This is a genomic window from Paenibacillus swuensis (assembly GCF_001644605.1).
GTDB lineage: Bacteria > Bacillota > Bacilli > Paenibacillales > DY6 > Paenibacillus_N > Paenibacillus_N swuensis.
The window spans coordinates 2,227,058-2,282,692 of record NZ_CP011388.1; the positions used below are offsets into that span (position 1 = coordinate 2,227,058).

Consider the following 55,635-nt stretch of genomic DNA (forward strand, 5'->3'; position numbering starts at 1 on the left):
CCTCATGAGTTTGGAAACGGCCTACGATCAGGAGGCATCAGCAATCGAGATGCAAGAGAAGGCTGTTCTGCTGGAGCGAAATCAGATTGCCCAGAACATTCATGACGGTATCGCGCAAGAACTGTTCTTCATCTCCATCCAATTATTTCAACTCCGGAGCGCCTTGCCGGCTGAAGCTGAACAAGAAGCTCTTCCCTTGCTCAGAGAAATCGAGAAGAAGGTCAAGGACAGCCACCGGGGCATGCGCAATTACATTATGGAGCTTAAAGACGAGAAGCGTAAAATCAACCTTCACCATGCTATTGAGACACTGCTTGACCGGATTACAGCGAATACCGGCGTGACTCCGGTTTTCAGGAAATCGGGTTGGGTTCCCGATGAAAGGCTGGAAGTGGAAGAGGCTATTTATCACCTTGTGGAGGAAGCCGCAAATAATGTCATCAAACATGCGAAAGCTACGCGGTTGCAGGTAAACTTAGAAGTTACGAGCGTGCAATGGACCATCGTCATTCACGATGACGGTGTCGGTATGGAAGACATCACGGCGGCTCAAGTGAGTGGCAGGTTTGGGCTTACAGGGATGGAGAACCGGATAAAGTCATTCAACGGCGCCATTTCATTCCAATCCGATCTATCATCAGGCACTACAGTAACAGCCTATATTCCAAGGGAGAGGACCCGGGCCTATGTATAAAGTGTTGATTGCGGACGATCAAGCGATAATCAGACAAGGACTGCGCATCTTGCTCCGGGGATGTCCGGAATTTCAAGTGATTGGGGAAGCTTCCGACGGCGATGAAGCGCTGGAGCGATCGCTGAGTTTGCAGCCGGAGCTTGTGCTCACTGACCTCAAGATGCCCGGTATATCTGTGATTGAAGGCGCGAAACAGCTGAAAAGCGTTTATCCCGGGATTAAGGTTATTATTTTGACCGCGTTAGATGAGAGTGAAGATGTCTATAAAGCCATGAGAGCCGGCGTTGACGGTTATTTGATGAAAGATACGGAGCCGGAAGTTATTATAAGTGTTCTGCGCAAAGTGATGACCGGGGAGCATGTATTCCGCTCAAGTCAAGAATAGATGATTAAGGGGGGAGTCTCATGTTGAAGTTGAAGTTGGATCGATGGATCCGGGTGCCTGTTCCTCGCCTGATTTTCGGATTATGGACCGTTGTAACCGCAATAGGCGCCTGTCTAGTATTCGTGTATGGTTTAATCGAAGGGGCGCATAGGGATACCGTTTCTACTTCGGCGGCATTGGCTATTCTGATTGTTGTTATTGGATTAGGCCAAATTCAGAGAAATATATCCGCAAGTATGAGGGAGCGGGCGAATCTTACCGCTTTATTCCTCTTTCTGATCATGGGGGTAATTTCCGTCTACAGCCCAATTCCCGCGGAATACCGATGGATCGCGTTGCTGCTGTTTCCCTTGTCCATCAGTGTTCTGTTCAATAGTACGGTGTATAGACGATGGTGTGCGTTTTTTATACTTTTTGCTACGAGTTGTAACTTCATAGAGCTCATTTCCCTATCACCTGATACGTCCCGCTTACTGTTAACCATGATGACCCGGTTCCTGTTTGCAGGGCTCAGTATCGGCTTGGGGGCAATTGTTATTATTTCGTATCAGCAGAGCCGGGGGAAGCTGGAAGCGGACTATTTGGAATTGCAAAAGGAACAGGTGATTAACCTCCTCCAATGCTTTATTCCCGTCGGGGAGCGCAAAACGCAAACGTCCCGTCAGGAAATTACCAATATGAGCAACTTGCTTACGCAATTAGCGACCCGACATGATGGTTTACAGGTGCAGAAGTGGGAGATCGATTTGTTATCGCTGCTGCATTTTGTGAGCAGAGTCAAGCTACCGGATTATATGTTCGAGAAAGAAGGCAAGCTCTCGGATTTCGAATTGGAAGTCGTGCAGGAGCATTGTTATATGGCCAAGGAGCTTTGCGAGGACATTCCCGGGCTGCAGCATGTGAAGACAGTGTTTCTCTATCACCATGAGAAAGTGGACGGCACAGGGTATCCGGCGCAGTTGAGAGGGGATCAGATCCCGGAGCTATCGCAGATGTTGGGGTTGGTGGAGGTGTTCCTGGCGATGACTACGCCGCGGTCCTACCGGCAGCCGATGACGGAAGCGGAGGCGTATCGCGAGATTCAGAAGCTGAGCGGGACGTCGTTCAGGGCGGATATCGTGGAAACGTTCGGGAGGATGATAAGCTGATTGTCGAAAAGCGGACTCTCGATAGCGAATGGTTGAAGGCTGACTGTCGATAACGGAATGAGCAGAGCAGATCGTACAGAGCAGATAGTACAGAGCAAATTGTCGGCAGCAGACTGTGCAGAGCAGATCGTGAAGAGCAGATTGTCGTCAGCGGACTGTCGAAATCTTGCTTTCGTAACCGTGAAGCCTTTAAACGCGGACCTCTTCGGGGTATACTGACGTCAAGAGGTGAGGACATGGAGCGACAGCTGTTCGAGCACATTTACGAAACGATTGCGAAGAAAGAAACGACCTATGACGGCGTTTATTATACTTGTGTGCGTACGACGAGGATTTTCTGCAGGCCATCGTGCCGGGCGAGAACACCCTATGCGAAGAATGTTACGTTCGTAACTTCGGCGGAAGATGCGGTAGAGGCGGGCTATCGTCCGTGCAAGCGATGCGTTCCCGAAGCGCCCGGCGCCCAGGGACCCGAGGAGCGGTTGGCGGAACGGGTGGACGTGCTGATACGGCAGCAGCTGGGTCAGCCGGTCACGCTGAAATCGCTGGCCGACCAGCTGGCGGTGAGCCCGTTTCACTTGCAGCGCTTGTACACGCGGGTGAAGGGCTATAGCCCGGCGGAGCAGCTGAAGAGCGAACGGTTGGCTGAAGCGAAGCGGCGGCTGCGTAAAGGGGACGAGGCCATAGCGGCCATCGGCGCGGCGGTCGGCTTCCGCAGCCCGTCGCATTTCGCGGCTTGGCTGCGCCGGGAAACCGGGCTGACGCCCACGGAGCTTCAACAGCTTACAGCGCCGGAAGGAGGAGAAGAGTTATGATGAAATCATCGAGTATATACTGGTCCGCGCTGGATATCCTGGGCGAGCATTGGACGGTGCTGGCTACGGACAAGGGATTGTGCCGGATATTCTACCCGCACAATCAGCTGGAAGAGGCGTTGCCCTGGATCCAGCGATATCAACCCGGCGCGCAGTTAACGGAAGCGCCGGAGATGATCGAACGTTTAGGAGTAGCGGAATTGTTGCGGGGTTATTTTGGCGGGGAGCGGGTGACGTTTGATGCCGTTCCGCTGGACCTGTGGGGCACCCCGTTTCAACAAGAGGTGTGGAAAGCGCTCCGTGAGATCCCGTACGGAACCACCAGTTCGTACCGCGATCTTGCAATCGCGATCAATCGTCCGCAGGCGGTTCGGGCGGTCGGGGCGGCCAACGGGGCGAATCCGATTCCCATCGTCGTGCCTTGCCACCGCGTCATCGGTGCGAACCGCACGCTGGTCGGCTACCGCGGTGGTTTGAACATGAAGACGCGGTTGCTGCAGCTTGAAGGCGTGGAGCCGGTCGAGCCTGCAGGGCATGCGAGATTCTTGTTCTAGTGAAAAATTCTAAGGAACCCCAGCGGCGCTATGGGAGGAAAATGACCACCTTTTAGATTCTAAGGAACCCCAGCAACGCTAATGTGTTTAAAGTGATGATGGAGAGGGTGCATTGGGCGAAATAGCGTGTCTGAGGTTCGTTAGCGTGGAAAAGTGAGCGAAATGCGCGTAATAAGACCACTAGAGTTCGTTAGAATAAAAGTAGCTTTATACAGCAAATACCTGCATTATAGCACCAATGAACGAATATCCTAACACTCACATGACTCTAAGGAACCCTAGCGGCGCTATGGGAGGAAAATGACCACCTTCTAGATTCTAAGGAATCCCAGCAACGCTAATGTGTTTAAAGTGATGATGGAGAGGGTGCATGGGGCGAAATAGCGTGTCTGAGGTTCCTTAGCGTGGAAAAGTGGATGAATTTGGGCGGAATAAGACCACTGGAGTTCGTTAGACGATTTTAAAGTAACTTTATTCAGCAAATACCTGCATCAGAGCACCAATGAACGAATATCCTAGCACTCACATGATTCTAAGGAACCCCAGCGGCGCTATTGGAGGGAAATGACCACCTTTTAGATTCTAAACATTCCTGTATGAGCTAAGAAATGAGCTTGGACAAAAAACAGGAGCGCCTTGTATGATGGGGGTGTACGGGGTCATAGCCCTTAAGAAAACCCATCAGGAGGCGCTCCATAATGAATTTTACTAAAAAAGATCAAACAAATCAACGGATTGAACGAATCACCATGAAACATGCTGTCGTTGGAATCGACATTGCTAAAGATGCACACGCTGCTCAAATTACGGACTACCGCGGTCGGGCACTTACCCCTCGTCATCTTGCTTTTACCAATACCCAGGAGGGGTATGAGAGATTGCTTCGGTGGGTCAAGGATGTCCAGGCCAAGAAAGGGCTCTCCTATGTTGTTGTCGGGTTGGAACCTACAGGACATTACTGGTTTAATCTCGCCCATTGGCTTCGTGAGCAAGGTGTGAAAGTCGTTCTGGTCAATCCTGTAACGACTCATCGCAACAAGGAAAACCGCGACAACAGCCCTTCCAAGAACGACCCTAAAGACGCATTGGTCATCGCCGATGTGGTCAGCAGAGGATACTATACGGAGTACAACCCGCAAGCTGACACGTTTGAACAAATGAAGGCTATGGTAAGTCAGCGAGAGTTCTGGGTAAAGCAATCCGTCACTTACAAAAATCGCATCACGCGTTGGATCGACCTGTACTTCCCGGAGTTCAGTCAAGTGTTTCCCGACTGGACTCGCCTCCGTTCACTGGCCACGCTCCGTATTTATCCCTTGCCTTCTGACCTGGTAAACATTTCGGCGGATCAGATATTAGATACATGGCGCGAGCAAGGAATGAAGCGAGTCGGAGGTGTAAGTGGCGTAGCCAAGGCGACAGAACTCCTGTCCGTTGCTCAGAGAAGTATTGGTAAAGCGAATGTCCCTGAAGAAGCTCGCCTAGAAATAAAATGCTTGTTGAAAGCGTATGATGAAGCTGTAGCCGCGCTTGATGCCATAGAACTCCACATGGAGACGTTGCTAGAGTCTCTGCCCCTTACGGAACAGCTCCAGAGCATTCACGGGCTTGGTTCCATGACCATTGCAACAATAATAGGCTGCGCGGGCGATCTTCGCCTTTATGCTCATGGACAGCAACTCCTGCGGCGAGCCGGTCTTAATTTAGCGGAGTCAACATCCGGCAGGCATAAGGGTCAAATTAAACTTTCCAAACGCGGAGACGCAACCTTAAGAAAACATTTCTTTTTAGCAGTGCTATGCCTGATCCGACAGCACCCGGACTTTAAAAGGTTTCATGAACACAATGTTAAAGTCAAAGGGATGAAGAAAATGGTGTCGGTGTTTAAACTCATTGGCAAGCTTGCCCGTATGATCGTGGGCATGATTCAGCGCGGTGAGTCGTACCGTTCGGATTTACATTTCCAAGCAGTAGCCTAATTCACGAACACGCAACACTATGAATATTGACTCATTCGCAGGATCTTACAATGCATAGAGAACCAAGTGTGGGATTCGTAAGGGCTTTGACCCATCTTCTAAACGCGACTGGTCTCCACGCCTTGGACAGGCATAACGAAGGAATGTAAGGGCAGTGACCCGTTGAGACATGGGAGGGTAAGCCTCCAAGGGACAAGTGGAGTGTGCACTATATGGAAACACTATTCGTGACTTCTATTCCTGCATGCCCAAGTTCATGTTTCGAGGCTGATCGCCCCATATTCCTACAATGTTGGTTTGTTCAAAGCGATGATATCCTGCGAATGAGTGAGGATTTATGAGAAAACCCCTTAAATACGAGGGACGAATCCCAGTAGCGCTATTGTGTTTAAAGTGATGATGGAGTGGGTGCATTGGGCGAAATAGCGTGTCTGAGGTTCGTTAGCGTGGAAAAGTGAGCGAAATGCGCGTAATAAGACCACTGGAGTTCCTTAGAATAAAAGCAGCTTTATCGAAGCACGGACGTGTCCTGACTCAACGAACCAGCTTGGCGGAATATCTTCATGGTGTGGAACCCTGATGCAAAGCGCTCATGAAAGCCGCCACGTTCTTTTTGCTCGCCATGATGGGGGAGTGGACGGAGGAGAGCATTCTTTTGAACGTATGATCGGGTATAGAAAGAATGGTCAGTTGTCGGTGATGGATATCCCGCTCGATGACTTTGTAGGATAGCAGGGAGAGGGCGTTCAGGCCGCTGATCATCGTCTCCTTGATGCCCTGGTTGCTGCTCACCGTGAGCATGGACTTCACCTTCAGCCCGTTCGACCGAATCACATGCTCGAGATATTCCCGCGTGCCCGAACCGTCTTCCCTGGTCAGCCAAATTTGGTTATTCAGGTCTGCCAGTGTAATGTTAGCTTTCTTCGCCAAGGGATGGTTCGCGGACGCCACGAGATGCAGTTCATCCTCCATAAAGGGTTGTACCCGCAGCTCTTTCTCATTCGTCTGCCCTTCGATTAACCCCACATCCACTTTAAACAGGCGCACCGACTCTACAATTTCCTCTGTATTCCCAATGGTTACTTCAAGTTCCAGATCCGGATAGTCGCTCTGAAGCTCCACAAGCAGCGCCGGCACCACATACTCTCCGATTGTGAAACTGGCCCCAATCCGCAGCTTGCCCTGAATGACCTGATGATGCTCCAAAATCTCTTCCCGCGTCTGTTCATACAACGAAATCATCTGCTTCGCGCGATCGTAAAGCAATTCGCCGGTGGGCGTGATCTTCAGAAATTTGGGCGAGCGTTGGAACAGTTGGGTTTGGAATTCTTGCTCGAGGTTTTTGATATGCAGACTGACGCTGGGTTGGGAAATCAGGAGTTTTTCGGCTGTTTTCGTAAAATTCTTTACTTCGGCCAGAGTCACGAATGTTTTCAACGCGTCGTAGTACATGGGTCACCGCCTTATGATTAGAATTACTGATGATTATTATTATTTATATGTATTTTACTAATAACTGACCCTTCGGTAAAGTAGAATCAGGACTTACAGAAGGATGTGTGCACAATGGGGAAGGCAGCGACGGGTGTTGTGAACGGTGCGTTGAATATTACGCCGAACAGGCGGTTCATGTTTATATACGGTGTCGGTGTTACAGTTCTGTTGGCGATGGGTGCGAAGATGTTGGCCCAGATTCCGTACCTGTCGATGATGGGTTCGCTGGTGCTTGCGATGCTGCTCGGCATGGGGTGGAGAGCGTCGGTGGGTGTGGGGGAAGGGATGATGCGGGGCGTCTCGTTCTCAGGCAAAAGCTTGCTCCGTCTCGGCATCATCCTCCTCGGCATGCGATTGAATCTGGCGGATATCGTTCATGCCGGTTGGGGGATGTTCGCGATTGCGGTCATCAATCTGGTGTTCGCGCTTGGCGCGGTCTATGTGCTTACGCGGTGGATGGGCGTGGAACGGACACTCGGCATTCTGACCGCCTGCGGCACGGCGATTTGTGGCGCTGCCGCTGTAGTGGCTCTGGCTCCGCAGCTCAGAGCGAAGGATGAAGAAACGGCCGTAGCGGCGGCGACGGTTGCTGTGCTGGGCACGATCTTCACGGTAGCGTACACGTTGCTGTATCCGGTGTTGGGGTTGTCCGCGGCGGGGTACGGCGTGCTGTCGGGCAGCACGCTGCACGAAGTCGCGCATGCCATTGCGGCCGCCGGAGCGGGCGGGAACGAGGCGGTGGACATCGCCGTGATGGTGAAGCTGACGCGGGTGGCAATGTTGGTGCCGGTTGCGCTGGTACTAGGCTATATGATGCGCCGGGGAGAACGCGTCAAGCAGGGGACGGGAGATGAGCCAACCGAGGCCGCCGGCAGGAACAAGCGGAGCACTTTCGCCATCGTGCCGTGGTTTATCGTAGGCTTTGTGGCCATGAGCGGCGTGAATACGTTGGGGCTTGTGCCGGAATCGGCAGCCGGTATGCTGGTGAACGCGGCGTACCTGCTAATCGGTATGGCGATGGCCGGCCTGGGCTTGAACGTGGAGCTGAAAACCTTCCGCCGAATGGGATCTGGCGCGTTTTTGGCGGGGTTGGTTGGGTCTGTTTTGCTATCGGGCGTAGGGTACGGATTGGTGTGTTTGTGGGTTTGAAAGGATTGAAGTGCGTGACAACTCCGATTTGCGTTTACAAGAGAATATAGTAATCCCGTCATACAGGAAATTACACATATATTCTAGAGGAGGAACACGCATGAAGTGGAGAGGGCGGCAAGGCAGCGCGAATGTGGAAGACCGGAGGGGCATGGGCGGCAAAATGGTCGGCGGCGGGATCGGAGGGATTCTGATTATCGTCATCATGACGCTGCTCGGCGGCGGGGATATGGGCGATGTGCTCAGCAATGTAACCGGCGGCGGTCAGAGCGCGGCGCCTTATGAGGAAACGGCTCAGGACAAGGAATTGTCCGAGTTTGTGTCGGTTGTGTTGGCGGATACGGAGAAAGTGTGGACCGATGTGTTCGCGAAGGAAGGCATGACGTATGAGAAGCCGACACTGGTGTTGTACTCGGGCAGCGTAGAGTCCGCATGCGGTCAGGCAGGTTCGTCGGTGGGGCCGTTCTATTGCCCGGGGGACCGGAAGCTGTACATCGACTTGAGTTTCTATGACGATCTGCAGCAGAAGTTTGATGCGCCGGGCGATTTTGCGATGGCTTATGTGGTGGCTCATGAGGTCGGACATCACGTGCAAACCCTGCTGGGTACCTCGGACAAAATCATGCCGCTCCGCCAAAAGCTAAGCGAACAGGAGTTTAACAAGTACCTTGTGCGGTTTGAGCTGCAGGCGGATTATTACTCCGGCGTGTGGGCTCATCATGCGCAAGGCATGGACCTGCTGGAGGAGGGCGATGTAGACGAGGCGTTGAACGCGGCTAGCGCGGTCGGTGACGACACGCTGCAACGCAAGGCGCAGGGCCGCGTCGTGCCGGAAAGCTTCACGCACGGTACGTCCGAGCAGCGTAAAGCCTGGTTCTACAAGGGTCTCGAGAACGGCACGCTCCAGGGCGGCGATACGTTTAAGGTGAAGACGCCTTAGGTGAATAAATTATTAACTTTAAGACACAGCAAATTATGTTCATATAAAGGAAATATCTAGGCCACAAGGAATAGTATATACAGAGCGTAGCTGCAGCTTGCAGCTGCGCTTTTTTCTAAAGTACTGAATTCTTGGGGGACCACCATATGCCGAACCGAATTCTGCTTGTAGAGGATGACAAGGAAATTAATCAGTTACTTGAGAGTCATTTATTACAAGAGAATTATACCGTACTTACCGCGTTTGACGGCGAGGAAGCAGCGGCTCTATTGAATAAGGAGAATTTCGACCTCATCTTGCTCGATTTAATGCTCCCGAAGTTAAGCGGCATGGATCTTCTCAGAAAAATCCGTGAAACCAGCGTTGTACCCGTGTTAATTATCTCAGCAAAAGTCAGCGATCTTGATAAGGCGCTTGGCCTAGGATTTGGCGCTGATGATTATATAAGCAAGCCTTTCTCGATGATCGAATTAACGGCCAGAGTACAAGCCGCTATTCGAAGGTCAACGCAATACATTCAACCTGAAAACCAGGCAATCCCGCATACGCTTCAGTTTAAAGACTTAATTCTGGATACACATACGTATACCGCACTGGTTAGAGGCCAGGTCGTTCAACTCACCTCCAAGGAATTTCAGATTATGAAACTGTTCTTAACCCATCAAAGTAGGGTGTTTACCAAGGAGCAAATTTATCAATTCATCTGGGAAGATGATTATTATGGGAATGAAAACGTCATAAATGTTCATATCCGGAGACTTCGAGAGAAAATTGAAGAGGATCCGTCAAATCCCCAACATATCCGAACCATATGGGGAATCGGATACAAACTGGGAGGATAGCGTATGATAGTTCTCCTGTGTGTGATGATTGGCCTGTTGGCCGTGGGTAATGGCTGGCAATATGTTTCCCGAAGAAAACTGACTCAGAATATCCATGTAATATCCGATAAAATAGCCGAAATCATTGAACAGGAAACGGCTGAGAAAGTACTCTTGCAAACGAATCAGCATGCGATTCAGCTTATGCTCATTCAAACTAACCGTCTTCTGGCGTACAATCAGAAAGTCATTGCCGATTATGCCAAAACTAAGGACGGCTTAAAGAAATTGATATCAAACATGTCCCATGATTTAAAAACCCCTTTGACCGTCATTCTAGGTTATGCGGAGAAATTGAATCAGGACAGCACCATGTCGGAAGAGGAGAAGAAGCATGTTATTACGCGGCTAAACCATAAAGTAAATGGTTTGGTCGCTTTGTTGAATCAATTTTTTGACCTGGTAAAGATGGAGTCGGAGGATTATAAAATCCCTTTAAGAAAACTGTCGCTTAATGAAATTTGCCGGCAAAGCGTGCTTGAATTTTATGATTTGCTGCTGTCTAAAGGACTTCAAGTAGAACTCGACATCCCGGAACAACCTCTCTATATTCTAGGTAACGAACATGCGTTGCACAGGATCTTCAGTAATCTTATTACGAATTCGATTCGATACGGAAGTGATGGCGGCGTGTTTGGAGTAACGCTTAGGGAAGTTGGAGACACTGTCGCTGTTGACTTTTGGGATCGGGGAAAAGGAATTGCCGAGGTGCACCATGATCGCGTATTTGAAAGATTGTACACCTTGGATGATGCCCGAAATCTACAGTTTCAAGGAAGCGGGTTAGGTCTCAGCATTTCGAAGCGTTTAACGGAGTCGATGAAGGGAACGATGGCCCTTAGCAGCAAACCCTTTGAAAAAACGACCTTTACGTGTATTTTTAAACGAATGACATACTAAATTTTCTCTCGTTGGGATGTTCTGCTGAACATCTCTTTTTTTTGGGGCTTAGCGTAAGAAACTTGTAAGGATTGAGTAAGAAAAAACTTGAATTCGATGGTTATGATAGAGATAACACAAAGAAATCATGTGAATACGGAGGGCAACTAATGAATGACATTATTCGCACTTATGAACTTTCGAAAGCCATACATGGCCATACCATCCTATCTGATGTGAATCTTCATGTAAGAAAAGGCGAAATGTACGGTCTGCTTGGTTCGAACGGCGCCGGAAAGACAACGATTATGAAATTGCTGACAGGGATCGTCCTTCCCAGCTCAGGGGAGATTACATTGTTTGGAACGAGGCTTACTGAAACGAACAAAGATGTATTAAAGCGGGTTGGAAGCATTATTGAGTATCCGATTTTCTTTGAGCACCTGACGGCCATGGAGAACCTTCAGCTTCATTGTGAATATCTAGGTTTTTACGATAAAAAAGCGATAATTCAAGCGATGGACATGGTCAATTTACGAGGAGTCGAAGATAAGAAGGTCAGGGGGTTCTCGTTAGGGATGAAGCAACGGCTGGGCATTGTTAGAGCCGCAATTACGAAGCCGGAGCTCATTGTGCTGGATGAACCCACCAATGGACTTGACCCCGTTGGTATTAAAGACATGAGAGAACTGATACAGATGTTAAACAAGGAGTATGGCATCACCTTCCTTCTCTCTAGTCATATCTTGGGCGAAATGGAACTGCTAGCTGATCGAATTGGCGTGGTTCAAGACGGAAAACTGGTGAATGAAGTAACACTGGCGGACATTCGAAAGCAAAGGACCGATTATATTGAACTCGTGACAACGCATGTACAAAGAACTGTTTACTTACTTGAACACGAGCTTGGTATAACCAATTTCAAAATGGTGTCAGATCAACGAATTCGGATTTATGATACGGTTTTGTCTTCCGGTGAGATTACCAAAATACTAGTCTCTCATCATATTGAAATAGAGGAGATCCAGAAACATACGAGCACACTGGAAGATTTCTTTTATCATCAAATTCAAGGGGGAGTTACAGTTGGTTAAGCTGATGATGCTGGAATGGAGAAAACTAGAACAAAGAAAAGTAATCGGTGAAGTCATCATTTATTGGGCTATCCTTATGTTCTTGCCGGCGTTCTTTCTTAAAGTCGTGCTTGCCGATGAACCGACAGTTACGTTCGGGCAGAGTTATTCCCATGCTATTCAACTGATGCTGCCGATTCAAATGGGATTTCTATTATTTGGCGCTTCCCTTATCAATCATGTATTCATAGAGGAATACAAGAATAAAACCATTGCCCTTTCATTCGGGTATCCCATTAGCCGGAAGAGGTTGGTTATGGCCAAAGCTTTGTTTATCGGACTGTCGGTTTTCATCTGTACGTTGATATCCTTTGTACTCTCGGGTATAACGACTTATGTATTGGATCAGGTGCTTGATGTAATTAAGGGAGAGCCAACATTGGCAGATCTCATAACTTATACCGGAAGGATGATTATTCATTCTATCGTTGTAGCATTTGCCAGCCTGATCCCGCTGTTTTTCTTTGGGCTCTGGAGGAGAGCGGTTATCCCAACCGTAATATGTGCTGTATTTCTAATGCAGTTCCCTAATTTCCTTGGCATGGTTCAAATTACTTTAAATCTGGATATCATTTACACAGTACTAAGCTTAGTGGGCGTGGGGAGTGTCTGGTTGTCGGTTAGAATGGTGAATCGATTGGGGGATCTATAAACCCCACACAGTCATAAAATGATTTATTTATTCCTTTGTCGATTTTCACTTTGTTCATTCGTCGTATACACAGAAGGACCAAAAAAGGAGAGATCGACGATGACAAAAACAATATCCAAAAGCCGACTATGGACAGCAAGAGTGATGAGCGGAATAGCAATTGCATTTATGTTGCTCGACAGTATTATGAAACTATTTAAACCTGCGTTTGTAGTGGAACCGACTGTATCATTGGGATTTCAGGAGTATCATATTATATGGTTAGGTATACTCGGACTTCTTTCCACAGTGCTATATGCTTTACCTCGTACGACTATTTTGGGTGCGGTGATGTTGACCGGTTACTTTGGCGGCGTGATTGCGACACATATTCGTGTAGACGCACCACTGTTCTCCTCGATTCTCTTTCCCGTTTATCTGGCCGTGTTCGTCTGGGGAGGGCTTTGGTTGAGGAATGAGCAAGCGCGCAATTTATTTTCTTTGCAGAGGTAAATAAAATTACAAACTTTAAAATCGATGCCTGCGATGGGTATCGGTTTTTTTGTGTGCGGGTAAGGTGCGGGGAAGGGGTAGGAGCGGTAAGGTAACAATCTGGTGGTCAGCGCACTCTAATGAATCGTCATAGCATTAAAGGCGCTTTTTTAGCTAATTTGGAGTTGTAACGAATCGAGATATCACTAATTGCTCTATAAATGCATTTTTGGTGGATTTGAGGATAATAGTGATGTGACGATTCGTTAGCGCGGGAAAGGGGTCTTTTTGAGCCAATTAGTGTGCTCTCGATTCGTTAGAATGTTGTCCGCTACCCACAGCCCATAGTTGAGATTGCCAGAGTATGTTCCGAAAAAAATTAACAATACATATTTATTGCAAAACGATAAATAATGGTTTATTATCAATATGACAATAACGAAGTGAGGTGCGGTTATGGAACGTGGTTCAACACTGTTTTTGAAAGTAACGATTGTGCTTATTGGCATGGCGTTTCTGGCTTTGTACATCTTTTTGGTGCCGGAAATCGGGAATTTCGCCGCAGAACTTTATCCGAATCTGGCTTACCTGAAGTACCTTGTGTGGTTGAATTGGTATGCGACGGCGATCCCTTTTTACTTTGCTTTGTATCAGGCATTGAAGCTGCTGACCTACATCGACAAGAACACAGCTTTCTCAGATTTATCTGTAAGAGCGCTCAAGTATATTAAATTCTGTGCCGTTACGATCAGCGCCTTGTTTGTGTTGGGCCTGCCGCTCTTCTATATGATGGCGGAGCTTGACGATGCCCCGGGAATTATTTTGATTGGAATGGTTCTTATCTTTGCATCGATGGTGATTGCCGTCTTTGCCGCTGTTCTTGAGAAGCTTCTGAAAAATGCCATAGATCTAAAATCAGAAAATGACTTAACGGTCTGAGGTGAATAACATGGCGATTATAATTAATATTGACGTGATGCTGGCCAAACGAAAAATGAGCGTAACCGAGCTGTCGGAGCGGGTTGGAATTACAATGGCGAACCTGTCTATATTGAAGAATGGGAAGGCCAAAGCGATCCGTTTATCGACGTTAGAGGCAATTTGTAAGGCTTTGGAGTGTCAACCAGGGGATGTTTTGGAATACCGGAGTGAGGATGATTATTAGCTTTAGGACAAAAGCTTTAAAACGCGCCACCGTCTAATGACGGGGCGCGAAATTATTTAAAGTAATTGAGTTACTTGTGGAGGCATGTGAACTGTAGTGTCAATAACAACTACTTTGCTGCCTTTTTTGTACTTTTGAGTGAGGATGGGGCTCAACGTATTTCTGACCTTGCGGTTTAAAATTAGCGTTGCATTGTCTCTCTTAGCAACGTAAACAGCACGACCTCTTAAAAATTTCCGAGTCCATTGGGTATCGAATTGAATTACTTCATTAGTCAGTTCAAGTATATTGAAATCGCGAAAATATTTTCTTCTTGCCACGTGCTATCCCTCCTCTTAACCTGTAGTTGTGAATTATAGTACTTCTGTCGTGTGAGGCGGAACGTGAAAAGCCGCATCGTCAACAACAACTCGGCTTCCTTTTTTGAACCGTTGGATGATGATAGGGCTTAATGAATTTTTGACCTTGCGGTACAAAGTTAGGGATGCATTGTTTTTCTTAGCAACATAGATAGCCCGGCCGTTGACAAACGAGCGTGTCCAATGCCTGTCGAACTGTACAACCTCCTTCAACCCCGATACGCTGAAGTGTCTATCATAAAATTTTGAACTCATCTATCTTCACCTCCTAACCTAGCATATGCTAGTAGGATCTTAACGTTTGTGTGTATTAACCATAGATTATAGATTGGATTATAATAGGGGAATGTTAATCTGGGGGTACTTTGTAGATGAAGAAGATAAGTACATATTTAATCATTATTTTATCATTGAGCGTAATTATACTAGGTTTTAAACATTATGAATCTCAAAGTCAAAAAAAGGACCTTCAAAACTCTATAGATCATGCTTTTAAGTCTCAGATCTATAATGTAATAGGTGATTTGAGTGTGAAATTAGATGATTATACGTATAAATTCGTGATCTCAAGTGTTTCCAATGCCGCAACGCTGGCTGAGCTTACTTCATACGAGGAAATGAATGATGATCTGGATATTAGTTTGCAGGATTTGTTTGTTAAGTTAAGAGAGGGAAAGCCGGAAGACTTAACGACATCACGAATAGATGAATTAAGAGAGATTTTTCATATCATGATCCAAAACACTGCCAATCCCGACGCCACGGACAGATTAATGCAAATAGCGAATTAATCCTACAACCCCACAACCACCAGGGTTAGAAACATTTCCCTGTGCTTGGTTGTGGGTTTTTTTTGACGTGACAAGTAAATGGTTATACTCTAAGAGTACAGAACTTTAACTACATAGAAACTAGGTGGTTGACTTGTTATTGTCTAATTTGTTCCGAACGTATAGAAAAGGGTTATTGTTCATCTTGCTTGTAGTTGTGATTGGAATGACCGCAAGTTGTGCCCCTAAAAAAACGGCGGAACCGCCCCCCGTCGCGCCTTCCAACCCTGAAGCGGAGAAGACGCCAGAACCGGAGCAAGAGGTGTTTGGGAAGCCGACGGTAAAGTCTTTTGATCTGGGTGTTGCCGAAATCAAGCAATCCTCCGGTAAGAATATGCCTTACCATATCAACGGCGTCATCGGTGTACCAACGGGAACATCCCCCCGTCCGGTAGTCATCATTGTCCACGGTAACCACCCTGTCAAAAAGTACGATGATCCGATTTATGCGGAAGGGTTTACCTATCTGGTCGAAGATCTCGCTGAACAAGGATATTTAGCGCTAAGTGTGAATGTATTCGCCCATCGCATATGGGAATATGGTGAACCCATTGGAAATGTGCGTTTGAACGCCATCATGAAGGATCACTTCGACAAGCTTGATCAAGCGGTCAAGGGTACGGATCCGGGATACGGTCTGGATTTGAAGAACCGGGCGAACCTTAAACAAGTCTCTTACATCGGGCATTCTCAAGGAGGAACTGAAATTTACGAGATAGCCCTGGAGCGCATGAAACAGGGTTCCCCGCCCCCCGATGGAATGTTGCTCGTTGCCCCGGGCGGGGCGTTGGAAATGGAAAGGTTGCCGGATGTTCCAACGGCCTTTCTTACGCCTCAATACGATGGGGATCTGTCAGGTCTGATCGGATACAGGGTTTTCGACTTTTATTCTGATGATGCTAAACGGAGTAGTTGGACCGCGATGACGTATATTTACGGCGCCAATCATAACTTCTTTAACTCCAAGCTTGAAGGAAAAGATGACGGGGTCCAGAGAGCGAAAGAAAACGACAACTTACGCAAGCGTCTTACGGCAGCTGAACAACGGGACTTCCTGTCCAAGTACGCCGTTGATTTCTTAGGGACCGTCTACGGTACCAATCCCAATGAGATGTTATATGAGTTTAATCAGCCTCAAGCCGGTAGTTTGTACGGTCATCCCGTGCTCACCTCGCTCGTTCAGCCTAAACGTATGACAGATGTATGGAATGCGGATAAAGAGCAGTCGTCCACACAGAACGCCATGGGCGGAGCCATCGTAACGGAAGGGGTCTCCATACGCACCGAAGTGGAGAGTTATATCCCGAATAAGGATGAAACCGGTGCCTACATGCATGCGGGAGAACAGGAAGGGATGAAGCTGAATCGGGTGAACTGGCAAAAAGGTGGAGGCAGACTTACCCTGGAAATTCCGGAAGATAAACGGGATTTGTCGGGTATGCAGTCACTGTCTCTGTACATGGCGGTGGATTCTGCTAACAAGTTAAACGCTGCGGGCCAAAATCAGGCGTTAACCATCACTCTCCATGACACCTCAGGCAATGAATCCAAAGTAGTGTTAGACTCATCTACGCCTGCATTAACTTATCAGCAAGGAAAACTGCTTGATAATGAATTTATGGCGATGTGGTCGACATTTGCACCGCTAAGTACAGCCAGAATTCCGATGGCTTCTTTCACCGACATCGATTTAAAGCAAGTTGATCGGTTGTCGCTGGTGTTTGATCAAACCGATCAAGGGTCGCTGATGATTCGGAACATTCGGTTGGTGAAGTAGGAAATGAAAAATGGATAGAGACTCAGACGTATCTGAGATCTCTATCCATTTTTATTAGGCAGTAGATTTATGTTAAAATAAGGAAGCTACTCATTCATAAGTTTAGCGCTTGCATGCCTGTAAATTCGAGGAATCGTCGTCCCACTTTCATCATCTGTGGTGCAGCAATTGCGCTGCGTGTATGGCTAACGGTGCAGAATTTAAAATAGGATAACTGGACCTTTTATATATATTTTAAATAGATGTTCATCTTAAATAAAAATATAATGGAGGCATAAATATGTGGTTAATATTAGGATTTATTGCCATAGTAGCAACTTTTATAAATCTTTATATGTATAAAACAGGTAAAGATTATAAACTTGCGATGGCAATGGGATTATCATTCACAGCATTGACACTCTGTGCAGAACATAGCCTTGTATCTAATTGGGTAAAAGGTGAAGATTGGTCAGCTTTAATGGATGTTGTACCTACTATGGAAAAGGCATTATGGTTTTTGACAATTGTTTCTATCTTACTTAATATAGCACCTATACTTTTAGAATTAAAAGATAAAAAAGCCGAATAATAGAATCAAAGAATCAGCAGACATTTAAGAAAGGGTGGCACATTTGAAAAAGTACAATATTATTCGTCCGATCATGCTAATTGCAGTTGCGCTCCTAACGAGAAGCTTAGTTACCAATCTTTGTATGGTTATGGGGATGGAATCCGAGCTAGCCCAAAACATAGGTTTCATTGCCATGCTTATTGCAGCGATCGTGGTCTTTTCCAGAATCCGGAGAAGTCCGAAATAGGATTTGCACCGCGCGCTTTTGAACTGAGAAGTCATATCGAAAAAGCGGAAATAATTGAAACTTATTTGGAGCAAATGGGCCATAATCCGATGAAGATACGGGGTAACTGGATACAAGTGGATAAAGCCTATGCCAAAACGATTGCTGAGATAATAAGTATTTACTTTCTTGAGAAATTTCAACCTGATGCAGGTTTTTATACAAACGAGAAATTTGATTCTAGTTCCGGCATGACATTGTACAAATCGGGATCCTTTGGGCGACAGATCCTTTATAATAGACTGTCTAAACTCTCGTATTAAGCTATCGGGAAACTATAGTTCAATAATGTTAGGATGAGTGGAAAATGGACAACCAGTATGAATACCTTCTACTAGCTTTCGAAGAAGCGCAAAAAGCAAAAGAAGAAGGGACTTTCCCAATTGGGGCAGTAATTGTTGATTCTAACGGAACCGTTGTTAGTCGAGGTAGAAATAGAGTTTTTTCCAGCTGTGATTCAACATCACATGCAGAAGTAGACGCTATAAGAAAGGCTGGACATAAGATATTAGATGTTGAAAGCAAAAAATTTATTGCTAATAACGGACTTACGTTATATACAACATGTGAACCATGCCCAATGTGTACTGGAACAATCGTGCTTTCTTTGATTAAAAAGGTTGTATGGGCTGCGAATGATGCTGATATCGGAGCATTTAAAAAATTTAAGGAAGGAACAAGTCAGTTGCCTATTTATAATGATTTGTTCAATGACATTGAAATTGTGGCTGCTCCCTACTCGGATTTAGAAATTAGGCAAAGACAAATGTTGGCCGAATGGAATAATAATCGGGGTTACACTGATACTCATTGGAATAAAGAATTAATATATGACGCGGAGCGTTAATTTACGAAAGATTTATTCCCAGGTGATTAACTATCGAGGAACGATAGCTCAATGAACCGTCTTTTCACACTACGGTGCATTTCTTATGGTTCAATAAAGACAATTGAGTTCAACACAGCAAAAGATAAAAGGGATAGAGCTTCAGAAATACTCTGAAACTTCTATCCCTCTTTATTGTCCTAGAAAAATCCCAGTAACTCCGTTTTAATCTCCTCGTTGCTGCCGCCGACAACCTTCTGGAACTGCGGCTTGTTGAACAACGCCTCGATCTGCGCCGGATACGTCTGGCTGATGCTCCGCAACCGGATCGACTCGTCGAACTTCGCCGGATGCGCCGTGGACAACGCCACGGTCACTTCGCCGGCCGCAGTCAGACGCTCCGCAGCCACTACGCCGCACGCCGTATGCGGATCGAGCAAGTAGCCTTGCTGCTCATGCGTCCCCTGGATCGCGTCCAGACACGCCTCGTTCTCGACACTGTACGCGGCGAAGTCCGCTTGCACTCGCGCCAGAGCCTCGCCCTCGATGGCGATCCGCCCCTCGGCCTTGAACTGCGCCATCAGCGCCGATACCGTCGCCGCATCCTCGCTGTACAGATAGAACAGGTACCGCTCGAAGTTGCTCGCCACCTGAATATCCATGGACGGGCTGTGCGTCCCGCGGAACGCGCCCGGCTGGTACACGCCTTCGTTCACGAAGCGCGCCAGAATGTTGTTCTCGTTCGTCGCCAAGATCAGCTTGTTTACCGGCAAGCCCATCTTCTGCGCCAGGTAACCTGCAAAGATATCGCCGAAGTTGCCCGTAGGCACGCTAAAGTTAATTTTGTCCTCAGCCACGCCCTGGTCGACCAAACGGAAGTAAGCGTAGAAGTAATACACCGTCTGTGCCAAAATCCGCGCAATGTTAATGGAGTTGATCGCACGCAGATGATACTGGTGCTTGAAATCCACATCCGCGAACAGCTCCTTGATGATGCGCTGGCAATCATCAAAGGTGCCTTCCACCGCGAGATTCAACACATTGGCGCTGTCCACGGTAGTCATTTGCAACTCCTGTACTTTACTCACCTTGCCGTGCGGATGCAGAATACAGATGCGAATGCCTTCCTTGCCTCGAACGCCTTCGATGGCGGATGCGCCGGTATCCCCGGAGGTTGCGCCTAGAATATGAATAATGGAGTTATTGCGGCGTGAAATATAAGAATAGAGGTTACCTAGGAACTGCAGAGCAACATCCTTGAATGCGAACGTAGGGCCGTGGAACAACTCCAGCACATACAAACCGTCATGAATCCGTTGAACCGGCGTGACATCTTCGTGGCGGAAAGTGCCATAGCTGTCATCCACAAGCTTCTTCAGCTCTTCCCGAGGAATTTCCCCGTCCACAAATAATGAGAATACTTCAAGCGCAAGCTCCGTATAGGAAAGCTTCTGCCATTGCTGCAGCGTATCTTGGGATATTTGCGGGAGGCGTTCCGGCACAAGCAAACCGCCGTCGTCAGCCAGTCCCATCAGAACCGCGTCGATAAAGCCAATCGGGGCCACTTGTCCCCGCGTGCTGATGTATTTCATAATAGTCTCCTTGTACAATTGGAATATTATTATTATTGTAGCTTAAGGGAGCCTTGCGGTCGACCCGTAAAACATGGTTTTGCCAGAAAAAATGTGATAGGATGTACACCTATATTGAATGAGGAAGTGAGCCGCCGTGATTCTGATTACGATTCCGACACCGACTGTTACGATTCACAAGCAAGAAGATCCCCAGTTGAGCCACATTAACGGGTTTACCGATTTCCACCTGATTACCAGAGAAGAGGGCGGAATCTACATGTTCTATAACGCGAAGGACGAGCTCCTGTTCGTGGGGAAGGCGCGCAAGCTGAGACCGCGGATCAAGAAGCACTTCGAAGACACCGTCTCTCCGATCAAAAACCACCGGGATGAAGTCACCAAGATCGAAGTCTGTATCGTACCGGACGCCGTAGAGCGGGAAATCTATGAAACCTACATCCTCAATAAGCTACAAGCAAAGTACAACGTGGACAAGGTATTATATAAGTAGGTCAAAATGAAGCCATAACCGCGATCCGAATCGGATGGGTTGTGGCTTTTTGCGTAGAAAAGTAAGATCTATGAAGGTAACGATTTTCGTTGAGCCGCAATGGAATTACGCTGTTTTTTGCGGGAATCAGGAAAATGAATTATATAACGTAACGATTTTCCCACAAGTGTAGCCGCGGAGACACTTGAGAGAAAATCGTTTCTTTAATGATCGAATTCCCTCTGAGGCTTACAAATATAAAGAAAAATAGGCACGTACGAACGAAAACCAATACCGTGTCAGGCGTGTCGCTCTGTACTAAAGCATATCAACCCCTAGTATCGCATAAGTAATACCTTATAACACTTTATGCGACTTACCGGGGAGGCTCCGCTATGAACATGAACGGCCCACAACACACGCAACACCCCAATCAGGTCAATTCACCGCAAAAGCCGATAGATCAACCCGCTTACGTCGGTCAGATGGCCTCGGTGCATTCGCCAATCATTCCGATTTTGGGCGTGCCGCAGCCGAATGTGTATGTAACAGACCTTGATCCGGTGTTCGTGCAACATATGAGCCGGCACCAGGGGCAGCCGTTCGCGGTCATGACCACGGTGGGACGCATCGAGGGCATCCTTGCGGGCGTAGCCGTAGATCATATCCAGATCAATCTGGACGACCGTTCCGTGCATATTCGAATTGCACAGATTGTGTATTTTGAAGGCCCGCTGGCATCCTATCGGTAACGCATAGAACAAGCAGATGCCTGGGTCCGGGTTCGCGGGAGAGGGGCAGCTTTTTTGGCATAGGGCATGATGATATAGACTAGGAAATGGTATAATATTGTTACGATAAATTTAATACCACAAATGTGAACAACCGGAAGGATAAACTATAAATCATGAGCGACAATACATTCCAAAGCTACAATCTATCCGACGACATTCTGCGCGCATTGGAAGACTTGGGCTACCAACAGCCGACCGAAGTGCAGAGCAAGGTCATCCCCGTGGCTCTCAGCGGCAAAGACCTGGTTGTGAAATCCCAGACAGGGAGCGGCAAGACAGCCTCCTTCGGCATACCCTTATGTGAGGGCGTGGATTGGAACGAGAATAAGCCGCAGGCGCTGGTGCTGACCCCGACGCGGGAGCTGGCTGTGCAGGTGAAGGAAGATATCACGAACATCGGGCGGTTCAAGCGCATTAAAGCGACCGCGGTGTTCGGCAAGCAGCCGTTCCACATCCAGACACTGGAGCTGAAGCAGAAATCCCACGTTGTTGTGGGCACGCCGGGGAGGGTGCTGGACCATATCCAGCGCGGCACGTTAAATCTGCAGCGCCTGAAGTATCTGGTCATCGACGAGGCCGACGAGATGCTGAACATGGGCTTTATCGATCAAGTCGAGGCGATCATCAACGCGTTGCCGAAGGACCGCATCACGATGCTGTTCTCCGCAACACTGCCTGAGGACGTGGACAAGCTTAGCCGTAAATACATGAACGAGCCGGAACATATCGAGATCCAAGCCAGCGGTCTCACCACGGCCACCATTGAACACGGCATGATCGAAGTAAGCGAAGCGGACAAGCCCTCCCTGCTGGAAAAGATGACGATTACGGAGAACCCGGACAGCTGCATCATTTTTTGCAAAACGCAGGAGGGGGTTAATCAGGTATTCAGGCAGCTGGCGGACGCGGATTACCCGGCGGATCGGATTCACGGGGGCATGATGCAGGAGGACCGGCTGGAAGTGATGCAGGCTTACCGCAGAGGGCAGTTCAGGTATCTGGTCGCGACCGACGTAGCAGCACGGGGCATTGATATCGAAAGCATCAGTCTGGTCATCAACTATGACACGCCGCTCGACAAGGAGAGTTATGTGCACCGGACGGGGCGTACAGGGCGCGCGGGCAACAGCGGGAAAGCGCTGACGTTCGTGACGCCGCATGACGGCAGAAGACTGGCTGAGATCGAAGAGTATATCGGGTTCAAAATCCCTGAGCTTGCAGCGCCGACACCAGCTGAAATCGCCGCAATGACGCCTGCGTTTCAACAGAAGCTGAACATTAAGCCCCGCCCGAAGCAAGACAAGAACGCGGTTCTCAACCAGGAGATCATGAAGCTCTACTTCAACGGGGGCAAAAAGAAAAAGCTCCGCGCCGTCGACTTCGTAGGCACCTTGGCGCGAATAGAAGGCGTTACCGCCGAGGATATCGGGATTATAACGATACAGGATAATGTGACTTATGTGGATATTTTGAACGGAAAGGGTCCGCATGTCATTCAGGCTATGAAAACCACAACCATCAAAGGCAAACAACTTAAGGTGCACAAAGCGAATAAGTAGGCGGAGTCCGAAAGGAAGAGGTGGGGAGCATTGTCTTTTGTTACGCGGTTGCAATGGTTTTTTAAAGAAAGATGGGGGTATTATGCGCTGGCCATCACCTTGATGGCGGGTGTGAGCTTGCTTACAATCGTTCCGCCCAAGCTCATCGGAAACACGGTCGACCGAATTCGGGAAGGGGATCTGACCTCCGCGGGACTTACACAAACGGTGCTTCTGCTCATCGGGTTATCCCTGTTGCTTTATGTCATGACGTATGTGTGGATCACCACCTTGTTCGGGAACTCGGCATTGATCGAGAAGCTGTTGCGGGGGCGTTTTCTGGCGCATATGACGCGGATGACACCCGCATTCTTCCAACGCAACAGCACAGGCCAGCTGATGGCGCTTGCGACGAACGATATTCTGGCCATCGGACAAACTTCGGGGTACGGGGTCATGACGCTGGTGAACACGCTGGTGGGCGCCTCGGTGGTCATCATTACGATGATCTCTCTGGTGAGCTTCAAGCTGATGATCGCGGCGCTCATTCCGTTGCCGCTCTTGGCTTTCGTCATCAGCAAAATCGGCAAGCAGGTCCGCACCCGATTCCTGGCGGCACAGGCTTCGTTCGGACGCATGAATGACCACGCGCTGGAATCGATCTCCGGCATTCGCGTCATCCGCTCCTACGTGCAGGAGAATGATGATGTGAACGCGTTTGATGAGGTTACCTCCGATGTGATGGAGAAGAACAAGCGGGTTTCGTTCCTGAACGCGATGTTCCAACCGCTGATTTCGCTGATTGTGGGCGTGAGTTACTCTATCGGCATCGGGTATGGGTCTTACCTGGTGCTGGAAGGCGAGATTACACTGGGTCAGCTCATTTCCTTCAACATCTACTTGGGCATGTTGATTTGGCCGATGATCTCGTTTGGCGAGTTTATTAATGTGATTCAGCGCGGCAGCGCCTCGGCGGATCGCCTGGATGATGCGCTGACGCAGAAGCGGGACTTGATAGACGCGGCGAAACCCGTAGCGGTGGAGGTGCCGACATCCATCGAGATGCGGCGGCTGACCTTCACCTACCCGACGGCGAATCAACCGAGCCTCCGGGACGTGTCCTTCACGCTCGAGCGCGGACAAACTCTGGGGATTGTCGGGAAGACCGGCAGCGGCAAGAGTACGCTGCTCAAGCAGTTGCTGCGGCAATATCCGGTGGAGCCGGAGCAGTTGTTCGTCGCGGGGCATCCGGTCGAGCAGATTGCCATCGACCAGGTGAAGCGCTGGGTCGCGTACGTGCCGCAGGAGCATCTGCTCCTGTCGAAGTCGATCCGCGACAACATCGCGCTCGGCAAGCCGGATGCGACGCCGGAGGAGATCGCCCGCGCCGTGGAAATGGCCTCCTTCACGGAGGACATTTCCCACATGCCGGAAGGGCTGCGGACGATCGTCGGCGAGAACGGCGTGATGCTCTCCGGCGGCCAGAAGCAGCGGCTGGCGATTGCCCGGGCGCTGCTCATCGACTCGGACATCCTGCTGCTGGATGACGCGTTATCGGCTGTGGATGCCCGGACGGAGGCCCGCATCCTGCATCACATCCGGCTGGAGCGCACAGGCAAGACGACGCTCATCTCCACGCACCGTTTGTCCGCCGTCAGCCATGCGAACTGGATTCTCGTGCTGAATGACGGGCGGGTTGTGGAAGAAGGGACGCATGAAGAGCTGATGCTGTTCGGAGGCTGGTACAAAGAGCAGTGGGAACGTCAACAGATGGAAGCGAGTCTGGAAGAATAGATTCGAGTAGAGCTATGGAATTCCAATCCACAGGCAGGAGGCCGTTATGAAGAATCCATCACAGCAGTCCACTGCGAGAAGGCTGATCGGGTACGCGCTGGATTATAAGTTCAAGATTATCGGCGCATTGCTAATCCTATGCGTTGCCGTCGGCGCGGAGCTGGGCGGGCCGTATATTACGAAGACGATTATCGACAAGCATCTGGCGCCTGCTGGCGGGGGCGATATCGGTGCGATCCTGGGTCTGCTTGGGCTGTACATGGGGCTGTTGCTGCTCGCCAGTTTAGGCAACTTTACACAATCTTATTTGCTGCAATCCACTGCGCTGCAGATTATTAAGAACATGCGCATGGATTTGATGCGGCATATTCAGCGGATTCCGCTGAAGTATTTTGACAATACGCCGATTGGTCAGATTGTGTCCCGGATTGCCAATGATACCGAAGCGGTACGCGATCTGTTCATGAGCTTCATGGCTACGTTCGTCGTGAGTTTCGTGCAGTTGACCGGGATTTTCATCGCGCTGTTCATTCTGGATGTGCGTCTGGCGCTGTTTTGTTTGCTGTTGCCGCCCCTGTTCGCGGTCATCATGGTTGTTCATCTGAAGTATTCCAAAGTCTTCATAACCATCATGCGGGCCCGGCTCAGCGACATGAATGCGATGATTAACGAGTCCATCGTGGTGATGCCGATTATTCAGGCTTTTCGGCGGGAGAACGTGACCCTGGATGAGTTTGAAGTGCTGAATAAAGACCGGTATGTCAACCAAGTGAAGCAGTTTCGGGTGTTTTCCCTGTCCTCGCGGAACATCGTGGGAACGATCGGCAGTCTGGTGACGGCGGCGGTGATCTGGTATTTTGGCCGGGAATCATTGGTGGCTACGATCTCGTTTGGCGTGTTCTATGCGTTCATTGACTATCTGGGCAGGATATTTCAGCCGATTATCGGGATTTTCGATCAGTTGACGAATGCGCAGAGAGCTTTTGTATCCGCGGAGAAAGTGTTCACGATCATGGACATGGAAGGCGCCGAAGTGGAGAAGAAGGGGACTGTGGCGCGGCCGCAAGGGATTGTGAAGTTCGACAATGTCACCTTTGGCTACAAAGAGGGGGAGCCGGTGTTGAAAGGCATCTCCTTCGAGGCTCGCAAGGGCGAGACGATCGCGCTGGTCGGTCACACAGGTTCGGGCAAAAGCTCCATCATCAACCTCCTGCTAGGGTTCTATGAGCCGGGGAGCGGGGAAATTTCGGTGGATGGCCGGGATATCACGACCTATTCGAAGCAAGCGCTGCGCAAGCATATGGGGATTGTGCTGCAGGATCCGTATCTGTTCGCGGGCGATATCAAGTTTAATGTGAGCTTGTACAATGACGAGATTACGCTGGAGCAGGTGAAGAGGGCGCTCTCGGATGTCGGCGCGGCTCCGTTCGTGGAGCAGCTGCCGCAAGGATACGATGAGCCGGTGGTGGAGCGGGGTTCTACGCTGTCTTCGGGGCAGCGGCAGCTCATCTCGTTCGCGCGGGCGCTCGCGTTCGACCCGTCGATCCTCATTCTCGATGAGGCGACGGCCAGCATCGACAGTGAGACCGAGGGGCTCATCCAGCAGGCGCTGGGGGTTGTCAGCGCGGGCCGCACCACGCTGATCATCGCGCACCGGTTGTCCACGATTCGGGAAGCGGACCAGATACTCGTGCTCCATCGCGGCGAAATTGTGGAGCGCGGCAACCACGAGGCGTTGATGGCGCTGCAAGGACGCTACTTTAAGATGTACCAGCTGCAGAAGGGCGAATCGGTATCGGCGATCTAGTGTGCCTCGGCAGTTGATGAGCGGTTGCCCAGGGCAACCGCTAGTTTTTTGAGAATTAATTTCCTAACATGGAGAGGTTATTGTTGAAAAAATCAGTCAGGAATTCAATTGTACTTTTCTCAACTCTAGCCTTAGCTTTAGGTGCGCCATTATTATTTAATGAGCTACAGGCTGAATCTAGTGCACCGGAGATGATTTCTCCCGAATTAAAAGGCGTTTGGTATGTTCAACAAGATTATGGCGAGAAAATTCCTGAACTTATCAGAATGGTTTATAAAGATTATATTAATGAAACTCAGAAAGGGTCATTCCCTGACACTTATTATCTTGAACATGGAAAATCTGACGATGATGTTAAATATGTATTTAAATTTAATGAATTAGACTCACAAAATTCTAGAAGGCTTATTTCTTTGCTTAAAATAGAACTTGGAAAACGAGTAGAAATCAGACAAGCAGCCAAGGTGAATTATACTAATTTGATAAGCAATTTAAGTAACGAGTATAAAAGAAAAATACAGTCATGCAATTATGATCATAGAACAGATACCGTTTATTTAGTTGCTGATCTATCTGATACTGAATTTTTAAGGATACGAAATAAATATAAGCATATAAAGTTTAAAACTCATAAAGTACAACATAAGAGTGCTGGTCCATCATATTTGTTTAAATAATTGGCTCTTCGGAAAATATAGTTGAAGCTCAATAACATTGTGTTATTATATCGGACTTTTTAGCGTTTCATTAATGATCATTATTTTATTATGGATGGGATGCTAATTAAAATGAATAGGACGTCTAAATCAATCGTGAAACTGGTTTTATCTATTTTATTTATAGTTATTTTTTGTATGGCTTGCTCATCTAAAAGTCTCGAAGTTGGGATAGAAAGTTACTTGAGGTGGAATAGTAAAGAAAAGGTATTAGAGATTTATGCTGTTATAAAGAATATGTCCGAGAGAGACAGCTCCTTTGAAGCATCTATAATAATAGAAAATGAAAAATTGCAACAGCTCATTGGCTTTGAAACTGAGACATTAGAATTTGATGATAGAAAAGGAAAGACTCCATTTAAGTTATCATCTTATACAGAAACTGTATTTAAGCGAGAGTACGGTATAAATGAAAAAATTAAAAAAGACATATTAACTAATAGTGTATACATCAGAATATCAACTAAAGATGAGACTATTGATAAGCCAATTTCATATATTGATTTCATTGAATAGTCAACATGAATAAGCTGGCTGACATCGCTCGGAGTATCCGATATCTCGCAGGGGGCGGGTATCCATTCGAGGAAACGCTGAAAAAGCGCGTTAATCCGATCTTCGTCGAGTTCAATAATTTATCGAACAGGGAGTCAAGTGCATTGGACATCCTAAACTTACCAAAGTTCAAGTGAATCGGCATCGGCGTAAACGACGCGCGTAACATTTATCCGATTTGAACGTAGTTTAAATAATTGCGAGGCCATTCCGGTTGGAATGGTCTCTTTATTTTACAGTACAAAAAAGAGGCTCACCTCAAGGTTCAGTACCTTAGGAAAGCCTCCAGACTCAAGGCAAGCCAACTATCCGCTATAGCTGACGCCGGGTGCACTTCTATAAATTATAACCTTTTGGGAGCTTGAATCCATGTTCCTCCATGACCTCACTCAGACGGTCAGGGTAGTCGGTGATTATTCCATCCACTCCATCGCTGACAAGCTTATTCATGGTTTGCTTGTCGTTGATTGTCCACGGGATGACTTTCATGCCGGACTTGTGCGCTTCCTCCACCAATTCCTTCGTTACATAAGGCACGTAATTTTCGTCGGTGATCTTGCCGTTTTGCGGGAAGCCGTGAACGGGAGAGATGGCATCTGCGCCAAACGATTTGGCCGCCGCCACGAGGTTCCCTCCGAAATCATCAATGTCAATACCGCCGAGCCAAGGAGAAGCTCCTGGTTGACCTGGCTGCAGGAACTGAGGCCCATTAGTGAGTGCAACAATCGGCAAGCGCGGCTCTACCTCTTTCATCCGCATCAGTGCGCCCCAATCGAAGCTTTGGATGGATACGCGGTCCAGCATATCTGCTTCACGAACGTGTTTAGCAACGATTTGCACGAAGTCTTCACGAGGAGCTGTTTCCCATGCCGCACCCGCTTCTACCTTTGTCTCAATGTTCAGCTAAACCTTCTTGGCTTTGTAACGATTTACGAGATCGGTCACTTCGCTCAACAGAGCCATTTTTGCCCCGGGGCTTGGCTGTTGTTCCGGGTATTCCGGTTTCGTAGTTGTGCCGCAGTCCATCGTACGAACCTGAACGAGCGTGAGGTCTTTTATATACTTGCCTACGTAAGGGAACTCTGGGTCTCCGTCGAATGCAGGAGAGGTATCCTTGCAGTTTCTTGCTGAGATTTTACGGTCATGTGTGACAACCGCCTGCTTGTCCTCGGTAATTTGAATATCAAGCTCTAATGTGGTCACACCTAGTTCAAGTGCACGAGAAAACGACGCGAGGGTCGACTCCACCGTCAGTCCCATTCCTCCGCGGTGCGCTTGAAGGTCAAACGTCTTGGGGCCGAAGCTGTCAGCATGGTCCAATGGCTTAACGGCCAAAGCAGGTTGGGAGAATAATAACATAAATGCAGCACACGATAAGGCCAAAGCTCTACTTTTCTTCACTTATTTCACTCCTTTTATAATCTAAGTGCAATAGAAGTGTACACAGCTAGTGTAAATTCTGATGGATGAATATTTGAAGATAGAGTAAACTCGAATCGGCATAGGCGTAACAAGACATACTATAATTAAATGGATTAGCCTTCCGAAAGGGGGGCTTTTTGGCATGGGTTTGACTTTAGGCAGGATATTCGTTATATTAGGGGCATAAGATTTAATTGTATTCAATTAAATAAAGAATAGGAGTGTTTAGAGTCAATGATTACTTTACAAGCACACATGACGATTGATCCGGCGTTTCGTGAGGAGTTTCTGGAGAAAGTAAAGGTGCTGATTGCGGCCTCTCAAGCGGAGCCAGGCAATATCAGCTACGGACTTTACGAGTATGTGGAGAAGTCCAACCGGTTTGTCATGATTGAAGAGTGGGAAGATGAAGCGGCGATTCAGGAGCATAATCAGTCGCCTCATTTTGCCGAGTTTATGAAGTTTGCGCCTGAAGCTCTTGCGGCACCTGTCGAAATTAAACGCTCAATTATCCAATAAAACATTAGTCTGGGAGGTATTTCAAAACATGAACGAAGTCAATGAAGTGATCAACACGTTAATGAATCACCGTTCGATACGCAACTACACCGATGAACCGGTGACGGAAGAACAGCTCAACCTGATTATGGATGCGGTGCAAGCGGCGCCTACTTCCATAAATGGACAACAGGTAACGGTCATCTCCATCCAAAATCCGGAACGCAAAGCGAAGGTAGCCGAATTGGTGGGAAATCAGGCATGGGTTGCGCAGGCCCCGGTGTTTTTGCTATTCTGCGCTGACTTTAACCGCACGAAGATCGCCGCGGACTTAAATGACGAGAAGCTTGGCATTACAGACGGCATCGAATCAGTCATCGTCGGAGCCGAGAATGTTGGTTTGGCCATGGGGAACGCCATCGCGGCGGCTGAGTCGCTGGGCTTGGGTATTGTTCCGATCGGCGGCGCGCGGATGAATCCGCAGGATCTGGTGGAGCTGCTGAATATTCCTCCTTACGTGTTCCCGGTTTGCGGACTTGTTGTCGGACATCCGGCTGATGCATCCGCACAAAAACCCCGTTTGCCGCAGGCGGCGGTGTTCCACAGAGAACAGTACAATAACGATCTGGAAGGCATCATTAAGGAGTATGATGAGCAAATCTCGGAGTACATGAGCAAACGTACCGGCGGCAAGGAAACACGCACTTGGTCTAAGAGCGTATCTTCGATCTATAACCGGATCTACTATCCGAATGTGCGGGCGATGCTGGAGAAACAAGGCTTTAAGTTTAACTAAAATTTATTTTGCAGGAGGAATTTCATCATGGAAAAATTATATACAGCAACGGTAACGGCAACAGGCGGCAGAGACGGTAAAGTGGTATCCAGCGACAGCCATCTGAATCTGGATGTTCGGATGCCTAAGGAACTGGGAGGCCAAGGCGGCGCGGCTACGAATCCCGAGCAATTGTTCGCGGCGGGGTATGCGGCATGCTTTGAGAGCGCACTGAACCTGGTGTGCAGAACGAAGAAGATCAAAGTAGAAGGCACCGAAGTGACAGCTCATGTAACGATTGGGAAAGACACGGACGGCGGCTTCAAGCTGGAAGCTAAATTAGACATCACGGTGAAAGGTGTAGAACGTGCCGTGGCGGAGGAGCTTGTACAAGCGGCCCATCAGGTTTGTCCTTACTCTAAAGCGACGCGCGGTAACATCGATGTGGAATTGAATGTAGTTTAATGGTTGTCGAGAGGCCATCCCGTTGGGGTGGCTTTTTCTCTGTAAAAAAGTGTTGAGCGGAACTGAAAGAATTCGGCATTAATGGCAAAAATATCATCATTCGCCCTGTGCATTGGTGATTTGATATTGGCTGATTTGCTCGAAGAAGGTTATGCCGGTGATGAATTGCTAGCAAAGTTTCGTGAGCGACAAAGTGATCTACACGCTGCTGTTAAACACTTAATTAGCGATTCCGGAGAGGTTGCTCGCAATTTCAATGGCGTAGACAAAACGGAAGCACTTTTTAGCGATGTTATGTCTGGATAAAGGGAAACTTCTAAGAAGAGCTAATATGATATTTTAAATAGCGAAAGGATCCCGCTGAGGCGTGATCCTTTTTACTTGGTATCCAATAAAGTCATCCGGGGAAAGGGGTTGTACGGAATGAATATTAAGTCCTCCACTACAATAAGACAGGACATTATGGATGTTCAAAATGCCCGCATCAAGATGACAACCCTTCATTATTTACCTTTTAGAGTTCGTGTCGCACCATAGCCACAGAGCCTTCCCAGAGGTGCCAGGAGAGCGAAAACGATTTTCTGAACAATGAGCGGAGGCTTGGTCAGACGAAATTCTTGACGATACTTTTGCATAATGACCGCGAGTTGTAAGATGTGTGGTACTCCTGCTTTATTGGTTTTACCTTCTTGTGCGAGACCCCACATTACCTCCAAGAAGTCATCTGTGTGCATTGCGGGCCGCGTCTGCCAGAGCAGGCGGGTCTCGTCTTCACTGCCATTCCACATTTCATGTGCGACACCGATAGGAATGAAAAATGTTTCGCCCGCGCAATAGATATTCTCTTGAGCATTCAAACGTACAGTAATGCTACCGGACAGGACTTTGAAACGTTCCTCCTGTTGAGGGTGAAGGTGCGCGGGTGGTGCTACCGAGGATGGTTGATAGAAGGCCTCAACCTCTACTAAATCTCCATTAGTATCCTTTGCCGTTTTGCGGAAGACAATGCGTTGCCTCCTGATCGGGTCAATTAATTCTTCACCTGCATATGCCACATCTGTCACTCTCCTTGTCTATTTCCAAAAACTTTGTTTTTGGTTCAATCAGATTGCGATATAGTAAGCTTTTTATCCATCGCTTGTTCTCCCGACTTAGTTGCATGGCGATGTAAAAGCTTAGATCGCGGATTTTTGTCTCTAACCATACTCAATGCAACCCAAATGCATCCAAAAGCAACCAATAGTCCATGAGCAACTCTGATTGGTTGGGATCCGAAAAACTGCGGAATATAGAGCGCAAATCCCAGAGCGAACGATAAAACACTCCATCTCGACAGCATGCCGGATCGCCACGCCGCAATCGCAACCAGGATGGGACCAACTGCAAGTAGCAGGAGTCCTGCTGCGAACATAACGACTGCTGGCCCAGAAAAACGGACTGCATCGACCAAGGGCAGCAGCACAGCGCTTTGCTGCTTAACAGCTTCCTGACCGATAGCATGCAGCGCAAAGATCTCGGCACCATAATAGGGCAGAGTGAATCCGACTCCGATCCAGATTAAGATAAGTGCTAGGGAAGCGAGGCGTTCAACGGTTGTTTTTTGGAATATGCTATGCAGACCCAACAGACCCAAAGCGAGCAGGATGAAGGCCACTACAGCCAGCATATGTGACAGAACCCAAGCGGTGGAAGCGAAAGCTTCGGCACCTTGCAATGTTGATTCGTCGGAGAATGGTCGAAGCACTGGGTAGAGAATAAACAGAATTCCAGAGACGATTAGAGACAAAGCTCCAAGGTGGACACGAGATGAGAAGACTGTTATCACTCTGGATGAATAGGTTGTTGCCATAGATTGTTCCTCCTAATTTCGGTTAATGTGGTTACGGTTTATGAGCAAAACTAACAGTGTACGTTTTAAAGCATAACATCAATAAGTTGTGGGTGTCAAGACGAACGTTGTTCGTTATAAGTCATACATATGGCTTGAAAAAAAGATCCATTAAGGAGTACAATGTTAAGTATGGTATACAAAAAAAAGATCGATCAAGACATGTTGGTAAAGAGCACGTTTGAGTTATTGGAGCGCGAAGGAGTTGAGGCTATTTCTATGCGTCGGCTGGCTACGCTGTTAGATGTACGCGCCTCCTCACTCTATAATCATTTTCGTGAGAAGTCGGCATTACTCAGTGCTGTCGCAGAAAAAGGGCTGTTACTCTTGGCAAAAGAATTGGAGAGGGCATCTTCCCTAGCAAATTCAGACCCGCGTCGCCAGATCTATGCAATGGGTATGACCTATCGTGAATGGGCACTTCAACATCCACAACTTTACAGGCTCCTCTTCACGGACACACCGCCGATTGAGGATATCTCGTCTTCATCCCCCATCGCGGCTTTTGCTCCTGTACTGACTGCTACGGGGAAACTGGTCGGACAGTCACAAGCTGCATCTGCGACGCAGGCGATCTGGGCTTTTGTACATGGCCATGTGTTGCTCGAATTGACGGGGCATTTGCAGCAATGCATTCCGGTTGAAGGCTTACAGCTTGGACTGAAATGTTTTGTTCAAGGACTAGGCCGCTAACCAAGAAATACAAGAATCAGTAACAGCTTTAGAGTAGATGGCCATCCGAATGTAGGATGGCTATTTTTTTTTTTTTTCAAAACTTGCCGTTAAAGCTAGCGCGGAGAACAGTATCATAGGTAGAAAAAGGATCATTAAACTAATGGAGGCATTGGCCTTGGAAAGACGCTCCTAAAATGGGGTGTAGAAAAACTAAAAACCTTTGGATGCACTACAGTAGCAATCTGGGTGTTAAGGGAAAACCCTAATGCCATCCTTTTTTTGAAAAGCAATGCTTTGTTCGTGATGGGATAGAGAAATTAATGAGTAGAGGTAAAGATTTTATTCAGTATAGATATTATTAAGCGTTAAAGACATGTAGTATTGAACTAACGGATAACGATTGCTTAAATATGGTGAATGGAGGTCAATAAATTGAAATTATAACTTTGGCCATTTGAGGATTCGGAAAACGTAGCTGTAATTACCTCAATTAAAATTATGGATAGCGTAAGCCCTATTTTATATGTATCCCACGAGGAGGACGATGGGATGTGGCAGTTCCTAGATGGTGGAGAAGTCAGCGAAGAGGACGCACGGATACTTGGGTTAAAGGAAGTTATAGATATTGACCCGAGTTTGGTTCAATTAGCTAACCTTCCCATTGGCTGGATTGCATGGAGGGAAACAGAACATTGCCAATGGATTAGAACTAGAGCCAAAAGGTAGGCTTGTAATTACGTTTACGGAGAACATATGCAAAAATTCTTTAATAGTTACCCACTTCCGTCACCGAATATTTCATACTCTACCTAGTCATAGTAAAGAGTAGATACAGAAGGGATCGAACCCTAGATGCAACCTTTCACTCAACGTGTGGTGGAGGTCATTCGCGCCATTCCGCCGGGACGCGTGATGACGTACGGACAAGTGGCCGGAGAGGCGGGCAGCCCGCGTGCCGCAAGACAAGTGGTACGAATCCTGCACAGTATGAGCGCTAAATACGAGTTACCCTGGCACCGGGTCGTTAATGTCAAAGGCGAGATTGCCATCCAAGAGGATGAATCCCGATTCCTGCAAATCGCCATACTGACAGAAGAGGGCGTGGACATCGACAGCAACGGCCGGATTGACCTGGAGAAATATCGAGCGAGTGTTCCACATTTTGACACCAAATATAATTAGGAGATGAACCATATGAGTAAACCCTTAAACGAACAAGAGCTGATTCAATACATAGCCGGCAAAACCGGAGCGGATCCCACCCAAATCGGGCTCGTGCTGAAAATCGAAGATACCTATATCAACAAGGCTAAAGCGAACGCGCGCGGCGAAGTGGACATTGATGTGGATGATATTGTGGACCATATTATGAAACAACGCGATGTGAACCTGGATGAGATGACGGTGGAAACGATTTTGGAAACGGAGATGGAGTATTTGATCCAAAAAGGGATTGCCACCTACGGCGACTAACCTTCCGCGACACCTGCACAACGCCAAAAAGAGGCTTACCTCAGGTCCAGTACCTCAGGCAAGCCTCTTCAGTGCTTCAAACTTTAAAGCTTTAGTGCACCCGTTCTTTAAACGTGTGGCAACAAGTATCTTTCACGCCTGCCGCATGGTCGGTATGATGCGAGTCATACTGCTCGTCCCGTGTGCCTTCCGGTAATTCCGCATGGGCATGGGCGTTGATCTCGATCATAATGGTCTCAGCAACACAATTATTGCCTTCTTCCCAGTAGGAACAGTTGTCTACGCTGCATTTCACTTTTGGATTTTCCATCATCAGTCACCTCGTCGGAGTGTTTTTTAATTCGTGTGCTTATTTCATACCACCCTGAGCTTAATTCTAAACATTTGAATATAATGGAATTAGAGCGGAAAGCGGTTGTAACAATAGGTTACAGGGGGTTATGCAATGGGCAAAAGATGGGTGAACAGCCCCGCGATGTATGCCATGGGGATGCTGGCGATGATGATTCCAAGCTCGGCTTTCAACGCTTTCTATAACTACTATTATGTTGAGAAATTGGGGCTGGGGATCGCCATGGCGACGGCTGCCCGCATGATCTTCCTCATCTGGGACGCGGTCAACCAGCCTATATTCGGTTATCTGTCGGATCGCACAAACACCCGTTGGGGACGAAGAAGACCGTGGATTGTGGGGGCGATCCCCTTTTTCATGCTGACGTTCGTGATGGTGTTTACGGTGCCTGCGGGGTTGTCCGGATACGGGCTATTCCTCTGGTTTGTGATTGCGCTTGTGCTGTATGAGGCGGTGGCCACGGTGCTCTGGATCAATTACGGGGCGCTGTTCCCTGAGATCTTCAAGGGCGACAGGCTGCGCGCCAAAGCATCCGCGGTACAGCAAGGTTACCAGATTGTCGCGATTCTCATCGGTACGGCGTTGACACCTCTTTTGTTCGGCGTAATGGGGTTTAGCAGGATGTCCGTGCTCTATGCGGTTGTCTTTGCTTTGATCATGGGGCTCTGCGTGTATAACATTAAAGAGGATGAAGAGGTGCGGAAGATCCCGCCGATGCCTCTGAAAGAAGCTTTTCTGGAAACGTTGAAAAATAAGCCGTTCTGGATTTTCAATATCTCGAACTCTTTTGCCCAGACCGTGAATGGCTTGGTCTCCTCCATGATTCCGTTCTATGCCAAATATGTGCTTCGCATCCCGGAGTGGCAAGTGTCCATTCTGCTCGCCTCCATCTTCGTGTCCGTGATTCCGCTGGTGGGCGTCTGGTATTGGATGATGCGGCGTATGGATCCGTTGAAGGCTTGGCGGTTGTCGCTTCTCGTTTATGCGTTTTCGGTGGTGCCTCTGTGGTTCGGAACGGGGCTGATCAGCGGGATTCTCGCCGGGGTGCTTGTTGGTTTCGGCCTTGCCGGATTTCTGGTAACGCCGCCGGTTGTCAGCAGTATGCTGATAGATGAGGATTTCGACCGCACCGGGCGCAGACGTGAGGGGATGTATACCGCGATGGGCGGGTTTATCACCCGTTCGAGCGGATTGATCGCGGCGTTGGCTTTTCTGTTTGTAGGTTTGATGTTCGGCTATGAGAGCGGGGAGAAGCCCGGTCCGAATCCGGAAATGACCTTTCAGGTGCTCATCTGCTTGGTGCCGCTGGGTTTGCTGGCTATCGCGTATGTCATCTCATTAGGAGTTCGGATGGAGGGAAGGACGGCGGATGTCAAAACAACGGATTCTCATCATCAATTGTGACGATTTCGGCCAAAGCGCTGCGACGAATCAAGCCATCATGCACCTTCTGGAGGAGGGCAAAGTGTCCTCTGCCACCATCATGGTGCCCGCGCCGGGATTCGAGGAAGCGGCGGCATGGTGCCGCCGGAGGAATCAGCCCAACATCGGGCTGCATCTGACGCTCACGAGCGAGTTCGAAGCGATTCGCTGGCGGAGTCTGACCGGTCACCCCTCGCTTCACGGGGAGGACGGGACGATGCACCGAACGTGCGAAGCGTTCGAACGACGTGCCGATGCGGGGGCGGTGATGCGGGAACTGGAGGCGCAGTACCGGTTGCTGGCCGGTTATGGGTTTCCCGTCAGCCATGCGGATAACCATATGGGCAGCTTGTACGGCGTAGCGACGGGGAGAAGCTTCATCCCGCAGGTGCTGTGGAAATGCGCCCGATGGGGGCTTCCCTTCCGGTTATTTCGGAAAATCGATCCGTCGGATACGCTGTTGGCCGGCATCCCGGGAGCGGAAGGAGCCGTGGCGAAGGCTTCGGCGCTGGCGGGCGTGCTGGGTGTGGCGATTCCGGATTATCTTTTGTCCCATACGTTCGGTATAGAAGAGGGAGAAACCTACGAGAGCTTTAAGCAGATGATGATCACGAAGATGTACAACCTTCCCGAGGGAATCAGTGAAACTTACATCCACCCGGGTGTCGAGAACCCGGTCATGCAGCGTTCCATCCCGCATTGGGCCAAAAGAGTGTGGGAATACCGTCTTCTCCTGGAGGACGATTTCACCTACGCGATACAGGATGCAGGGGTAACGCTGGCTAACTATGGCCATGTCGCCAAGTATGGCAGATCCTCCCGGTGGCAGTCGGCAAGCAGTCTTATGCGAGGGTTGTTGAAGAAATAGTGGAATGATAAAGGCGATCACGAGAAAGGGTGGAACTTGATGCAGGAAAAGCGAAAAATCGCCGTGGTTACAGGCGCGAGCGGAGGCATGGGCCGGGCGACGGCAGGTCTGCTCGCCGCGGAGCATGGCATGAAGGTGTTTCTGGTTGCCCGTAGCGCGGACAAGGGACAGGCTGCTGTAGATGATGTGAACCGTCTGAGCGGAAGGGATGATGCGGAGTTGCTGGTATGTGACCTGGCGTCTTTTGCGAGTATTCGCGCGGCGGCCGCGGAACTTAGCTCGCGTTGTGAACGTATAGACGTTCTAATTAACAATGCCGGTGTTGTGACCCTTCGCAGGGAAGAAACCGAGGATGGGTTTGAGCGGCAGCTGGGTGTGAACCATCTGGGGCATTTCCTGTTCACAGGACTGCTGTTCCCGCTGCTCAAGCGGAGTCCGGCGGGCCGCCTGGTCATCATATCTTCAGGCGCGCACAAGATTGGCCGCATGAATTACGGGGACCCCGGCATGAACAAGAGTTATACGGTATGGAACGCCTACGGCCGTTCCAAGATCGCGAACCTCTGGTTCATGAAGGAGCTCGCGGGCCGGTTAAGCGGGACAAGCGTGACCGTGAACGCGGTGCATCCCGGTGCCGTGGCCACACAGCTAGGTGTAGACCGGCGCACAGGCTTCGGCGCGATGGTTCACAAGCTGCTGCGGCCGTTCTTTCAGACGCCGGAGCTGGGCTCAGCAACGGCCGTCTATGTAGCGACTTCCCCGGAGGTTGCGGGCAAGTCGGGGTTGTATTGGTACAAGATGCGGCCGGAGCCCGTGTCCAACCTGGCCGAATCGGCGGAAGAAGCCAAGCGCTTCTGGGCCTGGAGCGAAGAAGCGACCGGCTTCCGATGGGACGCATAAGTATATTGTAGAGCGAGGCAAACACATTGATGATTTTGGTATGGATGATAGTGATAATAGCGGTTTTGGCGGTGATTGCATGGCTGGTGATCCGGTTCTACCCGGCGTTGGGCGGAAGACGATCCAGAGAATCGGCGGCTGCGTTGACGAGGTCAGCCCAGTACGCCAGTGGGAAGTTCCAGAATCAGATTCCCACGTCCATGAAGATGAGCTTCGGGGCAACGTTGAAACTGCTTGTGGAGTTCATTCAGGGCCGGCCTGATTTGAAGCCGACCTCGCCGCTTCCCATCGAGGTGTTTCAACCGCAGGTGGCTGTTGAAGGCGTGATGCCGCAAGTGACCTGGTTCGGTCACTCCGCCTTCCTGCTGCAAATGAACGGGCGCACCCTGTTCATGGATCCGATGCTGGGCACCTCGCCTTCGCCGTTTCCGCAAATCGGCGGTATCGGCCGTTACAGCAAACAGCTTCCGTTTAACATCGCGGATCTTCCGGAGATCGATGCGGTGGTCCTGTCGCATGATCATTATGATCATCTGGATTACGGCTCCATCTTGAAGCTGAAGACGAAAGTGAAGCAATTTTTTGTGCCGCTTGGGGTGGGTGCGCATCTGATTCGGTGGGGTGTGGATCCTGGCCGGTTACGGGAGCTGGACTGGTGGGAGGAAGCGGATTTTGAGGGCTTAAAGCTTACCAGCGCCCCGGCCCGGCATTTCTCCGGCCGCAGTGTGACCGATCGGAACAGCACCTTGTGGTGTTCCTGGATCATCCGCAGCGAGACCGCGAAGGTGTTTTTTAGCGGGGATAGCGGATATGGGCCTCATTTTGCCGAGATTGGGGAGAAATACGGTCCGTTTGATCTGACGTTGATGGAATGCGGCCAGTATGACGAGCGGTGGTCGGCCATCCATATGATTCCAGAAGAAACGGTACAAGCTCATCTGGATGTGAAGGGCGCACTGCTGATTCCGATTCACTGGGGAGCGTTCACGCTAGCGATGCACAGCTGGATCGACCCGGTGGAGCGCGTACTGAAGGCGGCGGCGGAGAAGCAGGTAGCGGTGGCTACGCCGAAGATCGGCGAGACCGTCACCCTTGGCGCATCGGCATATCCTATGTCGACGTGGTGGAAATAACGGGAAAGAGCTCCCTGTGCGAATGGAGATTATCCTTGGACGGTAAATCCACTTTCTTGACGGAATTTATTTGGCATGCGTGCCTAATTACAGCAGATTGTCTTTTGCAATAAGTTGAAAGGTGGGCGGAATAATGGAACGTAGAGTTGAAGAACTGGAAGAACTGGTGAGAAAACAAAATAATCAGCTTCTTGAGATGAAAAATAAAATCGAATCCTTGGAAGATAGAGTATTACGTTTATCGGTTTGCAAAGTATCCAACGGTGAATTTCCTTACTATGATTTGATTTTGTCCTATAATATCACACCTAATCAACAAACTCAGATTAACAGGCTATTTATGGCTCTATCCGAGAAATTGGTCGGCAATACATTACCCTCTCGCCTTAAAGAAACCGAAAGCTATTCCACTCTCTTTTTATTTAGTGACAATCCAATACAATACGACGATGTAAAAAAATCAATCATGACCATTTGGCCAACTACGGATGGCGAATTACCATTATCTATTATAAAAGCTATGAAAGATCAGGGGATACAAGTTCAGCTTTGTGAATATCTCCTTTCACAAGCTACACCTCATAGTTAAAACGTAAATAAATGATAAAAAAATCACCCTGCTAATATACTGAGCAGGGTGATTTTCTCAATGCTTGGACAAGCTCCGAATCTCATCCTCGGTTAAAGCTTGGTTGAACACGGCAAGACCGCCCATCAACCCCACATACCGGTTGCCGGCCTCACCGGACCGGTCGACAGACCCTACCGTGAAATCCGCACCGTCTTCACCGCCGTCGAACAAGCCGCCGTCGTACAGGTAAGGGTTGAACTCTTTACGAGGGTCCAGCTCGCCGTCCAAATACACTTTGGCATGGACGCCGTCGTAGGTAAAGGCAATGGCATGCCATTCCTCCTTGGAGACGGCTGTGCCGCCGATCGCTGTGGTCATGCAGTAGATGTAGCCCGGCGTAGGCCCGCCGACGGAAGACACGTGACCACACACCTGATCGGCGCTGTCCCAAATGCTCAAGTCCATGAACATGCAATATTGCCGTTTCTTGTTCGACTCATTCCACATGCCCGCGATGGCTTGGCATTCGGTGTTCACCCTTCCCGCACGCTTCACCCATGCGATCAGGGTCAGGTGCCCCTCCAGGCCGTGGAAGTTTAACGCCGGGCATTCCGCCCGGGGGAGGTTAAACCACTGCCCGAAGGTCATGTCGGCCGCGTAGGGGCCGAACACGCCATCGTCCGCTCTGGCGATCGGACCGTCCATCTCCCGGAGTCGATAGCCGTGGGGTCCTTTCGCGACGCGATCCGAGCCGGCTTCCTCCTGGAAGTCCCAGAAGCTTAACAGAGCTGGATGGTTGGTGATGGCTTGAGCCATGGCCTCAGCCCGCGACTCCGCTTGTGTTCCCGTTTGCGCCTCAGCTCGCACTTCTGTCTGCGTTCCCGCCTGTACCTCTGCCTGCGTCCCTGCTTGCAATTTCGAATCTGCATTTTCGTTAGTCAACATGAAAATCCCGCCCTTCATCGATATGGAATGTTTGACCTCATGTTCGTTATTCCTGCGATTGCCCCGCTTTGACACCCAGAACGACCGCAATCTTGCCATCTTCAATCTGCACTGGGTAAGTTCGTGTTCGAACCTTTTCGCTAAAAAGGGATTTCCCCGTCTTAATATCAAATTCCCATCCGTGCCAAGGGCATCTCACGATTTCCTGATCCCGCCCGTATTCGAACGCGTACACCTCGGATGGGAGATTTGTTCCGCACACCGGTCCTTTGCACAACTCGGCGCCTTGATGCGGGCAATAGTTATGAATGGCGTGGTATTCCCCTTTCACGTTATAAACCCCGATGGACCGGCCTTCCACTTCCACAATCTTATGTCCGCCTACCGGAATATCCGCTGTATCCGCGACAATATGCAATGCCATCTTCTTCTCCATCCTCTCCGTTGTTTGGACTAAAGCTTATACAGATCTTTGGCGTTCTGATAAAAGATCTTATGCCGGGCTTCCGGGGACAGCCGCTTCAGAATCGCTGTCGGATCATCGAAATCCCAGTGCGGATAGTCGCTGGAAAACAGGAGAATATTCTCGGCATCGATCATATCGAAGATGGACAGAAGATGTTTAAAGTCCTGAGGCTCTTCAATCGGTTGTGTCGTGAGATAGCAATTGTCGCGAATGTATTGGCTCGGCATTTTCTTCAGCCAAGGGGCTGTGGAGCGCAATGCCTTAAAGTTCTTGTCCAATCTCCACATGAGATGAGGCAGCCAGGCTACGCCGCCTTCACAAAAAATAAACTTAAGGTTCGGAAATTTCTCAAATACGCCTTCGCATACCAAGCTGATCAGTTGAGCCATGAAATTCTGGGACAGACTCGTATGCCACTGCAAATAGGTGCTTGGATATCCTGCTGCCGTAGGTTTACCTGATATACCGCTGCCTTCAGAACCGGGGTGGATGGCAATCGGTAAACCCAACCGCTCCGCCGCTTCATAGACGGGGTGGTAATATCGGTGACCGTAAGGCATGGGAGAAGCACTGCCAATAACAATTTCAACGATGCCGGGATGCGCTCCAATCCGTTCAATCTCTCTTACGGCTTGTGCCGGATCCTGCATGGCAACCGTCATAGCGCCTCTGAACTTGTCACTCTTCGACAGCCACTGATCGATCAGGTAGTCGTTATAAGCGGATGCGAGAGCTGCCGCGTAATCCGGATCTTGATGGATGGATACATGGATGGTTTGATCTCCGGTTAACACAACATGCTCCATGTTGTACGCCTCAAGGAGATATTTCAGCATATACTCAGGGTCGGATCCGGGCACTCCGCCGTTAGGCGGAACTGCATCCTTGCGTAATACACCGATAGGCGATGCATACGTGAACGGAATGCGAAGACCGAATTGCGCGACTTGGCTTTTCCAAGGTTCTTTCAGATATGGGACCAGGTCCATATGGTCGGTAAACTCGTTGTGTACGTCACAATCAATGACTTTCTGTGCAGGTTGGTTCATGCGGTGCTGCCTCCCCAGGAATGGAATGATACCCCTAATTATAATGTAAACGGTTACCGCGGACGATAAATAATACAACTTTTATTTGTGTAATTCTACGATTATAATGAGGTATACATAGGGAGGGATTGTTCTGATTCAACTACGTTCGGTTTACTTTGACGATTATGATCCGGCATGGAACCGGCCGGAGGCTGTCACGCCCTATCATATCTTCATCTTCGTTCTGCAAGGCAAGCTGATTTACCGTCTGGACGAGCAGGATTATCCTCTGGAGAAGGGGGATTGGCTCTATATCCCGGCGGGAACGTTACGATCCGGCAGGTGCATAACGGAGCAAATGCATCAGAAATATTCCGCGCACTTTGACGCCGCTCCCGACATGACGAACGCCCTCCCTTTCATCGGAGGGCGCCCAGGCATGAAAGCTCAAAGCCGGAGCTATGAATATATGAAGCAACGATTCTCCTTGCTCGCGCAGCAGTGGTTCGGGCAGCTTCCCTATGCGGAAACCGTCTGCAACGGGATCCTCATGGAACTGCTCGGGATCGCGAGCCGGGAGGCGGATGTGGAACGCTTCCCCTCCAAGTCATTAGCCTTGGCGGATGCCGTGCAGCAATATATACTCGAACATTACAGGGAACCGCTGAAACTGGACACGCTGTCCCGGCATGTCAACCGCACACCGAACCACGTGACGTCGGTCTTCCGTCAGATAAAGGGAATGACCCCTGTCGATTACCTACATGAAGTACGCGTTTCGGCTGCCCGCGATCTGTTGTTAAATACGCGCATGACCATAGCCCAGACCGCGGAGTATCTGGGCTATTGCGATCAATCCTATTTCAATAAAGTCTATAAGCGGATTACCGGCATGCCGCCGTCCTCGCTGCTTTCCGAGAAGAGAGCCCCATAGGGCTTATGGACTGAGTCAATGGGATAAGCCGGCATGCTTTATTCGGCAATAAATAACACGTTATTTAAAGTACAAAGAGCTGCGAACCGACTCTTCTTTCAAATCAATATTGTATTTCTTGTAGTGCTCATAATGCGCGTCGTAAAGGCGGCCGTGCTCCGAGGAAACATACGTCAAATAATATTGGCGGCGGCTGCGGTTAGCTGTGTTCACGCCGCTCTGGTGAGGCGTCAATGAATGGAACAGAATGATGTCGCCCGGCTCGGTTTCCACAATCTCGCCGGTGGACAAATCGATTTGCGCAATCTCTTCGTCGTTCATATTGCGCAGCACGCCCGGTTCCGACATCAGACGGTCCTGGTAGCCCGGGAACAGCTCAAGGCCGCCGTTCTCGCGGTTCGCGCCGTCGATGGCCACCATGACGGAAATCAGCGACTGGTAAGGGAAGCCCTGCCACCAAGCGGCATCCTGGTGCATCGTATATCCGCTTACGCCAGGCAATTTATAGATCAGCTTATCTTTAAACAGATGAGCGCGCTGCCCGTATATATCATGCAATGCCCCGAGAATTCTCTGGTCGTTCACAAGGTCCATGAACACAGGCGAAACATCAATGACCGGATCGATTCGTTCGATAATCTGTTCGCCGTTGTCCAATTTCCTGAACCCTGTACGGATGTTATTCGGGTCAAGAAGGTCTGTCAAGGTGAGAAGTCTGTCGCACTCGGCTTGCCATTTCGCGGTTTCTTCCGTGTTGAAGGCTTTGCGTAACACAAGATAACCCTTGTCGTGGAAATCCTGAACCTGATTCTGAGTCAATGTTGTCGGTGCTAATTGCATGTCATCATCTCCTGTACTATGATTGTTTGTGATATATTAATTTGTATATTACGCTTGAAACAACCTATTTAAAATGCACATTATCATTAGAATTCATATACTTTTTTGCAAAATGTAAGCGGTAACGGTTTTAGGATGATCTGGAGCGGAGGGGAGCTGTCATGGAACAGAATGAAGCGAGATGGACGGCCGAGATGGTGCGCTATCTGTATGTGCAGGATCGGGAGCAGTTCTCTTATCCGGAGGAGGTTTACAAGCACTGGGTTGTTCTGGCGGCGGAGGCCGGCCGGTTCTCGTATGGCGTTCAGGGACAACAAGGGTCCGCCGGTTTCGGTCAACTTGTATTCTGTCCTCCGGGGGTGCCCCTGGGGCGCATGATTGAATCCCGTTTAACTTTTCATTTCATGGAGTTTGATTGGATGACAGAAGTCGGGGAAGGGATGGAACCGTCAAATGCCTATTATCCTGAGCCGATCGTAACGATTCGTGATATTCACAGGTTGAAATCCAATTATGACTATATGTGTCCCTGGAGCGATACGAATGAACCGGGTGGCCGCCCTCTGTTAAATCATCTGCTGACAGATCTTCTTTACCTGTACAGATCGGAGCTGGAAGCTTACCGTCAGTCGGTTCGAACCCGAACGGATCCGTTAATGGGTCAGGCGGCGTTGTACCTTCAACAGCATGCGTTCGGACCGCTCAGCATGAGGGAGCTGTCGGATGAACTCGGGATCAGCCAATCGCAGCTCACCAGAAGGTATCAGGCATCCTTCGGCCGGTCGCCGATTGAAGAGTTAACTTCCACCCGGCTGCAGGCGGCGAGAACCTTGCTGCTGGAAACGGACCGGACGCTGGAGGATATCGCGGAAGCGTGCGGGTACCAGAACGGTTACTATTTGAGCCGCGTATTTACGAAGAAGATGAAGGTAAGTCCGTCGGAATTTCGCCGGGCGCACCGCGTATAAGGGGGATCAGCGCACAATGTTTACGAAGTGGTTTAAGAACCAAACCATCCAGAATAAGATTTTGTTCAGCCAGATCGTATTAGTCATTGTTCCCTTATCGGTGGTGGCGCTTCTGAATTACATGCAGAGCTCCCGTGTGATTGAGGATAAAGCCGTGGAACAGTTCTATACGATTTCCCAACTGGCCAATCAACAGCTGGATCAATACATCGAGGAAATTTCCAAATTAGCCGATAACATTACGGAAAGTCCTATCATCAGTGACAGGTTAAGGCAAGGATACGTTCCTTATTACAAGTTTACAGAGAAAGAGATTCGGGAGGAGAACAAGGTTAGAGAGTTTCTCATCGGGATGTACAAGCTGAAACCGGGGATCTCGAGCATCCGTCTATACGGAGATAACGGCATTCAGGATTATTACCATCCCGAGTTGATCTGGAAAACCGAAATGAAAGTTTCCGAAGAAGAGTGGTATCGCAAAACGCGGGAGGCTAACGGCAAGTGGATCATCAGCGGCATCAGGCAGGAGAAGCAATTCGGCACCTTGTTCGACAAGCCTTCCCTGCATCCTGAAGCTGTCGTTACCTTCAGCCGTCTGCTTAAAGACCGCGTAACCTTCAAGCCCGTCGGCATGCTTGCTATTAACCTGCGCATCGAGCAGCTCGAGAGCATGTTCGGAGCCATCGACAGTAATCACCAGCTCCTGATTCTGGATGAGCATAATAAACCGATCATTAACAGCAAGGAAGCCGTTCAAACCAAAGGAAAAGCCTATCTGAAAGTAAGCACGAAATCGCCTCTGACGGGTTGGACCTCTGTCTACATGGCTTCCAAAGCGGATTTATTCAAAGAATCGAAGCATATTCGCAATCTGATCATCGGTTTTACCGCGTTGTTAACGCTGCTGGCCTTGGTCTTAGCCCAGTTTCTTGCGAGAGGCATCGTGAAACCGCTGCGAGTGCTCCGGGTAAAGATGAAGGAATTGGCCAAAGGGGACTTTAACATTGCCATTCCACCTGAAAGCCAGGATGAGGTCGGGGAATTAACCCAGCGCTTCAACAAGATGACCGGCAGAATGAAAGACCTCGTGGAGGAAGTCCGGGCGCAGGAAGCCAAGCGTGCGGAAGTGGAGCTGGCAGCGCTGCAAGCCAGAATTAATCCTCATTTCATGTACAACACGCTGAACGGCATTCGGTCCGTGGCCATGATGGAAGGGAACAAGCATGTCGGGGAACTCATTTCTTCTTTCGTATATTTACTGCAATTCAGCTCCAAGAATAAGGAATCGTTTATAACGGTGCTCAAAGAGTTGGAATTACTCCGCTACTATGTGGAATTGATGAAGATGCGCAATGACGAATTCGACTTTGTGCTGGACGTCGATCCGCGGATGACGGAATATCTGGTCTTTCCGTTTATGTTCCAGCCTTTAGTGGAAAATGCGATCTTCCATGGGCTGGGGCCAAGCAAGCGCAGAGGCGAGCTAGTCATTCAGCTCCGGACAGACGGTGCGATGAATACCGCTGCCATCCGGGACAACGGGATCGGCATGGAGCCGCATATTCTCGAAGGTTTACTGCAGCCTCCGGTTGCCGGGGATGGGGAGGATGAGGAGCTTTTTGAGAAAATCGGCATGTTGAACGTGCAAGACCGGCTTCGTCTGCAATTCGGTTCGCAAGCGGAGTTAAAGGTAAGCTCGGTCAAGGGTTCCGGGACGGAAGTACGCGTCAGCTGGCCAGTGCTAACAAGAGAAAGGGGACACTCGGATGCTTAATGTATTGCTCGTGGATGATGAAGTGCTGGTGCGTAAATTTATGCGGTCTTTAATGGATTGGGAGTCGGAAGGGTTTCAGATCCGGGGAGAAGCTTCTCACGGGGAAGAGGCGCTGGACATGCTCATGGCGGAACCTATAGATATTGTCATCACGGATATCCGCATGCCGGTTATGGACGGGTTGAAGCTAACGGAACGAATCAGGGAATTAAAGCTTCCGTGCAAGATTATCATCCTTACCGGTTACGATGATTTTCAATATACCCGGAAAGCGCTGCAGCTTCAGGTCCAGGATTATATTCACAAGCCTACAGTCACCTCGGAGGAGTTACTTGCTACGTTGACCCACATCGCGCAGGAACTGAAGAAATCACAGTCGGCGGAATGGGTTCAACGGTTAATGTGGGACGGGGCTCAGGATAAGCGAAAGAAAGTCATCACCCGGTTATTGTCGGCATCGGCGGATCCCTCGCAGCAGGTGGATCATCTGATTCCGCTGTTAAGAGAGCAGTTTTCCTTCCCGGAAGGCTTCAGGTTTGCCCTTTTCTCTGTCACGCTTCCCCGGGATTACAGGCCGGAATATGCCTCTTCGGCCTTGACGGTCAATCTGGAGATGATGGAGGAGCAAGCAGAGCTCTACTTTCAGCAGGCATCCCCGGATACTCAAACGATCGTGACCCGCATCGATGATAGGTTGGCAGTCATCAGCGAGAAGTTGCCCGAGAACCCGCTTACGGAGCTGCAGGATAAGCTTAGAGCGGATTACAGCGCAGAGGTAATGGGAACGGTCAGTCCCGGTTACCATCGGTTAGAAGAGCTGCCACGGGTTTACAAGCAATGTTCAGACGAGTTGGAGCGGATGATCCAAGAACAGCAAGAACACGCGCATACGCATGTGCTGATTGTGAAGGCGCTGCAGTTCATTCATGAACGCTACATGGAAGAGCTGACCTTGGAGCGGATCGGCGAGCACATTCACATGAGTTCCGCTTACTTCAGCAGACTGTTCTACAAAGAAACCGGAATCAATTTCTCGGAGCATTTAACCAAGGTGCGTATCGAACAGGCCAAACGATTGCTGGAGAATTCGAATCTGAAGATTTACGAAATCGCGGAGAAGGCCGGATATCAGAACAGCAAATATTTCCTGAAATTGTTTCGGGATTATACCGGCATGACACCGGGGGATTACAGGGAAAGTACAAAAAACAGACCGTAAAGACAAGATTGTATACTTTTGAAAATTGTGAAAGTAAATCATTTGCTTTCTGGTTCCAAACCCAACAAAATAGTTTACTGCAATGACCAAACTGTCTCCTTTTGGCGTAAAAGAAAACGCTTTATAATGGGAACCAACAACAAGAAAACGCTGCCAATTATAGAAAAGGGGTCAGGTCAGATGAAAAAGAAACGGTTTACACTTACGGCATTAACGGTGCTGCTTAGCTTGTCTCTAGCTGCTTGCGGCGGAGGGAATAACGAAGCCAATGAAACGAATGCGAATAAGGCGGATACACCGGACAAAACAGCGGAAAAAGTTACGTTGAAAGTATTAACGAACAGTGTGAAGCCTGAGGAATTTCTGGCTAAGTTTCACAAGGATAACCCTACGATTGAAGTTAACTGGGAGCAAGTGGAGGACGCGCGCTATTCCGACGTTATCCGCACAAGGTTTACGGCCGGAGAAGATCTGGATATCGTCACGCCGAAGCGCCCTGATTTCTATACCTTGACCGCGGCCAATCAGCTGATGGACCTCTCGGATCAGAAGTTTCTGGATCGGTTCGATCCGTCCGGTCTGACGGAAACGAAGATGGAAGGCAAGACTTACGCGGTACCGATGTCCCGCAACGTCCTGACCGTCTGGTACAACAAGGATTTATTCAAAGCGAACAACCTGACGGAGCCTAAGGATTGGGAAGAATTCCTGGCGGTCAGCGAAGCGCTGAAAGGGAAAGGCGTCGCTCCGATCGCCATGGCGGCTAAAGACGCGCAGATGGTAAATCTGCTGGCAGGCATGCCTTACCTGAGCCTTCTGTCCGAAGATACCTCATGGTACTCCAAGCTTGGCAAAGGCGAAGCGAAATGGACCGATGCGAAGTCCGTAGCCGCGCTTGAGAAATTCAAGACGATTGTAGACAAGAAATACTTCCAAGACGGCGCGCTCGGAACTGGTGAAGATCAGGCTTATCAGATTTTCTACCAAGGGAAAGCGGCCATGTTTATCAGCGGATCCTGGGCAATCGATAAAGTGACCAACAATAAGCCGGCGTTTGAAGTAGGCGCGTTCCTGCCACCGGGCAACGATAAAGGCCAAACGGTGAAAACCGCATACGCGGCGGGGAATTTCACCGCGATCAGCGCGAACTCGAAGCATAAAGAAGCGGCGCTTACGTTCCTGGATTATGTTTCCCAGCCCGAGAATGCATCGCTATACGCGAATAACATCAAGTTCCTGTGCAGTGTCAAGGGCGTTGAACTGACGTTCAGCCCTGATGTGAAACTGGTTGAGCCTTTGTTTGAAGCGGAAGGTTCCCAAATCAACATCGCTTTCATCTCCGGAACGATGAAGAACGTATTGGCGGCTGAATTACAGAAGATGATTTCCGGCGGCGGAGACGCTGCCAAGACAGCGGCAACCCTTCAAGCGGAGCAGGATAAAGAAATTAAATAATCAACATGAATGCCGTAGCGGGGGAGCCTCTCCCCCGCTACAGCTCATTATAGGGAGGGAAGAACGTGCAGAGAACCAAAAAGTTGAATCTCCTGATTTTCCTGTTGCCGGCGGTGCTGATCTATACGGTATTTCAATTCTACCCGGCGATGAGCGGGTTCTATTACGCGTTTACGGATTGGGACGGGTTTTCCCCTGACGTAACCTTCGTGGGAGCTGACAATTTCAAGGCGATCCTGGACGACAGTTTATTCTATACCGCGGTAAAAAACACATTGATCTTTACCGTTCTTGTTATGGTGCTTCAGAACGCCCTGGCGCTCTTGTTCGCGATTCTCCTGGATCAGAAGATTCGAGGGGTAGCTTTCTTTCGTACGGTGTACTTCATCCCGGCGTTGATCAGCACCGCGGTAGTAGGCTTTATCTGGTCGACGATTCTGAATCCGGTCATCGGGTCCTGGAAAATCTTCTTTAACGCGTTCGGTCTGACGCAAATTGCGAATATGGATCTGCTGGGGAGCCCGAATACGGCGCTGTACGCGATCATTTTCGTCATGGTTTGGAACTACATGGGCTACTCCATGATTATTTATCTGGCCGGCTTGCAGAATATATCCAAGGATCTGTACGAAGCCGCCGGCATTGACGGAGCGAACCGCTGGCACAAGTTCCGCAATATCACGTTCCCGCTCATTGCGCCTGCGCTGACGATTAACCTGATGCTGTCCATGATCGGATGTCTGAAACAGTTCGACCATGTCTTCGTCCTCACCGGCGGCGGTCCGGGGAATGCTACGCAAGTCATCGGCACAGCCATCTATACGGTAGCGTTCAGTAACAATAAATACGGCTACGGAATCGCGTTATCGATGGTGCTCTTTGTTTCGATCGCCATTCTCTCCTTATTCCAGACTTTTGTACTCAAGAAGCGGGAGGTGGATAACTAGATGAATAAATCTCAACATGCCGCCGAGCGGGTGCTCATGTATCTGGTTTTGCTGGCGACCAGCGCGTTAATTATTTATCCGTTCCTGCTCGTCTTCGTCTCTTCCTTAAAAACAACCGAACAATTTATGAATGATCCGACAGGTTTGAAATTCTCGCTTTCTCTTGATAATTATGTGGTGGCCTGGAAACAGGCGAATTTCGGTCAATTTTTCATGAACAGTATTTTCATAACGGGCTTGAGTGTATTGGGAATCAGCTTACTAGGGGCGATGGGGGCTTATGGCTTGAGATCCTCCTTCCGTGGAAATAAATTGCTGTTGAATTACCTGTTGATCGGCATCATGATTCCGTCGCAGTCGACGATTGTTACCCTGTTTATTTTTTATCGCAAAATAGATCTCATCAACACCTACACCGGTCTTATCCTTTATTACATCGCGCATTTGATTCCGCTGGCCATCTTTATTTACGCCGGTTTCTTCCGCAGTATCCCCAAGGAGCTCGAGGAGGCCGCCTATATGGACGGTTGTACGGAGCTGGGCACGTTCTGGAAGATCATTCTGCCGATTTCACGTCCGGTCATTTCTACAGTTATCATTCTGACGGGTTTGTCGGTATGGAATGACTTTCTCATGCCTATGGTGCTTTTAACGGATTCCGCCAAACAGACGCTTCCTTCGGGGTTGCTGCGTTTGAAAGGTGAATTTTCGGTCGATTGGCCAAGATTCTTCGCGGCGATGGTGATGATCATGATTCCGATCATTGTCGTTTTCGCGTTCCTGCAACGTCAATTTATTAAAGGGCTCACAAGCGGAGCCGTGAAGGGATGATAATCGTGGATAAATTGCATACAAGCCCCATGCTATCCGTGCCGCAAATGGATGTGCCGGTATATGCCGAAGTGGATGTGGTGGTGGCGGGAGGCGGTCCGGCAGGAGTCGGCGCTGCACTGGCGGCGGCGCGTAACGGCGCTTCCGTATTGCTGATCGAACAACGCGGATACCTGGGCGGGATGGCGACGGTGTCCCTGGTGCCGGCCTACTGTCCTTTCACCGACGAGGTGAAACCGGTAATCCGGGGGATCGGCCTCGAAATTCTGCTGGAGATGAAGAGCCGGATGGAACCGGCATTCCAGGAGGAATGGAAAGACAATCTGGACTGGGTGCCGATTGATGCGGAACATCTGAAGCGATTGCTGGATGAGAAGATGGCCGAAGCGGGCGTGCAGCTGCTGTACCATACCTTTGTGAGCCGGACCTTGCAGACGGACGGAAAGGTGGAGGCGGTGCTGATTCAGAACAAGTCGGGCACACAGGCGGTCAAAGGCAAGATCTACATCGATTGTACAAGCGATGCGGATATCGTACATGCGGCCGGAGGCGTCTTGACCCAAGGCGGGGACGAAGGCGAACTGCAGCCGGGGACGATGTGCTTCCAGTTGGGCAATCTGGATCGATTGAAGTTTGCCGAACACACGGCTGATATCGGACTTGATCTGAAACACGCTATTCGGAGGGGGATCGCAAGCGGAGAACTTCGCGTCGTCCGGGATTGGGCAGGCATCTCTTGGCATAACAACAACACGGCAGGCTTCAATTTCGGGCATATCTTCGGCATCGACGGATCCAAAGCCGAGGATTTGACCCGCGGGGCGGTGGAAGGACGCGCGTTAGTCCATCATATCGTAGATTGGTTACAACGCACCGTTCCGGGCTTTGAACAGGCGGTGTTAATGGCTACGGGCGAGCAGATCGGAATCCGGGAAAGCCGCAGAATTGTAGGGGATTACGTGGTTACCGCCGAGGACTTCCTCAACTGTGTATCCTTCCCGGATGACATCGCCCGCAACGCCTATTTCATCGATATCCATATGGCGAAGCCAACCAGCGATATGACGATGGTGCATTTGCCGCCGGGGCAATCCCACGGCATCCCGTACCGTGCGCTGTTGCCTGTCGGCATCGAGAATGTGATTACCGCGGGACGCGCGATCTCGACCGACCGCGCTACGCAAGGCTCCACGCGGGTGATGCCGAATTGCTTCGCGATGGGAGAGGCAGCCGGAACGGCCGCGGCTATGCTGACGAAGGAAGGAAAGTCGGCTTCCCGCGAGATAAACGTATACGACTTGCAAAGACAGCTAGTGTCACAAGGTGCTTGGCTGGGTGAACAATGGGAAGAGAAAAACTTATATTTGATAGATTAACGCTGGTTCATTATGTTATTATTTGGATATGATTTAACTGAGAAAGGCTGAGAAGAGAAAGGTGAGATGAGGAGCATGGCTCAAGTGAAAATTTTCGGTTCTAGGGAACATTTGAACCCTATTAAAGAAAGATTATCTGAGGTAATCCATTCTTGTGTGGTCGAGGCATTCAAACTGCCCCCAGACAAAAAATTCCACCGTTTTTTTCCGATGGATAAAGAAGATTTTCTATTCGCACCTGGACGTACCGAAGCTTACACCGTCATCGAACTCAGCATTTTTGAAGGGCGTTCGGTGGAATCGAAAAAACAGTTCATTCATTTGCTCTTTGAACGCATTCAAATAGAACTACAAATTTTTCCTCAAGATATCGAAATAACGATTTTTGAAACGCCCAAATCCAATTGGGGAATTAGGGGATTCCCTGGCGACGAGCTCCGGTTGAATTACAATGTGAATGTGTAAGCTTGACAAAAAGGAAGAAGCATCTTATTATTTATTTACCAATAAATAAATAAATAAAGAGGCGAAGATGATTAAAATCGACAAGAGAGAACTTATTATCGAGCAGGCGGTGGCCCTGTTTGGAGAGTTGGGATACTATAAGACCACGACGGCTCAAGTCGCAAGAGCGGCTGGCGTCACACAACCTTATATATTTCACTTTTTCGCAAATAAGGAGGAGTTGTTTAAAGCCGTACTCGATCGGGCGGTGATGAGGCTTGCGGAAGCTTTTTCGCAAGTCGATGGGTCCGCTGATTTAATTATTCAGAATATGGGGCGTTCTTTCCAAGCAATTATGGAAAGTCACCGTAATGAAATCTTAATGGTCATGCAGGCGCACGCGATTGCGGAGGAGCAAATCCGCGATTACATGAGTACTATATATCGAAACATTCACCGAACGATTTCCGCCAAATTTCAAGATGCTGGCATCTCTCGGCCAGAGGAAGAGGCGACGCGCTTTATGGCTAAGGGGCAATTCCATGTGGTGGCGGAAGTGTTGCATCTTGACGAGCTAATGGTTCACACAAAAAAAGACTAGTTGCTTCCTAAGCAGCCCTTTTTTTTCATCAATAATTTATTTATTGATAAATAAAATATAATAAGGAGGTTTTTTTATGAAAGCTTTTGTTACGGGATCCACGGGACTATTAGGAGGAAATTTGGTTCGACTCTTGCTTGAAATGGGGTATGAAGTACGTGCATTAGCCCGTTCAGCTCACAAGGCGGAAAGATTTCTTGAAGGCTTATCGGTAGAAATCGTTGTAGGGGATATGATGGATGTAGATTCCTGGGCGAATCAAATGGAAGGTTGCGATCTTTTATTTCATACGGCCGCTTATTTCCGTGAAACGTTCCGTAGGGGAGACCATTGGACAAATCTCGAGAAAGTAAATGCGACCAACACCTTGCGACTCTTCAAACTTGCAGAGCATTACGGGATAAAGAAAATCGTACATACGAGTACGAATGCAGTTATTCGTAAACGTAAGGACGGAACTGTTAGCGATGAGGAGGATCTGTTAGCGCCGGAAGAAGCGTTAAATCTTTACGGCAAAAGCAAGATTGTTGCGGATCGTGCGATTGAGTCATTTTCAAAAACACATGACATTCCTATCATAACGGTACTTCCGGCGTGGATGTTCGGACCGGGGGACGCGGCTCCGACGGGGAGCGGTCAGTTAACTTTGAATTTCTTGCACCGAAAGGTCCCGGGAACGTTCCGTTCGGGAATCGACGTTGTCGACGCCCGCGACGTAGCACTTGCCATGCTGAGGGCTGCCGAAAAAAGTCGCGGGGGAGAACGGTACATTATCTCGGGCCATTACACAAGTTTGGAAGAATTGTTCGGAATCATGAATAGTGTGTCCGGCATTCCCTCTCCTCGGCGCTTTCCTATCCCCATGGTCTTCTTCTCAACATATTTGAACGAAAGGATGGCTTCTCTTTTCGGCAAGGAAACCGATGTATCTATGGATGAGCTTCGAGTTATGACCGAGATGAAGAGAACAAGTAACGCGAAAGCCGTGCGGGAATTAGGACTCACGTTTCGACCACTTCGACAGACGATCCATGATACCGTACAATGGTACTTGAATAACAACTACCTTACAATACCGCTGGAGCTCTCCAAAGGTTCACAGGATGGAATGCCCCGGGGCCTTT

63 protein-coding genes and 2 pseudogenes (2 of these 65 only partly in view) are annotated in these 55,635 nt (G+C 49.1%); 52 read left to right on the forward strand and 13 right to left on the reverse strand.

The annotated features are described in order from the left end of the window. From SY83_RS09685 to SY83_RS09710, 7 genes are all read left to right on the forward strand, one after another. Positions 1 to 694 carry the end of a sensor histidine kinase gene (locus tag SY83_RS09685; RefSeq protein ID WP_068606063.1) on the forward strand. Its footprint begins 860 nt before the window's first position, so only the last 694 of its 1,554 coding nucleotides appear in the window; the start codon falls outside the window, past its left edge; the stop codon is at positions 692 to 694. After that, a complete protein-coding gene (locus SY83_RS09690) occupies positions 687 to 1,079 on the forward strand; it encodes a response regulator (protein WP_068606064.1) in 393 nt (130 codons plus the stop codon). Before SY83_RS09685 ends, SY83_RS09690 begins: the two co-directional genes overlap by 8 nt. 20 nt (positions 1,080 to 1,099) lie before the next feature. Then, positions 1,100 to 2,227 (forward strand): HD-GYP domain-containing protein, encoded by a 1,128-nt coding sequence (locus SY83_RS09695; protein WP_068606065.1) that lies wholly within the window; start codon positions 1,100 to 1,102, stop codon positions 2,225 to 2,227. 57 nt (positions 2,228 to 2,284) lie between these two features. Further along, positions 2,285 to 2,446, forward strand: coding sequence for a hypothetical protein (locus SY83_RS23320; protein ID WP_197480010.1), 162 nt, complete (start codon positions 2,285 to 2,287; stop codon positions 2,444 to 2,446). A gap of 17 nt (positions 2,447 to 2,463) precedes the next feature. Beyond that, positions 2,464 to 3,042 carry an Ada metal-binding domain-containing protein gene (locus tag SY83_RS09700; RefSeq protein ID WP_068606066.1) on the forward strand — a complete coding sequence of 193 codons (579 nt, stop codon included), beginning with the start codon at positions 2,464 to 2,466 and terminating at the stop codon, positions 3,040 to 3,042. Continuing rightward, positions 3,039 to 3,596 (forward strand): methylated-DNA--[protein]-cysteine S-methyltransferase, encoded by a 558-nt coding sequence (locus SY83_RS09705; RefSeq protein WP_231891409.1) that lies wholly within the window; start codon positions 3,039 to 3,041, stop codon positions 3,594 to 3,596. The genes SY83_RS09700 and SY83_RS09705 overlap by 4 nt, the downstream gene beginning before the upstream one ends. A gap of 698 nt (positions 3,597 to 4,294) precedes the next feature. Continuing rightward, positions 4,295 to 5,575, forward strand: a complete 1,281-nt coding sequence (locus SY83_RS09710; protein ID WP_068604190.1) for an IS110 family RNA-guided transposase — start codon at positions 4,295 to 4,297, stop codon at positions 5,573 to 5,575. A gap of 561 nt (positions 5,576 to 6,136) precedes the next feature. Here the strand turns inward: SY83_RS09710 and SY83_RS09715 are convergent. Then, a complete protein-coding gene (locus tag SY83_RS09715) occupies positions 6,137 to 7,027 on the reverse strand; it encodes a LysR family transcriptional regulator (RefSeq protein ID WP_068606067.1) in 891 nt (296 codons plus the stop codon). A 114-nt stretch (positions 7,028 to 7,141) separates the two neighbouring features. Here SY83_RS09715 and SY83_RS09720 point away from each other — a divergent pair, with 114 nt between their 5' ends. From SY83_RS09720 to SY83_RS09760, 9 genes are all read left to right on the forward strand, one after another. After that, positions 7,142 to 8,218: a YeiH family protein gene (locus tag SY83_RS09720; protein WP_082882435.1), complete on the forward strand. Its 1,077-nt coding sequence runs from the start codon at positions 7,142 to 7,144 to the stop codon at positions 8,216 to 8,218. A gap of 100 nt (positions 8,219 to 8,318) precedes the next feature. Beyond that, positions 8,319 to 9,158 (forward strand): KPN_02809 family neutral zinc metallopeptidase, encoded by an 840-nt coding sequence (gene ypfJ, locus SY83_RS09725; protein ID WP_068606068.1) that lies wholly within the window; start codon positions 8,319 to 8,321, stop codon positions 9,156 to 9,158. A 146-nt stretch (positions 9,159 to 9,304) separates the two neighbouring features. Beyond that, a complete protein-coding gene (locus SY83_RS09730; RefSeq protein WP_068606069.1) occupies positions 9,305 to 10,000 on the forward strand; it encodes a response regulator transcription factor in 696 nt (231 codons plus the stop codon). Positions 10,001 to 10,003: 3 nt separating this feature from the next. Next, the gene (locus SY83_RS09735) at positions 10,004 to 10,939 is read left to right on the forward strand and encodes a sensor histidine kinase (RefSeq protein WP_068606070.1); all 936 of its coding nucleotides are present in this window, start codon (positions 10,004 to 10,006) and stop codon (positions 10,937 to 10,939) included. A gap of 149 nt (positions 10,940 to 11,088) precedes the next feature. Beyond that, the gene (locus tag SY83_RS09740; RefSeq protein ID WP_068606071.1) at positions 11,089 to 12,012 is read left to right on the forward strand and encodes an ATP-binding cassette domain-containing protein; all 924 of its coding nucleotides are present in this window, start codon (positions 11,089 to 11,091) and stop codon (positions 12,010 to 12,012) included. Then, complete coding sequence (locus tag SY83_RS09745) at positions 12,005 to 12,703, forward strand: ABC transporter permease (protein WP_068606072.1); 699 nt, start codon at positions 12,005 to 12,007, stop codon at positions 12,701 to 12,703. The genes SY83_RS09740 and SY83_RS09745 overlap by 8 nt, the downstream gene beginning before the upstream one ends. Positions 12,704 to 12,802: 99 nt before the next feature. Next, positions 12,803 to 13,195: a DoxX family protein gene (locus SY83_RS09750; RefSeq protein WP_068606073.1), complete on the forward strand. Its 393-nt coding sequence runs from the start codon at positions 12,803 to 12,805 to the stop codon at positions 13,193 to 13,195. Positions 13,196 to 13,630: 435 nt separating this feature from the next. Continuing rightward, positions 13,631 to 14,113: a DUF2975 domain-containing protein gene (locus SY83_RS09755; RefSeq protein WP_068606074.1), complete on the forward strand. Its 483-nt coding sequence runs from the start codon at positions 13,631 to 13,633 to the stop codon at positions 14,111 to 14,113. Positions 14,114 to 14,123: 10 nt separating this feature from the next. Beyond that, positions 14,124 to 14,339 (forward strand): helix-turn-helix domain-containing protein, encoded by a 216-nt coding sequence (locus SY83_RS09760; protein ID WP_068606075.1) that lies wholly within the window; start codon positions 14,124 to 14,126, stop codon positions 14,337 to 14,339. A 56-nt stretch (positions 14,340 to 14,395) separates the two neighbouring features. On the opposite strand, the gene SY83_RS09765 is transcribed toward SY83_RS09760, so the two are convergent. Together SY83_RS09765 and SY83_RS09770 are read right to left on the reverse strand one after the other, a co-directional pair. Then, positions 14,396 to 14,659 carry a hypothetical protein gene (locus SY83_RS09765; protein WP_068606076.1) on the reverse strand — a complete coding sequence of 88 codons (264 nt, stop codon included), beginning with the start codon at positions 14,657 to 14,659 and terminating at the stop codon, positions 14,396 to 14,398. Between the two features lie 33 nt (positions 14,660 to 14,692). Continuing rightward, a complete protein-coding gene (locus SY83_RS09770) occupies positions 14,693 to 14,953 on the reverse strand; it encodes a hypothetical protein (protein ID WP_068606077.1) in 261 nt (86 codons plus the stop codon). Between the two features lie 116 nt (positions 14,954 to 15,069). On the opposite strand from SY83_RS09770, the gene SY83_RS09775 reads away from it, so the two are divergent. From SY83_RS09775 to SY83_RS09795, 4 genes are all read left to right on the forward strand, one after another. Next, entirely contained in the window at positions 15,070 to 15,489 is a 420-nt protein-coding gene (locus SY83_RS09775; RefSeq protein WP_068606078.1) for a hypothetical protein, read from the forward strand. A 205-nt stretch (positions 15,490 to 15,694) separates the two neighbouring features. Beyond that, a complete protein-coding gene (locus tag SY83_RS09780) occupies positions 15,695 to 17,305 on the forward strand; it encodes an alpha/beta hydrolase (protein ID WP_197480011.1) in 1,611 nt (536 codons plus the stop codon). Positions 17,306 to 17,585: 280 nt separating this feature from the next. Next, positions 17,586 to 17,876, forward strand: coding sequence for a hypothetical protein (locus SY83_RS09785; RefSeq protein ID WP_068606080.1), 291 nt, complete (start codon positions 17,586 to 17,588; stop codon positions 17,874 to 17,876). A 575-nt stretch (positions 17,877 to 18,451) separates the two neighbouring features. Continuing rightward, positions 18,452 to 18,991: a nucleoside deaminase gene (locus tag SY83_RS09795; RefSeq protein ID WP_068606082.1), complete on the forward strand. Its 540-nt coding sequence runs from the start codon at positions 18,452 to 18,454 to the stop codon at positions 18,989 to 18,991. Positions 18,992 to 19,170: 179 nt separating this feature from the next. Here SY83_RS09795 and thrC read toward each other — a convergent pair whose 3' ends face one another. Then, positions 19,171 to 20,562 (reverse strand): threonine synthase, encoded by a 1,392-nt coding sequence (gene thrC / locus SY83_RS09800; RefSeq protein ID WP_068606083.1) that lies wholly within the window; start codon positions 20,560 to 20,562, stop codon positions 19,171 to 19,173. A 136-nt stretch (positions 20,563 to 20,698) separates the two neighbouring features. Between thrC and SY83_RS09805 the strand changes: the two genes are divergently transcribed. The 7 genes from SY83_RS09805 to SY83_RS09835 all read left to right on the forward strand — a co-directional run bounded on the left by SY83_RS09805 (position 20,699) and on the right by SY83_RS09835 (position 28,199). Continuing rightward, a complete protein-coding gene (locus SY83_RS09805) occupies positions 20,699 to 21,055 on the forward strand; it encodes a nucleotide excision repair endonuclease (RefSeq protein WP_068606084.1) in 357 nt (118 codons plus the stop codon). 374 nt (positions 21,056 to 21,429) lie between these two features. Further along, entirely contained in the window at positions 21,430 to 21,786 is a 357-nt protein-coding gene (locus SY83_RS09810) for a DUF2642 domain-containing protein (protein WP_231891410.1), read from the forward strand. A gap of 155 nt (positions 21,787 to 21,941) precedes the next feature. Next, positions 21,942 to 23,387, forward strand: coding sequence for a DEAD/DEAH box helicase (locus tag SY83_RS09815; RefSeq protein WP_068606085.1), 1,446 nt, complete (start codon positions 21,942 to 21,944; stop codon positions 23,385 to 23,387). A 30-nt stretch (positions 23,388 to 23,417) separates the two neighbouring features. Continuing rightward, on the forward strand, positions 23,418 to 25,160 hold the full coding sequence (locus tag SY83_RS09820; protein WP_068606086.1) for an ABC transporter ATP-binding protein: 1,743 nt from the start codon (positions 23,418 to 23,420) through the stop codon (positions 25,158 to 25,160). 46 nt (positions 25,161 to 25,206) lie between these two features. Further along, positions 25,207 to 26,967 (forward strand): ABC transporter ATP-binding protein, encoded by a 1,761-nt coding sequence (locus SY83_RS09825; protein WP_068606087.1) that lies wholly within the window; start codon positions 25,207 to 25,209, stop codon positions 26,965 to 26,967. 68 nt (positions 26,968 to 27,035) lie between these two features. After that, positions 27,036 to 27,644: a hypothetical protein gene (locus SY83_RS09830; RefSeq protein ID WP_197480012.1), complete on the forward strand. Its 609-nt coding sequence runs from the start codon at positions 27,036 to 27,038 to the stop codon at positions 27,642 to 27,644. A 135-nt stretch (positions 27,645 to 27,779) separates the two neighbouring features. Further along, on the forward strand, positions 27,780 to 28,199 hold the full coding sequence (locus tag SY83_RS09835; protein ID WP_157279833.1) for a hypothetical protein: 420 nt from the start codon (positions 27,780 to 27,782) through the stop codon (positions 28,197 to 28,199). Positions 28,200 to 28,574: 375 nt separating this feature from the next. Here the strand turns inward: SY83_RS09835 and SY83_RS23780 are convergent, their stop codons facing one another. Further along, positions 28,575 to 28,688, reverse strand: coding sequence for a hypothetical protein (locus tag SY83_RS23780; RefSeq protein ID WP_231891443.1), 114 nt, complete (start codon positions 28,686 to 28,688; stop codon positions 28,575 to 28,577). Between the two features lie 6 nt (positions 28,689 to 28,694). Further along, positions 28,695 to 29,597 (reverse strand): annotated as a pseudogene (locus SY83_RS09840) (glycerophosphodiester phosphodiesterase family protein); the annotation flags it as partial. Positions 29,598 to 29,894: 297 nt separating this feature from the next. Here SY83_RS09840 and SY83_RS09845 point away from each other — a divergent pair. From SY83_RS09845 to SY83_RS09860, 4 genes are all read left to right on the forward strand, one after another. Beyond that, positions 29,895 to 30,179 carry a putative quinol monooxygenase gene (locus SY83_RS09845; protein WP_068606090.1) on the forward strand — a complete coding sequence of 95 codons (285 nt, stop codon included), beginning with the start codon at positions 29,895 to 29,897 and terminating at the stop codon, positions 30,177 to 30,179. Between the two features lie 28 nt (positions 30,180 to 30,207). After that, positions 30,208 to 30,954 carry an NADPH-dependent oxidoreductase gene (locus SY83_RS09850; RefSeq protein ID WP_068606091.1) on the forward strand — a complete coding sequence of 249 codons (747 nt, stop codon included), beginning with the start codon at positions 30,208 to 30,210 and terminating at the stop codon, positions 30,952 to 30,954. Between the two features lie 27 nt (positions 30,955 to 30,981). Further along, the gene (locus tag SY83_RS09855; RefSeq protein WP_068606092.1) at positions 30,982 to 31,398 is read left to right on the forward strand and encodes an organic hydroperoxide resistance protein; all 417 of its coding nucleotides are present in this window, start codon (positions 30,982 to 30,984) and stop codon (positions 31,396 to 31,398) included. 81 nt (positions 31,399 to 31,479) lie between these two features. Then, positions 31,480 to 31,704, forward strand: coding sequence for a hypothetical protein (locus tag SY83_RS09860; protein ID WP_068606093.1), 225 nt, complete (start codon positions 31,480 to 31,482; stop codon positions 31,702 to 31,704). 197 nt (positions 31,705 to 31,901) lie between these two features. Here SY83_RS09860 and SY83_RS09865 read toward each other — a convergent pair whose 3' ends face one another. Beyond that, entirely contained in the window at positions 31,902 to 32,462 is a 561-nt protein-coding gene (locus tag SY83_RS09865) for a cupin domain-containing protein (RefSeq protein ID WP_082882438.1), read from the reverse strand. Between the two features lie 35 nt (positions 32,463 to 32,497). After that, positions 32,498 to 33,247: a hypothetical protein gene (locus SY83_RS09870; protein ID WP_068606095.1), complete on the reverse strand. Its 750-nt coding sequence runs from the start codon at positions 33,245 to 33,247 to the stop codon at positions 32,498 to 32,500. Positions 33,248 to 33,418: 171 nt separating this feature from the next. Here SY83_RS09870 and SY83_RS09875 point away from each other — a divergent pair, with 171 nt between their 5' ends. From SY83_RS09875 to SY83_RS09890, 4 genes are all read left to right on the forward strand, one after another. Beyond that, the gene (locus tag SY83_RS09875) at positions 33,419 to 33,979 is read left to right on the forward strand and encodes a TetR/AcrR family transcriptional regulator (protein WP_068606096.1); all 561 of its coding nucleotides are present in this window, start codon (positions 33,419 to 33,421) and stop codon (positions 33,977 to 33,979) included. Positions 33,980 to 34,129: 150 nt separating this feature from the next. Continuing rightward, positions 34,130 to 34,273: a GNAT family N-acetyltransferase gene (locus SY83_RS23785; RefSeq protein WP_407944628.1), complete on the forward strand. Its 144-nt coding sequence runs from the start codon at positions 34,130 to 34,132 to the stop codon at positions 34,271 to 34,273. A 540-nt stretch (positions 34,274 to 34,813) separates the two neighbouring features. Further along, positions 34,814 to 35,143, forward strand: coding sequence for an MGMT family protein (locus SY83_RS09885; protein ID WP_068606098.1), 330 nt, complete (start codon positions 34,814 to 34,816; stop codon positions 35,141 to 35,143). A 12-nt stretch (positions 35,144 to 35,155) separates the two neighbouring features. Then, entirely contained in the window at positions 35,156 to 35,434 is a 279-nt protein-coding gene (locus tag SY83_RS09890; RefSeq protein WP_068606099.1) for a hypothetical protein, read from the forward strand. Positions 35,435 to 35,525: 91 nt separating this feature from the next. Here the strand turns inward: SY83_RS09890 and SY83_RS09895 are convergent, their stop codons facing one another. Continuing rightward, a complete protein-coding gene (locus SY83_RS09895) occupies positions 35,526 to 35,747 on the reverse strand; it encodes a DUF1540 domain-containing protein (RefSeq protein WP_407944617.1) in 222 nt (73 codons plus the stop codon). A gap of 132 nt (positions 35,748 to 35,879) precedes the next feature. Here SY83_RS09895 and SY83_RS09900 point away from each other — a divergent pair, with 132 nt between their 5' ends. From SY83_RS09900 to SY83_RS09920, 5 genes are all read left to right on the forward strand, one after another. Then, a complete protein-coding gene (locus SY83_RS09900; protein ID WP_068606100.1) occupies positions 35,880 to 37,190 on the forward strand; it encodes an MFS transporter in 1,311 nt (436 codons plus the stop codon). Beyond that, on the forward strand, positions 37,156 to 38,076 hold the full coding sequence (locus SY83_RS09905) for a polysaccharide deacetylase family protein (protein WP_068606101.1): 921 nt from the start codon (positions 37,156 to 37,158) through the stop codon (positions 38,074 to 38,076). Before SY83_RS09900 ends, SY83_RS09905 begins: the two co-directional genes overlap by 35 nt. 39 nt (positions 38,077 to 38,115) lie before the next feature. Next, positions 38,116 to 38,976 (forward strand): SDR family oxidoreductase, encoded by an 861-nt coding sequence (locus SY83_RS09910; RefSeq protein WP_068606102.1) that lies wholly within the window; start codon positions 38,116 to 38,118, stop codon positions 38,974 to 38,976. A gap of 44 nt (positions 38,977 to 39,020) precedes the next feature. Then, positions 39,021 to 40,109, forward strand: coding sequence for an MBL fold metallo-hydrolase (locus tag SY83_RS09915; RefSeq protein ID WP_068611020.1), 1,089 nt, complete (start codon positions 39,021 to 39,023; stop codon positions 40,107 to 40,109). A gap of 133 nt (positions 40,110 to 40,242) precedes the next feature. Further along, on the forward strand, positions 40,243 to 40,698 hold the full coding sequence (locus tag SY83_RS09920; protein WP_082882441.1) for a hypothetical protein: 456 nt from the start codon (positions 40,243 to 40,245) through the stop codon (positions 40,696 to 40,698). A 57-nt stretch (positions 40,699 to 40,755) separates the two neighbouring features. Here the strand turns inward: SY83_RS09920 and SY83_RS09925 are convergent, their stop codons facing one another. Genes SY83_RS09925 through SY83_RS09935 form a run of 3 tightly spaced genes read right to left on the reverse strand, consistent with a single transcriptional unit; the run spans position 40,756 to position 43,140 of the window. Then, complete coding sequence (locus tag SY83_RS09925; protein ID WP_231891411.1) at positions 40,756 to 41,625, reverse strand: LamG domain-containing protein; 870 nt, start codon at positions 41,623 to 41,625, stop codon at positions 40,756 to 40,758. A gap of 46 nt (positions 41,626 to 41,671) precedes the next feature. After that, a complete protein-coding gene (locus tag SY83_RS09930; protein WP_068606103.1) occupies positions 41,672 to 42,049 on the reverse strand; it encodes a Rieske (2Fe-2S) protein in 378 nt (125 codons plus the stop codon). 29 nt (positions 42,050 to 42,078) lie between these two features. Next, entirely contained in the window at positions 42,079 to 43,140 is a 1,062-nt protein-coding gene (locus SY83_RS09935) for an amidohydrolase family protein (RefSeq protein WP_068606104.1), read from the reverse strand. Positions 43,141 to 43,351: 211 nt separating this feature from the next. Here SY83_RS09935 and SY83_RS23790 point away from each other — a divergent pair. Continuing rightward, a pseudogene (locus SY83_RS23790) lies at positions 43,352 to 43,468 on the forward strand (cupin domain-containing protein); the annotation flags it as partial. Between the two features lie 12 nt (positions 43,469 to 43,480). Further along, positions 43,481 to 44,056 carry a helix-turn-helix domain-containing protein gene (locus SY83_RS09940; RefSeq protein WP_082882442.1) on the forward strand — a complete coding sequence of 192 codons (576 nt, stop codon included), beginning with the start codon at positions 43,481 to 43,483 and terminating at the stop codon, positions 44,054 to 44,056. Between the two features lie 60 nt (positions 44,057 to 44,116). On the opposite strand, the gene SY83_RS09945 is transcribed toward SY83_RS09940, so the two are convergent. Next, the gene (locus tag SY83_RS09945; RefSeq protein ID WP_068606106.1) at positions 44,117 to 44,896 is read right to left on the reverse strand and encodes a phytanoyl-CoA dioxygenase family protein; all 780 of its coding nucleotides are present in this window, start codon (positions 44,894 to 44,896) and stop codon (positions 44,117 to 44,119) included. 161 nt (positions 44,897 to 45,057) lie between these two features. On the opposite strand from SY83_RS09945, the gene SY83_RS09950 reads away from it, so the two are divergent. From SY83_RS09950 to SY83_RS09995, 10 genes are all read left to right on the forward strand, one after another. Beyond that, a complete protein-coding gene (locus tag SY83_RS09950) occupies positions 45,058 to 45,864 on the forward strand; it encodes a helix-turn-helix domain-containing protein (protein ID WP_068606107.1) in 807 nt (268 codons plus the stop codon). A gap of 16 nt (positions 45,865 to 45,880) precedes the next feature. After that, complete coding sequence (locus SY83_RS09955; RefSeq protein WP_068606108.1) at positions 45,881 to 47,638, forward strand: sensor histidine kinase; 1,758 nt, start codon at positions 45,881 to 45,883, stop codon at positions 47,636 to 47,638. Continuing rightward, the gene (locus SY83_RS09960; RefSeq protein WP_068606109.1) at positions 47,631 to 48,857 is read left to right on the forward strand and encodes a response regulator; all 1,227 of its coding nucleotides are present in this window, start codon (positions 47,631 to 47,633) and stop codon (positions 48,855 to 48,857) included. Before SY83_RS09955 ends, SY83_RS09960 begins: the two co-directional genes overlap by 8 nt. Before the next feature lie 180 nt (positions 48,858 to 49,037). Then, complete coding sequence (locus SY83_RS09965) at positions 49,038 to 50,312, forward strand: ABC transporter substrate-binding protein (protein ID WP_068606110.1); 1,275 nt, start codon at positions 49,038 to 49,040, stop codon at positions 50,310 to 50,312. Between the two features lie 65 nt (positions 50,313 to 50,377). Further along, the gene (locus SY83_RS09970) at positions 50,378 to 51,259 is read left to right on the forward strand and encodes a carbohydrate ABC transporter permease (protein WP_068606111.1); all 882 of its coding nucleotides are present in this window, start codon (positions 50,378 to 50,380) and stop codon (positions 51,257 to 51,259) included. Further along, the gene (locus SY83_RS09975; RefSeq protein WP_068606112.1) at positions 51,260 to 52,090 is read left to right on the forward strand and encodes a carbohydrate ABC transporter permease; all 831 of its coding nucleotides are present in this window, start codon (positions 51,260 to 51,262) and stop codon (positions 52,088 to 52,090) included. It abuts the gene before it with no gap. A 5-nt stretch (positions 52,091 to 52,095) separates the two neighbouring features. After that, positions 52,096 to 53,466, forward strand: coding sequence for an FAD-dependent oxidoreductase (locus SY83_RS09980; RefSeq protein ID WP_331710001.1), 1,371 nt, complete (start codon positions 52,096 to 52,098; stop codon positions 53,464 to 53,466). Positions 53,467 to 53,541: 75 nt separating this feature from the next. Beyond that, positions 53,542 to 53,931 carry a tautomerase family protein gene (locus tag SY83_RS09985; protein ID WP_068611024.1) on the forward strand — a complete coding sequence of 130 codons (390 nt, stop codon included), beginning with the start codon at positions 53,542 to 53,544 and terminating at the stop codon, positions 53,929 to 53,931. A 67-nt stretch (positions 53,932 to 53,998) separates the two neighbouring features. Beyond that, positions 53,999 to 54,511, forward strand: a complete 513-nt coding sequence (locus tag SY83_RS09990; protein ID WP_068606113.1) for a TetR/AcrR family transcriptional regulator — start codon at positions 53,999 to 54,001, stop codon at positions 54,509 to 54,511. Between the two features lie 76 nt (positions 54,512 to 54,587). Then, positions 54,588 to 55,635: the 5' portion of an NAD-dependent epimerase/dehydratase family protein gene (locus SY83_RS09995; protein ID WP_068606114.1), read on the forward strand. 2 nt of this gene lie beyond the right edge of the window; only the first 1,048 of its 1,050 coding nucleotides appear in the window; it begins with the start codon at positions 54,588 to 54,590; only part of the stop codon is in view: it crosses the right edge, with 1 base visible at position 55,635.

What these genes read in the sequence shown, in the direction of transcription:
- SY83_RS23780 (WP_231891443.1), bottom strand. Translation starts at nt 28,688, where the DNA reads ATGAATAAGCTTGTCAGCGATGGAGTGGATGGAATAATCACCGACTAC.
- SY83_RS09775 (WP_068606078.1), top strand. Translation starts at nt 15,070, where the DNA reads ATGAAGAAGATAAGTACATATTTAATCATTATTTTATCATTGAGCGTA.
- SY83_RS09870 (WP_068606095.1), bottom strand. Translation starts at nt 33,247, where the DNA reads ATGGCAACAACCTATTCATCCAGAGTGATAACAGTCTTCTCATCTCGT.
- SY83_RS09925 (WP_231891411.1), bottom strand. Translation starts at nt 41,625, where the DNA reads ATGTTGACTAACGAAAATGCAGATTCGAAATTGCAAGCAGGGACGCAG.
- SY83_RS09815 (WP_068606085.1), top strand. Translation starts at nt 21,942, where the DNA reads ATGAGCGACAATACATTCCAAAGCTACAATCTATCCGACGACATTCTG.
- SY83_RS09750 (WP_068606073.1), top strand. Translation starts at nt 12,803, where the DNA reads ATGACAAAAACAATATCCAAAAGCCGACTATGGACAGCAAGAGTGATG.
- SY83_RS09825 (WP_068606087.1), top strand. Translation starts at nt 25,207, where the DNA reads ATGAAGAATCCATCACAGCAGTCCACTGCGAGAAGGCTGATCGGGTAC.
- SY83_RS09990 (WP_068606113.1), top strand. Translation starts at nt 53,999, where the DNA reads ATGATTAAAATCGACAAGAGAGAACTTATTATCGAGCAGGCGGTGGCC.
- SY83_RS09975 (WP_068606112.1), top strand. Translation starts at nt 51,260, where the DNA reads ATGAATAAATCTCAACATGCCGCCGAGCGGGTGCTCATGTATCTGGTT.
- SY83_RS09705 (WP_231891409.1), top strand. Translation starts at nt 3,039, where the DNA reads ATGATGAAATCATCGAGTATATACTGGTCCGCGCTGGATATCCTGGGC.
- SY83_RS09985 (WP_068611024.1), top strand. Translation starts at nt 53,542, where the DNA reads ATGGCTCAAGTGAAAATTTTCGGTTCTAGGGAACATTTGAACCCTATT.
- SY83_RS09830 (WP_197480012.1), top strand. Translation starts at nt 27,036, where the DNA reads ATGGAGAGGTTATTGTTGAAAAAATCAGTCAGGAATTCAATTGTACTT.
- SY83_RS09965 (WP_068606110.1), top strand. Translation starts at nt 49,038, where the DNA reads ATGAAAAAGAAACGGTTTACACTTACGGCATTAACGGTGCTGCTTAGC.
- SY83_RS09760 (WP_068606075.1), top strand. Translation starts at nt 14,124, where the DNA reads ATGGCGATTATAATTAATATTGACGTGATGCTGGCCAAACGAAAAATG.
- SY83_RS09855 (WP_068606092.1), top strand. Translation starts at nt 30,982, where the DNA reads ATGGAAAAATTATATACAGCAACGGTAACGGCAACAGGCGGCAGAGAC.
- SY83_RS09935 (WP_068606104.1), bottom strand. Translation starts at nt 43,140, where the DNA reads ATGAACCAACCTGCACAGAAAGTCATTGATTGTGACGTACACAACGAG.
- SY83_RS09735 (WP_068606070.1), top strand. Translation starts at nt 10,004, where the DNA reads ATGATAGTTCTCCTGTGTGTGATGATTGGCCTGTTGGCCGTGGGTAAT.
- SY83_RS09885 (WP_068606098.1), top strand. Translation starts at nt 34,814, where the DNA reads ATGCAACCTTTCACTCAACGTGTGGTGGAGGTCATTCGCGCCATTCCG.
- SY83_RS09730 (WP_068606069.1), top strand. Translation starts at nt 9,305, where the DNA reads ATGCCGAACCGAATTCTGCTTGTAGAGGATGACAAGGAAATTAATCAG.
- SY83_RS09755 (WP_068606074.1), top strand. Translation starts at nt 13,631, where the DNA reads ATGGAACGTGGTTCAACACTGTTTTTGAAAGTAACGATTGTGCTTATT.
- SY83_RS09910 (WP_068606102.1), top strand. Translation starts at nt 38,116, where the DNA reads ATGCAGGAAAAGCGAAAAATCGCCGTGGTTACAGGCGCGAGCGGAGGC.
- SY83_RS09695 (WP_068606065.1), top strand. Translation starts at nt 1,100, where the DNA reads ATGTTGAAGTTGAAGTTGGATCGATGGATCCGGGTGCCTGTTCCTCGC.
- SY83_RS09700 (WP_068606066.1), top strand. Translation starts at nt 2,464, where the DNA reads ATGGAGCGACAGCTGTTCGAGCACATTTACGAAACGATTGCGAAGAAA.
- SY83_RS09930 (WP_068606103.1), bottom strand. Translation starts at nt 42,049, where the DNA reads ATGGCATTGCATATTGTCGCGGATACAGCGGATATTCCGGTAGGCGGA.
- SY83_RS09715 (WP_068606067.1), bottom strand. Translation starts at nt 7,027, where the DNA reads ATGTACTACGACGCGTTGAAAACATTCGTGACTCTGGCCGAAGTAAAG.
- SY83_RS09850 (WP_068606091.1), top strand. Translation starts at nt 30,208, where the DNA reads ATGAACGAAGTCAATGAAGTGATCAACACGTTAATGAATCACCGTTCG.
- SY83_RS09955 (WP_068606108.1), top strand. Translation starts at nt 45,881, where the DNA reads ATGTTTACGAAGTGGTTTAAGAACCAAACCATCCAGAATAAGATTTTG.
- SY83_RS09895 (WP_407944617.1), bottom strand. Translation starts at nt 35,747, where the DNA reads ATGATGGAAAATCCAAAAGTGAAATGCAGCGTAGACAACTGTTCCTAC.
- SY83_RS09950 (WP_068606107.1), top strand. Translation starts at nt 45,058, where the DNA reads ATGGAACAGAATGAAGCGAGATGGACGGCCGAGATGGTGCGCTATCTG.
- SY83_RS09740 (WP_068606071.1), top strand. Translation starts at nt 11,089, where the DNA reads ATGAATGACATTATTCGCACTTATGAACTTTCGAAAGCCATACATGGC.
- SY83_RS09860 (WP_068606093.1), top strand. Translation starts at nt 31,480, where the DNA reads ATGGCAAAAATATCATCATTCGCCCTGTGCATTGGTGATTTGATATTG.
- SY83_RS09785 (WP_068606080.1), top strand. Translation starts at nt 17,586, where the DNA reads ATGTGGTTAATATTAGGATTTATTGCCATAGTAGCAACTTTTATAAAT.
- SY83_RS09780 (WP_197480011.1), top strand. Translation starts at nt 15,695, where the DNA reads ATGACCGCAAGTTGTGCCCCTAAAAAAACGGCGGAACCGCCCCCCGTC.
- SY83_RS09940 (WP_082882442.1), top strand. Translation starts at nt 43,481, where the DNA reads ATGCATCAGAAATATTCCGCGCACTTTGACGCCGCTCCCGACATGACG.
- thrC (WP_068606083.1), bottom strand. Translation starts at nt 20,562, where the DNA reads ATGAAATACATCAGCACGCGGGGACAAGTGGCCCCGATTGGCTTTATC.
- SY83_RS09945 (WP_068606106.1), bottom strand. Translation starts at nt 44,896, where the DNA reads ATGCAATTAGCACCGACAACATTGACTCAGAATCAGGTTCAGGATTTC.
- SY83_RS09875 (WP_068606096.1), top strand. Translation starts at nt 33,419, where the DNA reads ATGGTATACAAAAAAAAGATCGATCAAGACATGTTGGTAAAGAGCACG.
- SY83_RS09690 (WP_068606064.1), top strand. Translation starts at nt 687, where the DNA reads ATGTATAAAGTGTTGATTGCGGACGATCAAGCGATAATCAGACAAGGA.
- SY83_RS09900 (WP_068606100.1), top strand. Translation starts at nt 35,880, where the DNA reads ATGGGCAAAAGATGGGTGAACAGCCCCGCGATGTATGCCATGGGGATG.
- SY83_RS09920 (WP_082882441.1), top strand. Translation starts at nt 40,243, where the DNA reads ATGGAACGTAGAGTTGAAGAACTGGAAGAACTGGTGAGAAAACAAAAT.
- ypfJ (WP_068606068.1), top strand. Translation starts at nt 8,319, where the DNA reads ATGAAGTGGAGAGGGCGGCAAGGCAGCGCGAATGTGGAAGACCGGAGG.
- SY83_RS09720 (WP_082882435.1), top strand. Translation starts at nt 7,142, where the DNA reads ATGGGGAAGGCAGCGACGGGTGTTGTGAACGGTGCGTTGAATATTACG.
- SY83_RS09710 (WP_068604190.1), top strand. Translation starts at nt 4,295, where the DNA reads ATGAATTTTACTAAAAAAGATCAAACAAATCAACGGATTGAACGAATC.
- SY83_RS09905 (WP_068606101.1), top strand. Translation starts at nt 37,156, where the DNA reads ATGTCAAAACAACGGATTCTCATCATCAATTGTGACGATTTCGGCCAA.
- SY83_RS09915 (WP_068611020.1), top strand. Translation starts at nt 39,021, where the DNA reads ATGATAGTGATAATAGCGGTTTTGGCGGTGATTGCATGGCTGGTGATC.
- SY83_RS09795 (WP_068606082.1), top strand. Translation starts at nt 18,452, where the DNA reads ATGGACAACCAGTATGAATACCTTCTACTAGCTTTCGAAGAAGCGCAA.
- SY83_RS09960 (WP_068606109.1), top strand. Translation starts at nt 47,631, where the DNA reads ATGCTTAATGTATTGCTCGTGGATGATGAAGTGCTGGTGCGTAAATTT.
- SY83_RS23320 (WP_197480010.1), top strand. Translation starts at nt 2,285, where the DNA reads ATGAGCAGAGCAGATCGTACAGAGCAGATAGTACAGAGCAAATTGTCG.
- SY83_RS09890 (WP_068606099.1), top strand. Translation starts at nt 35,156, where the DNA reads ATGAGTAAACCCTTAAACGAACAAGAGCTGATTCAATACATAGCCGGC.
- SY83_RS09845 (WP_068606090.1), top strand. Translation starts at nt 29,895, where the DNA reads ATGATTACTTTACAAGCACACATGACGATTGATCCGGCGTTTCGTGAG.
- SY83_RS09810 (WP_231891410.1), top strand. Translation starts at nt 21,430, where the DNA reads ATGAACATGAACGGCCCACAACACACGCAACACCCCAATCAGGTCAAT.
- SY83_RS09770 (WP_068606077.1), bottom strand. Translation starts at nt 14,953, where the DNA reads ATGAGTTCAAAATTTTATGATAGACACTTCAGCGTATCGGGGTTGAAG.